A 57671-nucleotide genomic window follows, 5' to 3' on the forward strand; every position below is an offset into this window, starting at 1 on the left:
GCCGGACGTCTTTGATAAGACGGTCGTGCCCCCGCACCCCCTAAGGGTGACGGGGGCACAGCCATATCTGGTCATGGCCACGATCGATCTCGAGGGCCCTGCACGAGGCGGCCCGCCCCGCACGGGATCATCCGCACCCGCCGCTTCGTCCCGCCTGCCGGCTGCGACCTGGCGGGGAGAGCGAGCCGGTCCGTCGGCCCCGGCCCAGAACACGGCGGCGGCACCTTCCCATGCCGGGAGGGGGCCGCCGCCACGTCGAGCGGTCAGATCCCCGCGTTGCGGGCTGCCTGCTGGCCGCCGACGATCGGCAGTGTGATGCGGCTGCGCTTCACCGAGACCGTGATGTTCGCCTGGTTGCGGTCGGCCTGGCTGCTGTAGCCCGAGTAGCTGCCGACGATCACGACGGCGATGCGGTGACCTGCCTTGAAGACGTAGTCCTCGGGCAGCAGCGGGAAGTCCACGACGTAGTCGCGCCCGGGCTCGAGCGCAGTGGCGGTGCGCCTCGAGGTGAGATTGAGCGCGTCGACGACGCCCTCGGTCACGACCTCCCGGTCAGCGGTGACCAGCCGCTTGGTCACCTGCTTGTAGCAGGCGTCGTCGAGCGGGCTCGACTCCCCCCAGCAGTCCTCGGGGGTCGTCGCGGTCACCGGGAGGACGCCGTCGCCTGACGTCCAGTTGATCCGCGTGTCCGCGCCCAGGTCGATGAGCACCGCGCCGAAGTTCGTGTCCGTCGCGTCGACCGACGCCGTCATCTGGACCGACGGCGTACCGGAGATGTGCACGTCAGAGCTCAAGGTGTCCGACATGAAGACAAGCTTGTTCGGTGAAGCCGTGGTGAGGTTGGACTGCACCGAGTTCCGCGACATCGAGATCGCGTCGCGGAAGGTGAGCGAGTGCTCCGCCCCCTTCTCCTGGACGTAGCCGAACCCGCCGGCCGCGCCGTCACCCTCTGCCCCTGGTACCGAGCTGCGGAACCACAGCCGGGTATCGGTGGCGCCTGGGGCGGGCCAGTCGGCGTACGTCGCCCAGACATCCGGCGCCCGCTCGACGTCGGCGATCGGCTCGTCCATGATCCCGTTCTGAACGCCCTGCAGCCAGTAGTCGAACCAGCGGTGGAGCGTGTCGACCCAGTCGGCACGCCGGGAGTCGAAGGGGTCGACGTGCCCCTCCTGGCTCAGCCAGATCTTGCGCGGCACCCCCTGCTTCGCCAGCGCGTACCACCACTTGCTGAAGTGGTCGGGCATGACGTTGTCGTCGTTGAGGCCGTGGTAGACGAAGACGCTCGCCTTCACCTTCTTGACGTCCTTGAGGTAGTCGCGCACCTCCCAAAACTGCGAGTAGTCACCGGTCTCGTCGCCGTCGTTGGCGTCGAGCACGTCACGCACCGGCTTGCAGTAGCCCCGGCGCTCGGGGTTCGTCACCGTGTTCGCGAGGCTGGCGAGGTAGTTGTTGCCGCGCAGGATGACGCCGTTGCTACGGGTGTAGTCGTGATAGCTCGAGATCGCCGAGATCGGCACGATCGTCGTGAGCCCCTCGACACCGCTGGCCGCGACCGCGTTCGCCAGCGTTCCGTCGTAGGACTTGCCGATGAGGGCTGACTTGCCGTTGTCCCAGGTGGCGAACTGCTCGGTGCCGGCGGCGTCGAAGGCGCGCGCCCGCCCGTTCAGCCAGTCGATGACGACCTTGGCGCTGAGGTTGTCGGACTCGTCGTGCACGGTGGGGCACCCGGTCGAGTTGTTCGTGCCGATCATGTCCATGAGGACCACGGCGTAGCCACGGGGCACGAAGTAGTTGTCGTAGAACAGCGGCCACTTGTCCAGCAGCCCGTCACCGTCGACGTCCGCCTTGAGCTCGGACTCGTTGCCCCGGCCAAGGGTCGAGTAATAGGGGCTCGGGTCCATGACGACGGGGACCTGAAGCCCCTCCGCGGTGGCGGCAGGGCGTTTGATGTCGATCGCGATCTTGTCGCGCGCGCCGTCCTTGTCGCTGTCGTACGGCGAGTCGACCCAGAGCCGCTCACGGATGGCGTCGGCGAACCCGAACACGGGCTGCGTCACGCCGTCGGCCACCACGATCTCGGGCACGGCGGCCGCGCCGGCGGTGCTCGGAGCGACGGCGACCAGCGCCGACGCGGCGGCCACGGTCAACGCGGCCGGTAGGACGAGGGCGGTACGGAGGTTCCGGCGAGGTCTCATGGAGTCCTTTCGCGGGCGGAAGCGGACGGGAGGCTGCACGCCATCTCACCGATCCGTGCGCAGTCTGGACACCGACACCTGTCGGAAGTGCGGCTCGCCCACCGCAGACACTGACGGGGGTGCCCTGCACAGGTGTCGCCGGGCGGCGGACCGGGGAGACACCAACGGATGCAGTGAGGGGGCGTGACGGACATGGGGAGGCACTCGTTGCTGGAGGGACACGCGTTCGCGGTCCCCCCGGGGGCTCCCCACGCCTCCGTGGACCTGCGCCCCGAGCCGAGGGCGGCACGGGAGGCGCGGCTCTGGGTACGGTCCCAGGTCCCGCCGCTCGGGCCCGAGGCCGCGGACGCTCTCGACATCCTCGTCAGCGAGGTCGTCACGAACGCCGTGCTCCATGCGCGGACCCGCTTCACCGTGGGCGTGACTCGGCTGGACTCGGCGGTGCTCGTCACCGTCGCCGACCACAACCCGCAGCAGCCCGAGCCGCAGGTGGAGAGTGACTCGCGCACCTCAGGCCGCGGCCTGGCCCTGCTGTCCGCGCTGAGCGATGACTGGGGCGTGGCCAGCGAGCCCGACGGCAAGTGCGTGTGGTTCGTCCTCGCGTCCGGCTCCGGAGGCGCCACCCGGTGACCGGCTCTGCTCCACCCGGCGCCCCGTATTCGATGCCGGACGCGCTGCCGGGCGCTCTTCCCACCTTGTGACCGCGGCCGACGCGGGCGCGCCCGGCGTCCCCGACCGGGGAGGCCCAGCAGTGCTGCCGCGGTTGGAGACGGGGATCCCCGGCTTCGACGTCGTCAGCGGGGGTGGGCTGCCACGCGGGCGGGCCACCCTCGTGTCGGGTGAGGCGGGCGCGGCCAAGACCGTCTTCGCCGCGCAGTTCCTCGCCGAGGGCGTACGCCGCGGTCAGCCGGCCGTGTTCGTCTCCCTCGAGGAGCCGGCCGAGGAGCTGCGGGCGAACCTCTCCACCCTCGGGTGGCCGATCGCCGAGTGGGAGCGGGAGGAGCTCTGGAGCTTCGTCGACGCGTCACCGGTGGTGGTGGGCGACACGGCGGAGGCGTTCAGCGACTACAGCCTCGAGACCCTCTCGGCCCAGATCGGGCGGGCCGTGGACGCGACGGGCGCTGTGCGGCTAGCGATCGACTCCCTGGACGCCGTCCTGCTGCGCTACGCCGAGACCGAGATCGTGCGCGGCCAGCTGCGCCGGCTGGTGGCCGAGCTGCGCCGCCTCGGGCTGACCGTCGTGCTCACGGCCGAGTCGCCCGAGGGCGAGCCGCGGCTGACCATGACTGGGGTCGGGCAGTTCGTCGCGGACAACGTGGTCGTGCTCCGCAACCGCCTCGAGGGCGAGCGGCGGCGCCGGACCGTCGAGGTGCTGAAGATGCGCGGGGCGGGGCACCGCGGAGGGGAGCACCCCTTCACCGTCCAGCCGGGCCGCGGCGTCGTGGTGCTGCCCGGGCGCGGGGACCGCCCGCTGCCCCTGCCCGCCTCGGACCGGGTGTCGCTCGGCACGGCGCAGCTGGACGAGCTGTGCGGGGGAGGCGCTTACCGGGGGTCGGTCGTGCTCGCCGCCGGTCCGCCGGCGTCGGGCAAGACGCTGCTCGCTGCGGCGTTCGCCGCCGCCGGGCCCCCGACGCTGTTCGTCGCGCTGGACCAGACCCGCGAGCAGGTCGTGCACGCCACCTGTGCGGCGGGCTACCGGCTGGACGAGGCGGAGCGGGCGGGGAAGCTGCGCTTCCTCCGGGTGCGCCCCGAGGCACCGGAGGAGCTGCTCGCGACCGTGCAGCACGCCGCTGATGAGCTCCGTCCCGCCCGGATCGTCCTCGACGGGCTCGGCGCGGTCCAGCGGACGGCCACGCGCGTCGTCTTCGAAGAGCTCGTCCGCGGGCTGGAGGCGGTCCTGCGCTCGAGCAGCGCGACCTGTCTCGTCACGACGACCACGCAGCCGTTGCTGGGGTCGCCCGTCGACCTCGACCCCGAGCTGCTGGCCGCAGCCGACTGCATCCTGCTGCTGCGGCACCAGGACCTCGGCCATCGACTGGCGCGCACCGTCACGGTGCTCGGCATGCGCGGCGGCGCGAACGGGCAGGCAGTGCGTGAGCTGCAGATCGGAAGCTCTGGGCTCCGACTCGCCCCGGTCACTCCGGCGGGCTGAGCCGAGCTGTCAGCCTGTCCCGCAGCTCCGCCCTCGGGTCGCGCCGGCTGGGGCTGGCACTGCGGTCAGGCCGCGATGACGAGCGCCGAGACGCCCCACAGCCCAACCGCGGCCACGCCAGCGGCCAGCTCGACGAGCACCCCGATCCCGATGCCCTTCAACGTGACCATGGTGGACGACCAGGCGTCGCGCTGGCTGTGTAGCCGAGCGTGCTCGGCCAGGTAGACGCCGAGGACGAACCCGAGCGGCAGGCCCACCACGGGCACGACGAAGAAGCCCACGACGCCGAGAAGCGCCCCGACACCGAGAGTCGTGCGGGGCGCTCCGGCCTCACGCAGAGCGCGGGCGGGCAGGAGGTACTTCGTGGCGGTGCCCGCGGCGAGCACGGCGGTCACGGCGGCCAGCACGAGCCACGGCGCGGGCCCGTCCTCCAGCCAGGCCCAGGCCAGCGTCGCGGCCCAGATGACAGCCAGCCCCGGCAGGACCGGCACGAGCACCCCGACCAGCCCGACGAGCATCGCCAGCGCCACGATCGCCAGCCCCCAGAGCTCCATGGCGTCAGGATGGCCCATGCCCGGCTGAGCTGGGCGTCAGCTGGCCCAGTCGAGCAGGTCGCGCGTCGCCGAGGGGTGGCGCAGCTTGGCGAGCGCCTCCTTCTCCAGCTGACGGATCCGCTCGCGAGTCAGCCCCAGCTCGCGCCCGATCTCGTCGAGGGTGCGGGCCCGGCCGTCCACCAGGCCATAGCGCAGCCGAACGATCGCGGCCTCGCGCTCGGGCAGCGTCGCGATCGCGCGGTGCAGCTCGCGCAGCATCGCCCGGTGCTCGACCGCCTCGACGGCCGTCACCGCGTCGGTGTCGACCACGAGCTCTCCCACGCTGGTGTCGAGGTCGTCCCCGACGGGGGTGTCGAGGCTGATGGCCTCGCGCCCCACACGGCGCAGGGTGATGACGTCCGCGACCTCCCAGCCGAGAGCCTCGGCGATCTCCTCGTCGGCAGGCTCGCGCTCCAGCTTGGCCGAGAGCTCGCGCAGCGCCCGGGTCAGCTTGCCGATCTGCTCGTGCACGTGCACGGGGAGGCGGATCGTCCGGGCCTGCTCGGCGAGCCCGCGCCCGATAGCCTGCCGGATCCACCACGTGGCGTAGGTCGAGAACTTGTAGCCCTTGCGGTAGTCGAACTTCTCGACCGCCCGCACCAGGCCGAGGTTGCCCTCCTGCACCACGTCGAGGAACGGCAGACCGCGGTGGCTGTGCTTCTTGGCCACGGACACGACCAGGCGGAGGTTCGCCCGCAGCATCTGGTCCTTGGCCCGCAGCCCGTCGCGGACGAGCGCCTCGAGGTCGGAGCGCCGGCTCGCGTCGAGGTCGGCGGGGGCGCTCTTGAGCAGGTGCTCGGCGTAGACGCCGGCCTCGATCCGCTGGGAGAGCTCGACCTCCTCCGCTGCGGTGAGCAGCGGGGTGCGGCCGATGTCGTCGAGGTAGAGCCGGACCAGGTCGGCGGTCGGGGCGGCGAGGTCGAGGTCCTGCTCGGACACGGGGCCCGCCGCGTCCGACACGCGGCTGGAGTCGGGAAGGGCCGGAGCCCCCGATTGCGTCTGCTGCGTCGTCTGCAGCCTCGTCTCGGTTGTCATAGCAAAGAGGACAACGCACAAGGGCCCCGCCGTGCTTCCGCCCGGTCAGGTGGCCTCCGGCACGCGGGCCCCGGCAGGCAGCCGGTCGAGGCGGTCTTCGTCCGCGTCAGACCAGCGATGTGCCCGGACCGTCCTCGGTCGGCTGTGCCCGCCGGGCCTGCTCCCGCGCCGGGTCGTCGCGCACCAGCGGGCCGCCCTCCCGCAGTGCCGACTCCATCTGCTCGGCGTCGGGCTGGGCCGGCGGCTTCGCGGCCGCGTCGCTGTCGGCGAGCCGCTGCGCCTCGCCGCCGGCCGGCGCGTCGGTCGGAAGGTCCTGTCCCGGAGTAGTCATGACCGAGGCGTACCCGTGGCGACCCATCAGCAACGCCTCCGAGCGAACCGGCTGGAGGAATTCCGTGTCCGTCTCGCTGCGTGACCAAGTGTGGACGAAATGTGACTAAGGGAGGGTTCAAGCCCTGGCGGCCGGGGCAAGGAAGCGCCAACGCGACGAGACCCCCTAGGCTCGGAGGTTGTCCGTGCACTACGCCCAGCTAGCCCGCCTGGTCCAGCACCGCGCCCGCATCGCGTCACCGGCCATCGCCGACCGGGCCACGAGTGCGACCCTCCGGGCGCTGGCGGAACGAGTACCCGACACCGTTGCCGCCACCCTCGCGGAGCGGCTGCCTCCGGACCTGGCGGCACACCTGCGCGACGGCCTCGAGGCATCCGGGGTGCCGGACCCGGCGCTGGCCGACGACTTCGTCGCCCTCGTCGCAGAACGGACCAGTTTGGATGCGCCACGTGCAGCGTCGGTCGCGCGGACGGTCTTCCGGATCGTCGACCTGGAGAGCGGGGGAGGGCTGGCCTCACGGCCGCGTGGGGTGCTTCCCGAGGACGTACGCGACCTCGTCGCCCGCTCCTCCCGGTAGCGCGGCGCGGAGTCGGTCTCGCCGGCCGGGATGGATGTCGCACTGCTGGGCATAGGGTGCGCAGATCCCGAGGTCGCCAGCGGCAGGACCGGAGGCGACGAGACCGGGCAGTGACGGGGCCGCGAGGATCGCGCCGAGGGTGCCGGGCGGGACGCCCGGCGACGGGACGGACAGGTCGGAGGGAGACCACATGGACCGCGGGCAGGACCTCGACGCGCTGTGGGGCGAGTTCCACAGCGTCGTGACCATGACCTCGCGCGAGCTGCAGGAGTTCTTGCGGGCCGACGCCTCCAGCGAGGAGGCCGAGCCCATGCCGGGCCTCCAGCCGGAGACGGGCAGCGCACAGGACGGCGTGGCGACGGGCGCTGCGGACACGTCGCCGGCGGCGGCCATGGGCACGATGGCCGTCGACGACCTCGGGCCGGGGGAGCAGGCTGCCCTGCAGGACGACCACCTCGGCGAAGCGGTGGCTTCGGTGCTGGCCAAGCGCAAGACGGACCTGACCGAGACCGACCTCGACGTCATGCGAGCGGTCATCGACCGGGTCCGCGCGGCGTACCCCGAGGGCGACTTCACCCACAACACCATCGACCTGCGTGACGACGCCCTGCGGCGGACGCTGATGTCCGTGGGGCACGACCCGCTGCGGGTGCACTAGGTCGAGGAAAGCCCGCGCCCACGCGGAGCACAGAGCGGATCAGGCCCGGTACGAGCCGAAGGAGGCCTGGACATGCTGAGGGGCGGCGCACTCGGTGCGCCGCCCCTCACCTGTCTGCGTCCGCCCCGCTGGAACGGGCCCCCGTCAGAGGAACTTGCCGCAGTGCGGCCACGGCCGCGAGCCGCTGCGCTTGTAGAGCAACTGCGCCCGGTAGGTCTGCTCCTGGGCGGAAGCGCGGTGCGGCAAGCCCGAGCCGCCGACGCCGCGCCAGGTGCCCACGCTGAACTGGTAGAGGCCGTAGTAGCCGGCCGGGTTGACCGCGCGGGGGTTGCCCCCGGACTCGCAGCGCGCGAGTGCCGACCAGTTGAGGCCGTCGAGGCCCAGGCTGCGGTCGCCGATCTTGCGGTCGGCGGACCGGGAGGCGGGTGCCTTGACCTTGGGCAGCGCCCGCCACGTGAGCGCGTCGGCCTTGCCCGTGACCGGGAGGTGGTTGCGGCGCTGGAACGCCTTGAGCGCCGCCGCCGTCTTGGGGCCGAACTGACCCGTGACGGAGACCTTCAGGCTGGCCTGCAGGTCGCGGACGGCGCCGCCCTGCGCTCCCTGCACGAGGAGCGGGGTCCGGACGACGGCCTTGCCCTTGGCCGGCGCGGCGCCGGCGCCCGAGCCGCCCGCGGCCAGCGCGGCGGTCGTCAGGCCCGCTCCGGCGACGGCGACGATCGCGCGCGGAGCGGTCGAAGTGCGTACGGCGCGGTGGCGCCCCTGATAGGGACGCAGGAAGGAACTCGGCACGCGAGGTGGCCCTCTCCAGCGCCTGCGAAGTGAGCTGTCGGGTTCGGGAGGAGATTTCCCGGCCGCGTGTCGCGGCTTCACCCCAAGGACGGGTAGAACTGCACCCGCCCGCGGATGGGTCCCCCGCTCCTGCCCGTGATCCACGGAAACCTCGTGCGCGGGCAGGACTCGGCGCCGCACGAGAGACCCGCAGCAGGAGCTGCGGGACGTTTAGACGGTAGAGCAGGCCCTCAGGCCCCGTCCAGCCCACGCGCCGTGGCGTGGGGCACAGCCGGACCGCCGCGTACGCGGCCGCAGCGGGAGCCGCGCTATGTCGGGCGGCAGGGGCCTTGCCCACGGGTCCGGTGACGGGCGCGGGACGTTCGCGCGCGGCGGGGGTGGGGTAACCGTCGCCACATGACGGACAGTACGAGCAACGCCCCGAGCGACCAGAACGACGATGCGAGCGGCGGCCCCACGGACGAGACCCTGCGGCGGTCGACCGAGAAGGACCCGAGCGACTGGGTCACCGGCGGGGAGCCGGCGACCGGAGCCCAGCTGAGCTACCTGGGCACGCTGGCCCGCGAGGCCGGCGAGGAGGCCCCGCAGGACCCGGAGGAGATCACCAAGGCGGACGCGAGCCGGGAGATCGACCGGCTCCAGGAGGAGGTGGGCCGGTCGTGAGCGCGCCCGAGCAGAAGCACACCCCGCCCGGGCCCACCGTCCCGTCCGGGGACGAGGGCCTGCGCGAGGACTCGGGGCAGGGCCTGCCGCCGCACGGCGACCTGGCCGAGCACCTGGTGGCCCGCGGGGAGAGCGCCGGCTCGCCCGAGGGCTCCGGCTCCGTCGACCCGACCGCGGAGCAGGAGACCGGGCACTCTTGAGCCGGGCGCTAGCGGCCGCCGGGCGTACGCCGCTCCTCGAGCAGGCGGCGCAGCCAGGACGTCCCCACTGCGGGGACGCCCTGGTCGGCGCATCGCCGGCGCAGCTCGCGGTCGCTGGTGACGACCAGCTGGGCGTCCGGACCGTCCGGACCGTCCGTGGCGGCGGCCCGTCCGGCGGCCACCACGTGCACCACCTCGTCGTCACCCGCCCCGCGGCGGTGCCCGGGCGTCCGGCTTGCGGCGACGACCCGGACGCCCGCGACCGCAGGGCCCGCGGCCAGGCCCGCGGCCGCGCCCTCCACGACGAGGACCGTCTCCGGGGCCCACACCTGCAGGGCGGGCAGGCCCAGCTCGGGAGGGAGGGCTGCTCCCGGCACGCGGAGCCCGGCCAGCTCCTCGCGCAGCCGGGCGGCCGCTGCGCGCCGGTCGCGCCACCAGCCGTCGGGCCGCGAGCCGACGACGTTGGCCCCGTCCACGACGAGGCGCAGGCGCCGCCCGGCGGCCGGGCGCAGCAGCGGCCAGGCGTCGGCCAGCCCCGGGTGCAGCGGCCGGTCGGCGACCTCGTCGAGGGGCACCCACTCCAGCGCGGCACTCTCACCGTCCACGGGGGTAGCGGGAAGCCGACGGGCCACGCGCGCGAGCACGGTCGTGTAGGACCAGCCGCCGTGGTCGATCGACAGCTCCCCGGTGACGGCGCCAGGCGGGACCTCGACGCCGGCCTCCTCCGCGGTCTCGCGCAGCGCGGCCGCGACAGCGTCCTCGGCCACGTCCCGGGCTCCGCCGGGAATCCCCCAGGTGCCGCCCTCGTGGCTCCAGGCGGCGCGCAGCTGCAGCAGCGCCGAGCCCTCCGCGACGAGCAGCAGGCCGGCAGCTCCCACCCGGCCCCAGTGCCGGTGCCCCGCCGCGCACTGCGTCCAGCCGTCCCCCGTGCCCGTCGCGCCCAGCGTCACGCAGCCGAGGGTAGGCGGAGCTCCCGCGCGGATGGCCCGCGCCGGGGCCGCGGGTGAGCACGCCCCGGGCCGAGGCGACGCAAGTGGACGTCGTCCGCGTGCAGGAGGAGGACTGGCAGCACGTCCGCGCCCTGCGCCTGACGATGCTGGCGGACACGCCGCTGGCCTTCACCGAGACGCTCGAGCAGTCGCGGGCGTTCGACGAGCGGGAGTGGCGTCGCCGCGCGCGCCGCGGCTCGGCCGGCAGGGGCGTGGCCACGTTCGCCGCCCGCGACGCGGCCGGCCGATGGGTCGGAACGATGGGGGGTGTGATCGAGTCCGCCGGACAGGCCTTGCTGGTCTCGGTCTTCGTCGTCCCTGAGCACCGCGGCGGGGGTGTCGCCGACCTGCTGCTGGACGAGGTGCTGCGGTGGGCGCACGTCGAGGCCGGGGCGACCCGCATCCGGCTGCTCGTGCACGAGGCAAACCCGCGCGCCGCCGCGTTCTACGCCCGGCAGGGGTTCGTCCGGACCGGGCGGACCGAGGCGTACCCGCTCGATCCGACGGCCCGGGAGGTCGAGATGGCGCGCCCGCTGGGAGCCGGCACGGACCCCTTCACCGGGCCCTCCACACGGCCCTCCGCACGGCCCTCGGCGCGGCCCGCCATGGGCCTGGTGGGCGATACCCGCCCAAGATACGGATAGCGTTCGCTCGCAACCCGCGCGAGGACGGGCACGCACGAGCACAGCGAGACGCAGGAGAGGCCGCGATGACGATCGTCGTGGGCTACGTGCCCAAGCCCGAAGGGCGTGCTGCGCTGCGCCGTGCCGCCGAGGAGGCGCGCCTTCGCGGCGAGCGCCTCGTGGTGGTCAGCTCGCTGCGGGCGGTGCGCGACACCGGAGCCGACGCGGACAACCAGTACGAGCAGGAGCTGCTGACCGTGCGCGACGCGCTCGAAGCGGCCGGCATCGAGCACGAGGTGCGCCAGCTCGTCCGCGGCCAGGAGCCGTCCGAGGACCTCATCGCGATCGCCGAGGAGGTGCATGCCGACGTGATCGTGATCGGGCTGCGCCGGCGGTCGCCGGTAGGCAAGCTGATCCTCGGCAGCAACGCGCAGCGGATCCTGCTCGACGCGCCGTGTCCGGTGCTCGCGGTCAAGGCCGACGAGGACGACCGCTGACGCCCGTTCTTCCGGGGGACTGATTCCGCCGATCGCCGTACCGTGACGGCCGCTCACGTTAGCGTGAGCGGCAGCGGGGGCCGATGAGCGCTCGCGGACGACGACCCCGTTCCTCGGGGCGCGCGGGCGAGAGGGAGGCGGCGTGGCGCCGGGGGACGAGGCGGCCGGCACCAGCGAGGCGCTGGCGCCTGCCGACGCGGCGCTGCTCGAGATGCTCGTTCAGGAGGCGCCGCTCGGGTTCGCCTTCTACGACGCCGAGCTGCGCTACCGCGGCATCAACCGCGTGCTGGCCGCGGTCAACGGCCTGCCGGTCGAGGACCACCTGGGCCACCGGCCCGCCGAGATCCTCGGGAAGCTCGGCCTCGCCGTCGAGCAGATGCTGCACCGGGTGATGGAGACCGGCGCCCCGGTCTACGACGACGACTTCGTCGGGACCGGGCCGGACGGGAGCGTCACCCGCTGGCAGTCCCAGTGGTTCCCGGCCCGAGACGAAAGCGGCCGCATCCTCGGCGTCGCCGTGTTCGTCGCCGACGTCACGCAGCGCCGGGAGACCGAGGACGCGCTGCTCACGGCGTACCAGCGGGCCGAGCGGCTGCTCGCGGTCACGACCCGGCTGGCCACCGCGCTCACGCTCGCCGAGGTCACCGCCGTCATCGCCGACGCGGCGCGCTCGCTCGGCGCGGTCGTGGCCGGGCTGGCGCTGCTCGACGGCGACGACGTCGTCTACCAGCCGGGGTCGGGGCTCGTCGCCGGACCGGCGCCCGACGCGGCCGGGGCGCTGCGCCTGCCGCTGGGCACCCCGGTGCCCACGGCCGTCGCCGTCCGCACCGGCCGCCCGGTCTACGTCGCGTCGACCGCCGAGCTGGTGGACCTCGGCACGGACCCAGCGTGGATCAGCCACCAGCTGGAGTCGACCGCGGAGCGCTCCTGGGCCGCCGTGCCGCTGCTGACCGCGCGCGGCACGCTGGGCGCGCTGCGCGTCGCGTTCTCCGAGCCCCACGCGCTCGCCCCCGAGGAGCGGGTCTTCCTCGAGGCGGTCGCGACCCAGTGCGCGGTCGCGGTCGAGCGCGCCCTGCTCTACGAGAACGAGCACAGGACGGCCGAGGCGCTGCAGGCGAGCCTGCTGCCGGACCGGCTGCCGGCCGTCGCCGGTGCACAGCTCGCGGCGCGCTACCTGCCGGCGTCGCGGGCCGCGGCCCGCGGCCGGGAGGCGACCGCCGTCGGGGGTGACTGGTACGACGCTTTCCCGCTGCCCGACGGGCGGCTGGCCGTGACGCTCGGCGACGTGATGGGCAAGGGGGTCAACGCCGCCGCGGGGATGGGCCGCGTGCGGGCGGCCCTGCGTGCGCTGGCCTTCACCGACCCCTCGCCGACGGCCGTGCTGTCCGGCCTGGACCGGGTCTTCTCCGCCACCGAGGGGCTCGAGCAGATCGTGACGCTCGTCTACGGCGTGCTCGACCCGGCCACCCGTACGCTCACCGCCACCGCCGCAGGCCACCCCCCGGTCGTGGTCGTGCCCGCCGAAGGCCCCGCCCGGCTGCTCGCGGTCGTGGAGCTCGCGACGCCGCTCGGGGTCCCCGAGCCGCGCTCGGAGCGGAGCCTCGAGCTCGCGCCGGGCGACACCGTCCTGGCGTTCAGCGACGGGCTCGTCGAGACCCGCGAGGCCGGGATCGCCGCGGGCCTGGAGACGCTGGCCGCCGGCCTGGCCGACTGCGGGGGCCTCGGGCTCGAGGCCTTGCTCGACCGCGCCATCGCCATCGGGGCGAGCGTGGGCGAGCGCTGGGACGACGTCACGCTGCTCGCCCTGCGGGTGTGACCGAGCCCACGAAGCGCCACCCGGCCGGCCGGGACGACACCGTGTGACCGCCCGTGACGGGCGCGCCGCAGCGACCGGCGATCGGCGCTGCTGGCGTGGCAGAATGGTGCGGTTGCTGCCCTGAGGAGTTCGAGGGTGGCGACGAGAAGGATGCTGGAAGGCCACGCTTCTCGCGAGCGGCGCCGTCCGGCAGCAAGAGCCGCCATCGCCGGAAGGGAACGTCGCGACAGACGTGCCCGGAGCCCGGTCCTGCCCGTCCTGCACGGTCGCCCGTCCAGCGAGAGGTTGTACGTGTCGTCGGTCACCCCCCGCCCGCTTCCGCCCGAGTTCGCCGTCCCCGAGGTGCAGGAGCTCCTCACGACCGGCAGGTCAACCGGTTCGGTCACCGCAGCTCAGGTGCGCGAAGCGTGTGACGGCCGCATAGCGGTCGCGCGTGTCAAGGCCGTGCTCCGTGCGCTGGCCGAGGAGGGCGTGACGGTTGCGCTGGACGCGCCGGCGCCCGCGCCGCGCCGGGCCGTGGCCGCGACGACCGCCCGCCGCGCCACCGCGACCTCCTCCGTCGAGGCCGCCCCCGCCAAGAAGGCCGCGCCGCGCAAGGCCGCGGCCAAGAAGGCCGCCCCCGCAGGCAAGGCCGCGACCGGGCTGGTGGACGCCTCGGGCCCGGGCGACGACGCGGTCGAGCCCGACGACGTCGCGCTCGACGACCTGGCCGAGCCCGGTGGCCCCGGCGACCTCGTGGACGGTGTCGACACTGTCGACGGCACGGACGTGGTCGACGGAGCGCCGGACGCGCCCGAGGGCGCGGAGGCGCCGGAGGGGGAGGCGCCCGCTGCAGCGCCGGCGGCGGCCAGCGAGGACGGGGAGACCGAGGAGTTCGTCCTCTCCGACGACGACGCCGACGAGCCGGCCCAGCAGGTCGCGACCGCCGGCGCGACGGCCGACCCGGTCAAGGACTACCTCAAGCAGATCGGCAAGGTCGCCCTCCTCAACGCCGAGCAGGAGGTCGAGCTCGCCAAGCGGATCGAGGCCGGCCTCTTCGCCGAGGAGAAGCTCGGGTCGGGGGAGAAGCTCGCCCCCAAGCTCAAGCGGGAGCTCGACTGGATCGCCGAGGACGGCCGGCGCGCCAAGAACCACCTGCTCGAGGCCAACCTCCGCCTGGTCGTCTCGCTGGCCAAGCGTTACACCGGGCGCGGAATGCTCTTCCTGGACCTGATCCAGGAGGGCAACCTCGGCCTCATCCGTGCGGTCGAGAAGTTCGACTACACCAAGGGCTACAAGTTCTCCACCTACGCCACGTGGTGGATCCGGCAGGCGATCACCCGCGCCATGGCCGACCAGGCGCGGACGATCCGCATCCCGGTCCACATGGTGGAGGTCATCAACAAGCTCGCCCGCGTGCAGCGCCAGATGCTCCAGGACCTGGGCCGCGAGCCCACGCCGGAGGAGCTGGCCAAGGAGCTCGACATGACCCCGGAGAAGGTCGTCGAGGTCCAGAAGTACGGCCGCGAGCCCATCTCGCTGCACACCCCGCTCGGCGAGGACGGCGACAGCGAGTTCGGCGACCTCATCGAGGACTCCGAGGCCGTCGTCCCGGCCGAGGCGGTGTCGTTCACGCTCCTGCAGGAGCAGCTGCACTCTGTCCTCGACACGCTCTCCGAGCGCGAGGCGGGCGTGGTGTCCATGCGCTTCGGGCTCACTGACGGCCAGCCCAAGACGCTCGACGAGATCGGCAAGGTCTACGGCGTGACGCGCGAGCGCATCCGCCAGATCGAGTCCAAGACGATGAGCAAGCTGCGCCACCCGTCGCGCTCGCAGGTGCTGCGCGACTACCTGGACTGACAGCTCCAGCTACGCCCGGCCCCCGTCCTGCCCGCAGGACGGGGCCGTGTCGTTGCCAGGGCCGGGTGCTGCGGCAGCCGGGGGCAGCCGCGCGGCCGGCGGCTCAGCTGCGCGGCCGGCGGGCGTACGCCGCGCACTGCTCGATCATGGCGCGCACCCCGGCGTAGGGGTCCGGGCCGGGGCGCGCGGGCTTCTCACGCACGTCGGCGAGCGCCGGGCGGCAGGCCAGGCAGCGGTCGAACACGTCGAGCGCGACGTCGTCGCCGTGGGCCTCGCAGCGGCCGGTGCGCTCGGTACGCCGGGCCGCACGCGCGTGGTCGCGTGCCTGCTCCTGCGGGGTGGGGCAGAGCCGGCACGCCGGGCGCGGGCGCTCGCCCGGGTGCTCCGGGCAGGACTGGGCCCCGTGCAGGGTCGGGACCTCGTCGCGCCAGCTACCGCTCACGGCTCGCCTCCTCCTCGGCCGTCCCGGCCTCCAGCGTGTCGAACAGGTCCTGGGGGAACGCCACCGGCTGCGGCCCCGCGGCCGGCCGGCGGCCGGCCGGGGATCGCTCCTCGAGCAGCAGCTCCTGCCACTGGGCCAGCCGCCGGCGCCACGCCGCGCGGGCGGCCGACAGCTCGCCCGGCGCCCGGCTGCGGGCTCGGGCGTAGTCGTGCAGCGCCTCGCGCAGCGCGGCTCGCGCGGCCGCGAGGTCGGTGGGCACGGGGAGGGCGGGAAGGACGTCCGCGCCCGGTGGCGGGACCGGGCCGGCCCAGGTGCGCGCGGCGTGCAGCTCGTCGCGCAGCGCCTCCTGGCGCACCAGCAGGTCGGCCCACTCGCGCAGCGCGTCCGCGAAGTAGAGGTGGGCCTCGGTTCCCGCCCGCCCGGTGCGCCGCGCGCCCTCGTGCCCGGTGCCCCGCACGGACTCGAGCCGCCGGCCGGAGAGCACGACCGCGCGGTGCGCCCGCGCGACCTCGGTCTCGATGCCCAGCAGATCGACCTCGCGCGGCTCCTGCGACAGCGTCATGCAGCCTCCCGTCGGGGCGCCGAGCCTACCCCGGCTGCGGCCACGCGCCGGCCGCCAGGAGGCCGTGCACGGCCCCACGTGCGGGGAGTTGGTCGCTTGCGCGCATGACGAAGGTCCCTGGGCGGCCGACGCCGACGCTGCGACGCTGGCGGTGATCGACAGGGCTCGGCGTGATCCGTCATGGTTTGTGCAGGACACCCGACGGCTCCGCCAGCCCACTCACCCGAAGGGAAGGACCGCACGTGGCTCTGGACACGGCGACCGGCACGCAGGCCGAGAGCGTCCTCGACGCCCTCGCGAACCCCACCACCGAGGAGGTCGAGTCCCTCGACGCGTGGTGGCGGGCGAACAACTACCTGACCATCGGGCAGATCTACCTGCAGGGCAACCCGCTGCTGCGTAAGCGGCTCGCCTCCGAGCACATCAAGCCCCGCCTGCTGGGCCACTGGGGCACCAGCCCGGGGCTCTCGCTGATCTACACCCACGTCAGCCGGCTCATCCAGCGCACCGGGCAGGAGGCCATCTACCTGGCCGGCCCCGGGCACGGCGGCCCCGCGCTGGTCGCGGCGTCGTACCTCGAGGGCAGCTACACGGAGACCTACCCGCGTGTGACGCAGGACGAGGCCGGCCTGCTGCGCCTGTTCCGCCAGTTCTCCAGCCCGGGCGGCATCCCCAGCCACGTCTCGGTCACGACCCCGGGCTCGATCCACGAGGGCGGGGAGCTGGGCTACGTCCTGGTCCACGCCTTCGGCGCGGTGATGGACAACCCCGGCCTGCTGGCGGTCGCGGTCGTCGGCGACGGCGAGGCCGAGACCGGGCCTCTCGAGGGGTCGTGGAAGGGCATCTCGTTCCTCAACCCGGCCCGCGACGGGGCGGTCCTGCCGATCCTGCACCTCAACGGCGCGAAGATCGCCGGTCCCACCGTGCTCGCCCGCAAGGACCCCGAGGAGGTCCGCTCCCTGCTGCGCGGCCACGGCTACGACGTGATCGAGGTCGAGGGCGCCGACCTGCCCGGTATGCACTACCGCTTCGCGGCGGCGCTCGCCGATGCGTACGGGAAGATCCGGGCGATCCAGGACGCGGCCCGCGGCGGGGACTGGGACGGGCAGCGCCCGCAGTGGCCGCTCATCGTGCTGCGGTCACCGAAGGGCTGGACCGGGCCGGAGGAGGTCGACGGGGTCAAGGTCACCGGCACGTGGCGCTCGCACCAGGTGCCGCTGTCCGGGGTGAAGGGCAACGACGAGCACCTGGCGCTCCTGGAGAGCTGGCTGAAGTCCTACCGGCCCGAGGAGCTGTTCGACGCCTTCGGCGCCCCCACCGAGCTGGTACGCCGCGCGAACCCGGCGGGCGAGCTGCGGATGAGCGCGTCCCCGCACGCGAACGGCGGCCTGCTGACGAAGGACCTCGACCTGCCGGACTTCCGCGACTACGCGCTGGACGTGCCGCGCCCGGCGGCGGTCAAGGCCGAGTCGACGCGGCAGCTCGGCGCCCTGCTGCGCGACGTCTACACCCGCAACGACGACCGGTTCCGGCTGTTCTGTCCCGACGAGACGAACAGCAACCGGCTGGGTGCGGTCTTCGAGGTGTCCGACCGGGCGTTCATGGAGCGCGTGACGCCGGAGGACGTGGCGATCGGGCGTGACGGGCGCGTCATGGAGGTGCTGTCCGAGCACAACTGCCACGGCTGGCTGGAGGGCTACACCCTGACCGGCCGGCACGGGATGTTCGCGACGTACGAAGCCTTCGCGATGGTGAGCGCGTCGCAGACGGTCCAGCACGGAAAGTGGCTGGAGGAGGCGACGCACCTGCCGTGGCGGGCGAAGGTGCCGAGCCTGAACATCCTGCTCACCTCGACCGCGTGGCGCAACGACCACAACGGCTTCTCCCACCAGGGCCCCGGGCTGATCCAGGTCGCGCTCACGCAGCGCAAGGACGTGGCCCGGGTCTACCTGCCGCCGGACGCGAACACGCTGCTCTCGGTGGCCGACCACTGCCTGCGCTCACGGTCGTACATCAACCTTCTCGTCATCGACAAGCAGCCGCAGCTGCAGTGGCTGACGATGGACGAGGCGGTCGAGCACTGCCGGCGCGGCGCCGGGATCTGGGACTGGGCGGGCAACGACGACGGCAGCCAGGACCCGGACATCGTGCTGGCGTGCGCCGGCGACGTCGTCACGATGGAGACGGTCGCAGCGGCACAGATCCTCAAGGAGCGGCTGCCGCACTTCCGGACGCGGGTGGTCAACGTCGTCGACCTCATGACGCTGATCCGCCCCCGCGACCACTCGCACGGCATGGAGCCGACGTACTTCAAGGAGCTCTTCACCGACGACACGGACGTGGTGTTCGCCTTCCACGGCTTCCCGGGGGCGATCCACCAGCTGGTCCACGGGCGGCCGGACGCGGACCGGTTCCGGGTCCGCGGCTTCATCGAGGAGGGCACGACCACCACGCCGTTCGACATGGTGGTGCGCAACAGAACCTCGCGCTACCACCTGGTGATGGACGCGATCAACAACGCCAAGCGGACGCCGCGGGGAGCGACCGAGCTCACGGCCTGGTGCGAGCAGAAGCTCGCCGAGCACAGCGCGTACGTCGTGGAGCACCTCGAGGACATGCCCGAGGTCCGGGACTGGGCGCTGGGCGACTGGGCCGAGAAAGGTTGATACGCCCCGCTTCAGCGGGATCCGCAGACGCGACGAGCCCCGGTGCAGCGCACCGGGGCTCGTCGTCAGTCGGGGTGCCCCGCACACCCGGGGCGTTCGTCAGTGCGCGTCAGCGCTCGTCGGCAGGGGCGGTCGACGGAGTGCTCTCGAGCCGGCCGCTCTCGTCCTGGATGTCCGAGGCGACCTCACGCAGCTTGGACGCGTGCTCGCGGCCGTGGTGCGCGCAGAAGAGCAGCTCGCCGCCGGACTCGAGCGTCACCCGGACGTACGCCTGGGCGCCGCAGCGGTCACAGCGGTCGGCCGCGGTGAGGGCAGCGTGGGTAGCAAGGGCAGTGGTCACGGTCCCTCTTCTCGTTTCTCGTTCAGCTTCGCTTCGCGCTCTGCGTCTGGGTCAACGTCCTACCACGCTACGTTCGTCCCAGACCTCCTTGACGCTGTGTTCGCCGTACGCGATCCCGATCGGAACGCGACCGTAACGTGCCCGCCCCCCTGACGGGGGCCGGGGCGCGTCGGGCTCACCCTGTCGGGGCTTCCGAGTAGCCTGGCAACGCCCCTGGAGCCCGCCCGGCAGGCCCCGCCGGCGGCGACCAGCAGCCCGTCGGAGGTGCTTCCCCGCCGGGATGCCTCTGTTATCGACAAGGAGCAGCGCGACGTGAGTGCCGAGCCGACCGAGCCCGTCCCGGGTGCGAAGAAGGCCGCCCGAGCGGCCGGGGACGGCGGCTACACGGCGCGGCACCTGTCCGTCCTCGAGGGGCTCGAGGCGGTGCGCAAGCGCCCGGGCATGTACATCGGCTCGACCGACGGCCGCGGGCTCATGCACTGCGTCTGGGAGATCATCGACAACGCGGTCGACGAAGCGCTGGCCGGCTTCTGCACCCGCATCGACGTGGTCCTGGGCGCCGACGGCTCGGTCGAGGTCCACGACGACGGGCGCGGCATCCCGGTCGACATCGAGCCGCGCACCGGCCTGACCGGCGTCGAGCTCGTCCTCACCAAGCTGCACGCGGGCGGCAAGTTCGGCGGCGGGTCCTACGCCGCGTCCGGTGGCCTGCACGGCGTGGGCGCGTCCGTCGTCAACGCGCTGTCCAGCCGGCTCGACGTCGAGGTCGACCGGTCCGGGCGCGTCCACCTCATGAGCTTCAAGCGCGGCGAGCCCGGCGTCTACGCCGGCGAGGGGCCGGACGCGCCGTTCACCCCGCAGTCGGGCCTGCAGATCGCGGGCCGGGCCAAGCGCGGGGTCACCGGCACGCGGGTGCGCTGGTGGGCCGACCGGCAGGTCTTCCTCAAGGAGGCCGACCTCGACCTCGAGCAGCTGCGCTCACGTGCCCGGCAGACGGCGTTCCTCGTGCCGGGGCTGCGCATCGTCGTGCGCGACGAGCGCGACCCCGCGGCGCCCACGTCGGAGGAGTTCCACTACGTCGGCGGCATCACCGAGTTCTGCGAGTTCCTCGCTCCGGACGCCGCGGTGAGCGACGTGCTCCGGCTGCAGGGGGTGGGCCACTTCAAGGAGACGGTCCCGGTCCTGGACGAGCAGGGCCACATGACCCCGACCGAGGTGCCGCGCGAGATGACGGTCGACGTCGCGCTGCGCTGGGGCACGGGCTACGACACGACCGTCCGCTCCTTCGTCAACATCGTCGCCACGCCGAAGGGCGGCACCCACGTCGCCGGTTTCGAGCGCGCGCTGACCAAGACGCTCAACGCCCGGCTGCGCGCCTCCCGGGTGCTGCGCACCGCGGAGCCGGACGTCCTCAAGGAGGACGTCCTCGAGGGGCTGACGGCGGTCGTCACGGTCAAGGTCCCCGAGCCGCAGTTCGAGGGGCAGACCAAGGAGGTCCTCGGCACCTCGGCGGCCTCGCGGATCGTCGCCCACGTGGTCGAGAAGCACCTGACCGAGGTCCTGGCGAGCACCAAGCGCGGCGAGAAGGCCATGGCCCAGGCGATCCTGGACAAGGTCGCGAGCGCCGCCCGCACCCGCATCGCCGCCCGCCAGCACAAGGAGCTGCAGCGGCGCAAGAACGCGCTGGAGACGAGCTCGCTGCCGGCCAAGCTCGCCGACTGCCGCAGCGAGGACGTCTCGCGCAGCGAGCTCTTCATCGTCGAGGGCGACTCGGCGCTCGGCACCGCGAAGCTCGCGCGCAACTCCGAGTTCCAGGCGCTGCTGCCGATCCGCGGCAAGATCCTCAACGTCCAGAAGGCCTCGCCCTCGGACATGCTCAAGAACGCCGAGTGCGCCGCGATCATCCAGGTCATCGGCGCCGGCACCGGCCGCTCGTTCGACCTCGAGGCCGCGCGCTACGGCAAGATCATCCTGATGGCGGACGCCGACGTCGACGGCGCGCACATCCGCTGCCTGCTGCTGACGCTGCTCTACCGCACGATGCGGCCGCTGGTCGAGGAGGGCCGCGTCTTCGCCGCGATGCCGCCGCTGCACCGGGTCGAGATCCTCAACCCGAAGAAGGACCAGCCCAAGTACCTCTACACCTACACCGACGCCGAGCTGAAGAAGACCCTGCGCGACCTGGAGAAGCGCAACGTCCGGTGGCGCGACCCGGTCCAGCGCTACAAGGGCCTGGGCGAGATGGACGCCTCGCAGCTGGCCGAGACGACGATGGACCCGCGCAAGCGCACGCTCCGCCGGGTCAACATCAGCGAGCTCGAGGCCGCGGACTCGGTCTTCGAGCTGCTCATGGGCAACGAGGTCGCGCCGCGCCGCGACTTCATCGTGGAGGGCGCGGCGCGGCTGGACCGCGAGCGCATCGACGCCTGACCGCCCGCACGGGCGGGGACGCGGCGGCCCTGCTCCGGGTGCCGGCGTTCCGCCGGCTCTTCCTGTCGCGTACCGCCTCGCTGCTGGGTGACGCGATCGCGCCCGTCGCGCTCGCGTTCGCCGTGCTCGGCGAGGGCGGCGGCTCGGCCACCGACCTCGGGCTGCTGCTCACCGCCCGCACGCTCGCCGAGGTGCTGCTCCTGCTGGTCGGCGGGACCCTCGCCGACCGGCTGCCGCGCTTCCGGCTCATGGCTGGGGCAGACCTGCTCGGCGGGCTGGCGCAGGCCGGGCTGGCGGCCATGTTCCTCGCGGGGGCGTACTCGCTGGGGCCGCTGCTCGCGCTCTCGGCGCTGAGCGGAGCGGCAACGGCGCTCTTCCTGCCCGCCTCGACCGGCGCGCTGCCACTCGTCGTCGACGCCGGGCAGCTGCAGCCGGCCAACGCGCTCGTCCGGGTCGCCCAGAACGTCTCGATGATCGCGGGCGCGGCGCTGGCCGGCCTGCTCGTGGCCGTCGTGGGGGCGGGGTGGGCGCTCGCGGTCGACGGCGCGACCTTCCTCGTCTCGGCGCTGCTGCTCATCGGCGTACGCGCCCGGCCGCAGGTGAAGGCGGCTCCGGCGAGCGCGCTCGCGGACCTGCGCGAGGGGTGGCGCGAGTTCGTCTCGCGCGAGTGGGTGTGGGTGGTCGTCCTGCAGTTCGCCGTGCTGACCACGTGCACGGCCGCCGGGATGCGGGTCCTCGGGCCGCTGGTCGCCGAGCGCGACCTCGGCGGCGCGGGGCCCTGGTCGGCCGTCCTCACCGGGCAGGCCGTCGGGCTGCTGGCGGGCAGCTTCCTGGTGCTCCGGGTGCGCCCGCGCTTCCCGATCCGCGTCGCGACCTACGCGACGTTCGGCTTCGTCCTGCCGATGGCGCTGCTCGCTCTGGGGTCGCCGTTGTGGCTGCTCGTCGCCGCCGCCTTCGTCAACGGGGTCTGCGCCGACGTCTTCGTCGTGCTCTGGTACACCGCCCTGCAGACGCACGTGCCGGAGGACCGGCTGGCGCGGGTCAGCGCGTACGACGCGCTGGGCTCCTTCGCGTTGAACCCGCTCGGCCTCGCCGTGGTAGGACCGGTCACCGCCGTGATCGGGGTGACCCGGGCGCTGTGGGCCTGCGTCGGGCTGGCGGTGCTGGTCAACGCGCTCGCGCTGCTCTCGCGGTCGGTACGCCGCCTCCCCGCGGGCGCGCCCTGACCCGAGCTGGGAGTGGCGAATCGCAGATCGGGGAACTAGCGGGCATGACCACGATCGCCCCAGACGCCGGCGCGGAGCCCTCTGCCGCAGGAGGCGGCCTGAAGCGGGTCATGGGCCGTCGGATGCTCCTGCTCTTCATCGTCGGCGACATCCTCGGCGCCGGCATCTACACGCTGACGGGGAAGGTCGCGGGAGAGGTCGGCGGCGCGATCTGGCTGCCGTTCCTCGTCGCCTTCGCCCTGGCGTTCCTGACCGCGACCGCCTACGCGGAGCTCGTGGGGAAGTATCCCAAGGCCGCTGGGGCGGCGCTCTACGTCAACCGCGCTGTCGGCCGGCCGTTCGTCACGTTCATGGTCGCGTTCGCGGTCATGGCGAGCGGCATCACGTCGGCGAGCGCCGCGGCCCGCGGCTTCGGCGGCGACTACCTCGCCGAGTTCGTCACGCTCCCGGTGGTCCTCGTCGCGGTCGCCTTCGTGCTGGTGCTCGCGGCGGTCAACCTGCTCGGCACCAAGGAGTCGGTCCGCTGCAACCTGGTGCTGACGCTCATCGAGCTCGGCGGGCTGCTGCTGGTGATCGTCGTCGGGGTCGCCGCCCTGGTGCAGGGTGACGGCGACGTGTCGCGGGCCACGGACTTCTCGGGGAAGGACGGGGCGCTGCTCGGGGCGCTCGGCGGCGCCGCGCTGGCGTTCTACGCGCTGCTCGGCTTCGAGGACTCGGTCAACATGGCCGAGGAGGTCGAGTCGCCGCACTCGGCGTTCCCCAAGGCGTTGTTCGTGGGCCTGCTGCTGACCGGCGCGGTCTACCTCGCGGTGTCGCTCGTGGCCACCCTGCTCGTGCCCACCGACGAGCTGGCCGGCTCGACCGGGCCGCTGCTCGAGGTGGTCCGCGCCGGCGGCATCGACGTGCCCGCCAAGGCCTTCGCGCTCATCGCGCTCATCGCGGTCACGAACACTGCCCTGCTCAACATGCTCATGGCGTCGCGCGTGGTCTACGGCATGGCGAACGAAGGGATCGTGCCGAAGGTCTTCGCCTCGGTGCACGCGACGCGGCACACACCGTGGCTCGCCATCGCGGTGACCAGCTTGATCGCGCTGGTCCTCGTGGCGACCGGCGACCTCGCTGGGCTGGCCGACACGACGGTGCTCCTGCTCCTGCTGGTCTTCGCAGCGGTCAACGTGAGCGTCCTCGTGCTGCGCCGCGAGCACGTGGAGCACCCGCACTTCCACGCGCCGACCTGGGCACCCGCGCTGGGCGCCGTCGCGAGCCTGGTGCTCGCCTCGCCGCTCACGGGCCGGGAGTCCGGGGTCTACGTGCGGGCCGGCGTCCTGCTCGCGATCGGGGTGGCGCTGTGGGTCGCGAACCACCTCTTCGTACGGCGCCAGGCGCCCGACGCAGCCGCGTTGTCCGGATCGTGACCATTCCCACCCCGCCGGCTGCGGCGCGTTCGGTGCGCTTCTAGAGCCCGGTTGCCGATACTGCCTCCACGGACCGGTGTGCCGTGCACCTGTCGGCACCCGTAGGGGAGGCTCGTGAAGCTCGTTCGGCTCGTCGTCGCCGCTGCCACTCTGGCCCTGGGCGCACCGCTGCTCGTCGCGCCGCCTGCGGGGGCGGCCGAGAAGCTGCCTGCCGTGAACGTCGCCGCGGCCACCGCGCAGTGCGACCTGTCCTTCGGGCTCCCGGGCAAGAGCGACCCCGACCGCGCGGGCAAGCTCATGGCCGGCCGCGCCGAGCTGGGCAACTACGGGTGGTTCCCGCTCGCGAAGGACGTCTCGTGGCGGCCCTACTCGACCCTCGACAGCAGCGGCAAGGGCCACATGCACTCGCTGGACTGGCTGCTCCCGCTGCTGCGCGAGGGCGCCCGGACCGGCAACACCGCGATGGTCGACCGGTTCTACGCGGTGCTGCAGGACTGGGTGAAGGACAACGGGCCGAACGCCTCGTCGCGCCGCTACGCCTGGGGGCCGCCGATCTACGAGGGCTTCCGCGCACTGGCGCTCACGTGCGCCGCGGCCGGGCCGAAGGGCCGCTCGGCCTGGCTCGTGAAGGCCATGGTCCAGCACGGCGGGATGCTGTCGGACCCGCGCCGCTACGAGGGCGTCAACAACGCCTCCCTGCACCAGGCGATGGGCCTCTACGCCCTGGCGGTGACGCTGGGGCGCGAGGACTGGAAGCGCGTCGCCGCTTCGCGCATGGGCTCGCTGGCGACGCGGCTCATCAACGCCGACGGCTCGGACAACGAGGGCGCTCCGGGCTACGGCGTCAGCAACTACCGCTGGTTCGGCGAGGCTCGCACCCGGCTGGAGCGCGGCGGCTCGGCGCTGCCGGCTTCGTTCGACCGGGTCGCGGACGTGCCCGAGTTCATCACCATGGCCACCCGTCCCGACGGGCGGCTCGAGGCCCTCGGCGACACCAGCCCCAACACGCTCAAGGCCTCGCTGTGGGCGGGCACGGCCGCCGAGTTCGCCCAGACGCGGGGCAAGAGCGGCCCGCGGCCCCCCGCCACGTTCGCCGCGTACTCCGGTGGCTACGTCTTCGGCCGTTCCGGCTGGGGAGAGTCCCGCTCCTTCCGCAACGAGACGTTCTTCAGCCTGCGGGCAGGTCGCAAGAGCGGCATCCCGCACGCCCACGACGACGTCAGCTCGGTCACGCTCTACGCCTACGGTTCCCCGCTGCTGCTCGACCCCGGCCAGTGGCGCTACGAGTACGGCTCGACGCGCGACTACATCCTCAGCCACGCCTCGCACAACGTCGTGGTCGTCAACGGGGCCTCCCGCGTCTACCAGTCGACGCCCCAGATCGAGGCCAGCTCCGTCAACGGTATCGACCTCGTGACGGTGACCGACCGCGGCTACCGGGGCGTCACGATCACCCGCACCCTGGCGTACGACCGAGCCGAGGACGCGCTGATCGTCTGGGACCGGCTGAGCTCGTCCTCGCCGGTGAGGGCGTCCCAGCAGTGGCTGCTCGGCCGCGGGAAGGGCGTCCGGCTCGACGCCGACGCGGCCCACACCACCGGCGCCGGCCCCAACGTCTCGCTGCTGTTCACCTCCGGCGGCGCCCCCATGGACGTCGTCAAGGGCTCGACCAACCCGCGCCGAGGCTGGAACAGCACCGCCTACGGCGAGATGGCCGCCACGCCGTCGCTGCGCGCATCGCAGACCGGGACGTCGCTGTCCTGGCTGACCGTCATCGCCCCGCGCCGGGGCGGCGTGACGGCGTCCACGGTGTCGGCGACGGCGACCGTCAGCGGGTCCGCAGCCGCGGTCGCGCTGACGACGCCGGCTGGCTCGGCGCAGGTCACGCTGGACGGCGCCGGCGCCCGGCGCAGCGCCGTCGTGCCGTTCACCCCGTCCCTCGTCGCCGCGGACGGCATCGTCCGCAAGGGCCGGGCCGCGGCCTTCCGGGCCACCGGCCTGCCGCCCTCGACCCCGGTCACGCTGGAGGCGCTGCCCGTCGACGGCAGCGCCGGCTGGTCCACCGTCGCCCAGGTCAAGTCCTCCGCGGCCGGGACCGGCGAGTTCACCGTCCCCGCCGACTACTCCGCGCGCTACCGCGCCACGACCGAGTTCGGCGCCTCGCCGACGCAGACGGTCGTCGCGGCCGTGTCGCCGTCGCCGCCCGCCGTCCGCGTCGAGCCCGCCGGCCCGGGCAGCGTCCGGGTCAGCTGGGACGCCCCCGGAGACACCGGCGGCGCGCCGATCACGGCCTACACGGTCAGCTTCGCCGGCCAGAGCCGCAAGACGTCGGCCGACGCCCGGTCCGTGGTCTTCACCGGCATCGTGCCGGGCCGACGGTCCGCCGCGGTCCGCGCGGCCAACGAGGTCGCCTCCTCCGCGGTCGGCCGCGCGGCGGTCGACGTGCCGGCCTACCCGACGCTGTCCGCGCCGAAGTCCGTCGTCGCCGGGACGAAGGCGGCCGTGACCCTGCGCGGGCTGATCCCTGGCGGGACCGCGACCGTCACCGTGACGCCGCTGGCCGGTGGAGAGCCCGTCACCTACACGGTCCGCGGCAGCGCAGCCGGAACGGCGACGGTCAAGGTCGCGGTGCCGGCGGACGTACGCGTCGAGGCCGCAGTCGGGGACGTGCTCGCGGTGCCGGTGACGGTCCGGGCGACGCCGAAGCCGGCCCCGAAGCCGAAGGCAACTCCCACGCCGACGACGCGCCGCTAGGCCGCCGCGGCCGGCCGCGCCCGCGGCGCCTGGCTGCAGGAGGAGCATGCGGCGTCCCCTGTCGCCGGGGCGACAGGGGGCCGCCGCACGCTGTGGGGACCGACGGCCCGGGTGAAGGTCGCTCAGACCGGTGGCACGGCCGACGAGCTGCCCGGGTCGGGGTCGGGGCCCGGCGGCGGCTCGGACGGCTCGTACGCGCTCCCGTCCGGCCTCAGTTCGCTCAGCTCGTCCTCGATCGCGCCCCAGACTCGCTGCCGGGCGTAGGCCTCGAAGCCGCAGCCGGCCCGCTCGGGGAAGTAGGCGTCGATCGCGTCCAGCAGCCCGAAGAAGCCCCACTCCGTCGCGGTCGCAACGGGCACGAGGGGCGGGAGCGGGGCCATCGCGGCCACGTCGACGACGAGCGCATGCCCCGCGCGAGCCAGCTCCTCGCGCCCACGGTCGCTGCGGCCTCCGTCGGCCCACCGACGCCACGCCTCGTCCATCCCCGGGGCATGCCCCGGGGACGGACGGACGAACGCGCGACGGCCTCAGGTGCCGACCGGGGGAGCGAACGCGGCCTCGGTCACCCGCAGGATCTGGCCCGCGCCCGGCCCGGCGAGCGAGAGCGCCGAGACGTAGAGCGCACCGCCGCGGTACGCCAGCCCCGTCGGCAGCGGGACCGCCGCGGTCGTGCGGGTGCCGTCAGGAGCGATCCGGATCAGCGCGCCGGGAGCGCCGCCGGCCTGCGGCGCGAACGCCTGCGAGGCGTACACCGTCCCGTCCTCGCCGACCGCGACGCCGGTGAGGTTGGTGAAGCCGGGCTTGCTCTCGAGCAGGGTGCCCGCGGCGGACAGGTGGTAGAGCACGGCGGAGCCGGAGGCCTCGCCGCCGAACGTCGACACCCAGTACGTCCCGTCGGGGGCCTTCGCGATGCCGGTCGGCACGGGGTCGCAGCCGAACGTCCCCGGCGTGTTCTCGGGCAGCGTGGCGCAGGCACCGGTCGTGATCGTCGGCGGCACGAACCACGTGCGGGTCTGCCCGGTCCTGCGGTCCACCTGCAGGACGTCGTTGCCGCCACCGTCGGCCACGAGCAGCCGGGAGGTGTCGGCCAGCACGTAGTACGGGTTGGAGAGCGAGTCGACCGGCTTGCCGTTCGGCCCGAACTGCAGCTGGCCGTCGGGGTTGTGGGCGAGCTCGTACGCCCGCAGGTCCGACAGCTGCGCCGTCGTCCCGCCCTTGGCCGCCAGCAGGTCCTGGCCGGTGGTGGAGCCGATGTCGGGCTCACCGGTCGGCAACGACGCCTGGCCCTGGGTGACGAACAGCTCGCTGCCACGAGAGTCGACCCCTTGCGGGACGTGCAGGCCGCTCAGCCGTGTCGTGCGCTTGCCGCTGCGTACGTCGACCTCCGTGACCCGGCCGGCGTCGGACTCGGCGACGACCAGATGCTTGTCGCTCGTGAAGGCGAGCTGACGTGGGCCGCTCAAGCCGGTCGCGACGACCGTCACGGGGGCCTCCTGCTGGGCAGGAGCTGCGCCGGCGGGGGCAGCCAGCGCGCTCGCGGACCCGAGCAGCCCGACGGACAGGACGCTCCCGAGGACCGGGCGCCGGAAGTTCGACAGGTTCCATCGCATGATTGGCAATTCCTCTCTCGCAGTGCAGCCTTTGCTGCCTGCAGAGAAGATCGCGGGTGCCGCTTGAGCCACGCTTGAGGGCGTCTAGTCGCGATGTTGACGTCGTCTCAAGAAGGCGGCGACGTGGCCGCGTCGCGGGCCGGCCACATCGAGCTCTACGACACCCGGCCGGCTGCTGGCTCCTCCGTGCTCGACCGCCCCGCTCGTCGTCGAGCTGCTCGTTCGGGCAGGGTGCAGGGCGCAGCGCCAGCCGGTGTGCGAGGAATCTGTGGAATTGATCTCCGGGACGACGCTACGGTCGGCGGGTGAGGCGGACAGTGGTCGCCGGGCCATCGCGACGTCCTCTCGACGCCTCCTGCGCCGAGCCCGCCGTCGCCAGCGCTCGGTCTGCGCGTGCTCCACCGCACGGGCCGCGGGGACGCCCGTCTGGGCGGCCGCGATCAGGGTGCGGGTGGAACCGCGACATTCTCTTGTGCGGACTCCGGGTGAGGACCTTCCGGTGATCGTGTGCGACGCGTGCGGGACGCGCAACGCCGACGGAGCGACGTTCTGCTCGAACTGCGACTCCTACCTCGCGTGGGCTGAAGCGAGCCCGCAGCAGGCCTCCGCGCCAGCGGGCGGCGCGCACGAGCCTGTGCGCAGCCTTCGGGAGCCTGCTCCTCCACCGGCCACGGCAGCCCGAGAGGAGCCCGCCACCGTTTCGGCACCGGCCGACCCGGCGTCCTTCCCGGCACCGGCCGACCCGGCGCCCGTTCCGGCGGCACAGGCGGCAGGGCCGCCGCATCCGCCTGCGGCACAGCCGGCACGAGCGGGCGGCGAGCGTGCCGACTCCGTCGAGCCGGAGGCCGTCCAGCGCCAGCGCCGTAGGCTCCAGGCGCTCGCCTACCTGGCCGACGCGCAGGGCAACACCGATCTCGTCGAGCCCTTGCGCGTGGCGCAGGAGCGACTGGCTCGGCCCGCCTTCGGTGTCGTCATCGTGGGGGAGTTCAACAAGGGCAAGAGCACCCTCGTCAACGCCCTGCTGAAGACCGACGTGTGCCCGGTCGATGTCGACGTCGCCACCGCGGCCCCGACGATCGTGCGGTGCGGGCAGAGCCCGCACGCCGTCGTGCACGTGCCGGAGCAGTGGCCCCCCGTGCGCAGGGGCGACGACGGGCGCCCCGTCGACCCCGCGGTCGAGCACGCGGAGGAGGACAGGCTGCGCGCCGTCCCCATCCCGCTCGACGAGCTCGCCCGCCACGTGACCCTGGGCGTCCACGACGGCCGCCCGATCCGGTCCATCGAGGTCACGTTGAACCGCGCGCTGCTGCGCACCGGCCTCTTCTTCGTGGACACCCCCGGGGTCGGCCTCGAGTCGGCCCACGCCCAGCTGGCGCTCGGCACGTTGGCGATGGCCGAAGGGGTCCTGTTCGTCACCGACGCCGCGCAGGAGATGACCGAGCCCGAGCTGCGCTTCCTCGAGACCGTCTGCAGCCGGAGCTCCACGGTGATGTGCGTGGTGACGAAGGCCGACCTCTATCCGGAGTGGCGGCGCATCGTCGACCTCAACCGCAAGCGCGTCGCCGAGGCGGGCCTCGACGTCCGGGTCGTCGGCGTCTCCTCGTTCCTGCGCCTGCGGGCCGCTGCACGCCGCGACGCGGGCCTCAACGCCGAGTCGGGATATCCCGCAGTGCTCGAGTTCCTGCGGACCGCGGTCCTCGAGCGCGCCGGCGCCGCGCTCGCCGCAGGAGTCGAGGCCGAAGTCGGCTTCGTGCTCGACCAACTGCGCATACAGCTCGCCGCCGAGCAGTCCGTGCTCGAGGTGCCGACGAGGGCGGCGGACGTGGTGCACCGGCTGAGCGCGGACGCGGCGCGGACCAAGAACCTGCACGACCCCACCGCCGGCTGGCAGCGCGCGCTCGCCGACGGCATCGAGGACCTCATCGCGAACGTGCTGCACGACCTGCAGAACCGGCTCCGCCAGCTCAGCCGCAACGCCGTGGCCGTGCTGGACAACGGGGACCCGATGGAGATGTGGACGGAGTTCGACCCGTGGCTGCGTCGGCAGGTGGCCGCGGAGGCGGTGGCGAACGCGGACTACCTCGCCGAGCGGACGGCCGAGCTCACGCGCCGGGTCGCCGACAGCTTCGGCCTGGCGGCCGGTGTGGAGTCGACCTTCCCGGTGGCCGCACCGCTGCCCGCCCTCGAGAAGATCGAGATGAGCTACGAGCCGGGCTCGCGCCGGGCTCGGCGCAACGCACTGCTCATCAACACTGCGCGCAACTCCTACAGCGGCATGCTGATGTTCGGCACGGCGGGGGCGCTCATCGGGCTGCCCATCGTCGCGCCCGTCGCGGCCGCCGTCGGGCTCGGGGTGCTCGGGCGGTGGGCGCTGCGCGAGGAGCGCCAGCGCCAGCTGGCCCAGCGCCGGCAGGAGGCCAAGGCCAAGGCGACGATGTACGTCGACGAGGCGCTCTTCGTGCTGTCCAAGGACTGCCGGGACGCGCTGCGGCGCGCCCAACGCGAGCTGCGCGAGGAGTTCAACCGGCGGGCCGCGATCCTGCACGCGTCGTCGAGCACGGCCCTGACGCAGGCGCAGCGCGCCATGACGCTGGAGTCGTCGGACCGGGACCGGCGCAAGGCGGAGGTCGCGGCCGGGCTGGGGCAGCTGGAGTCGCTCGACCGCAGCATGCCCGCGATCCCCGCGCAGGGCGCGGACAGGAGAGAGCGCTGACATGGACGACCCGCTGCTGGACCGCGTCGCCGGGCTGTTGCGCAGCGGCGTGGCGATCGCCCCCGAGGGGGAGCTCAAGCGCGGTCTGGACGACGCCCTGCGCCGGCTGCACGAGCCGCTGCGGGTGGCGATCGCCGGCAAGGTGAAGGCGGGCAAGTCGACGTTGTTGAACGCGCTCGTCGGTGAACGGCTGGCGCCGACGGACGCGGGGGAGTGCACGCGGATCGTCACGTGGTACCGCCACGGTGAGACGTACCGGGCCGTGGTGCACCCGCTCGAGGGCGAGCCGAGCCAGGCCCGGTTCACCCGCGACGACGGAGCGCTCGACGTCGACCTTGGCGGGCGCACCCCAGAGGACGTGAGCCACCTGGAGATCTGGTGGCCGTCGTCACGGCTCAGCGCGATGACCCTGCTCGACATGCCGGGCACCGCGTCGATCTCGACGCACGTGTCGGCCCGGACCGAGAAGGCCCTGCTCTCCGACGACGGGCGGCCCGCGGTCGCCGACGCCGTGATCTACCTGCTGCGCCACCTGCACGCGACGGACATGCACTTCCTGGAGTCGTTCCACGACGATGAGGAGGTCGGCCACAGCACGCCCACGACCGCCATCGGCGTCCTGTCCCGGGCCGACGAGATCGGCGCCTGCCGCCGCGACGCGCTCGAGTCCGCCGCGCGGGTGGCCCGGCGCTACGAGGCGGAGCCGAGCCTGCGGCGGCTCTGCCGGGTCGTCGTGCCCGTCGCGGGGCTGATCGCGCAGGCCGGCGCGACGCTGCGCGAGGACGAGTTCCAGAGCATCGCGCGGCTGTCGGAACTGCCCGCCGAGGAGCTGGTCGACTTGCTGCTCTCCGCCGACCGCTTCTCCACGCTGCCGAACTCGCGCGGCGTCCCCGAGCGCGAGCGCGAGCAGCTCGTCGCCCGGCTGGGGATCTTCGGAGTGCGGGTGTCGGTCGAGTACGTCCGCGCCCACCGGGCGCCGTCGGCGTCCGAGCTGGCCTCCGCGCTCGTCGCCCTGAGCGGGATCGACCGACTGCGCGCGGTGCTGCTGACCCAGTTCACCGAGCGCGCCCGTGTGCTGAAGGCTCGTTCGGCCGTGCTCGCGCTGCAGGCGGCCCTGCGGGCACCGGAATGGCCGGCGCGACAGCGATTCCAGGAGCAGATCGAGCTGCTGGTGACGGGTGCGCACGAGTTCGTCGAGGTCTCGGTCATCGACGCTGCGCGCAGCGGGGTGATCCCGCTGCCCGAGGAGGACCTGATGGAGCTCGAGCGGCTGCTCGGCGCCGAGGGGATGACGCCGGCCGCGCGGCTCGGCGGGCCGCGCGACGCCCCGCCCGCGGAGCTGCGCGCCATCGCGTTGGACTCGCTGCGCCGGTGGCGGCGCGTGGCCGCGCGCCCGCTGGCGCCGCCCGACGTCCGGACCGCGGCGGGTGCTGCAGCCCGGACGTGCGAAGGCTTGATCACGTCTTTGGACGCAGTGCCCGCGCTCTGACCGTCCGGGGCGGATGCGCGAGGGTCAGTGCGCGTGCGCGTGGGCGGGCGCGACGTCAACGTCGGGAACGGCGTGCTGCTCGCCGGCCCCGACGCCGGGCAGGGCCGGCGACGCCAGGTCCGGTACGAGGGCGTCGCCGCCGGTGTCGATCTCGAACCCGTCGCTGAACTGGTCGTCGTCGCTGTCGAGGTCGAGCGGGTCGGTGCCGAGGACGTACTCGAGGTTGTCGTCGATGCCGTCGCCGTCGGTGTCCGAGCGCACGGGGTCGGTGTTGAGCGAGCGCTCGAACGCCGCGTCGAGCCCGTCGTCGTCCTCGCGCTCGACGCCCGCCATCGCGGCCGTCGCCGTGCCCGGCACCGCACCGTGCTGGATGTCGCGCCCCAGCACGAACTCCTCGGCGTCCCAGACCCCATCGGCGTCGGTGTCCGGCGCCGCGGGGTTCGAGCGCAGCACGCCGACCTCGTACGCGTCGCTCAGGCTGTCGGCGTCGCTGTCGGCCTTCCCCGGATCACTGGCGAACTGGAGTTCGCTGGAGTCCAGCAGCCCGTCACGGTCGGTGTCCGCGGCCGCCACGTCGGAGCCCTTGTCGAACTGGTCGTACGCGCCGAGGGTGTTGACGTCCAGCGTGCCCGCTCCCGTCCCGGCGATCTCGTCGTAGTCGGGCAGTGCGTTAAGGATCGGATAGGGGTTGACCCACTGCCCGTCCTCCTGGATGCCCAGGTGCAGGTGGGGTGGGGTGCCCTTGGCGTTGCCCGTGTCGCTGACCGCGCCGATCACGTCGCCCGCCGACACGTGCTCGCCGACGTGGAGGTACTGCTGCGGCGACCCTTCCTGCAGGTGCGCGTAGTAGTAGTAGCGCCCGTCGTCCCCGGCGATCCGGACGACGACCCCGCCGACCTGGTTGTCGAAGCCTTTGACGACGGTGCCCGACGCGACCGCGTGGATTGGCGTCCCCTCGTCGGCGAAGATGTCGATGCCCTCGTGGTGCCGGCCGCCGGACCGCGGCGCGCCCCAGGAGTCGTGCAGCGCCGCGTCCTCCACCGGACGGACGAGCGGCCCCTCGCCCGTCAACGACGCCACGGACGTCCCGCCGTCGGCATGCAGGGCCAGCGTCGCCGCGCCGGCGCCGCTCGAGGAGGACGGCCCGCCCGACGCGGCGGCCTGCGCCTGGTCCAGGTAGCGGCGGTAGTCCCTGGATGTGCCCGCGTTGCTGTCGTGCGTGACGGTCCACGGCTGCATGTTCTGCCCGCCGTTCGAGATCTCGAAGGCGGCACGGGCGTTGACCGCCGGGTCGCTCAGGTCGCCCCAGACGTTCTGGCGTACGCCGGGGCCGACGTTGATCTGCCACAGCCCGCGGGAGTCCTCGCCGCTGTCGTTGTGCGCGGACGGGTCGCCGCCCGACTCGGCCAGGGCGATCGCGGTCCACGTGACCGCGTCGTCGGGGGAGAACCCGGCGGAGACGGCTGCACTGTAGATCTGGCTTGCACTCAGAGAGCTCATGAGGCCTCCGGTCGAACGCCTTGCAGGGCCAACGGCCTGTCCTACGACGCAGTTCCAGGATAGGCAGCTCCGCCGTCGGCGTTGCCGCTTCGCGGCGGCTTGTCTGCCTGTTCGGGCAACGTCGCGGAGCTTGGTCGGCGGTACCGTGAGTGCGCGCTTCGCTGCTTCGAGCGGAGGTTCCAGTGGGTCGGCCGGTGGTGTGTGCGTCCTGCGGGCACCGGAGCGCGCCCGAAGCCCTGTTCTGCGCGCAGTGCCATGCGTACCTCGACTGGGAGGCGCCGCCGTCGGGGGGCGCCCGGCCGGGGCATCCGCCGGAGCCGGGACTCAGCGCCCAGCCGCTGCCTGCCGACGGCCCGGGCTCCTCGTCGGTGTGGCCGCCCGACGACGTCGCCGAGGGGCTGCTGAGCACCACCGGGCGGTGGGAGCCCGTTGCCGCCACCGATCCCGCCCTGACGGTCGTGCATCCGCAGCCTGGCCCCGTCGACGCGCCGTCCGCGGTCGGCGCCGTGGAGCCGGCCGCAGTGCGCTCGCTCGAACCGGCCCTCGAGCGCCAGCGGGTCGTCGCGCGGCAGCCGGAGCGGGCGCGCCGGCGCCCTCCTCCGGAGGAGCCGCGCGAGCCCCTGCCGCAGCGCGGGGAGCTGGAGTGCGAGCGCTGCCGTACCGACAACCCGGCCGGGCTCCGGTTCTGCCGCAAGTGCGGTGCTCCGCTCGCGGTGCAAGCTGCCGCCGTGCCGGAGCCGGCCGCGCCCATGCGGGTGCCGTGGTGGCGGCGGCTGGTGCTGGAGCTGCGACGGATCCGGTGGCAGTTCCGGCGGGTGGTCTCCCGCCGGGTGCTGGCCGTGCGGATGATCGGGATCGCCCTCGTCGCGGCGCTGGTCGGCGTCCCCGTGCTGGCCCTCGCCGGCGTGCTGCACCCGCAGCGCTGGCCGCGGGCGGTGTGGCACCTGGTGTCGCCGCAGTCGTCGACCGTCGCCGCCTCGGCGCAGCTGGTCGATGGCTCCGAGGACGCGGACTTCCCGCCCGCCGGCCTGGTGGACGAGGACACCACGACGGCCTGGGCCACGAGCTTCCCCGGGCGGGACGCCCCCGCTCTCGGCGAGGAGTGCATGCCGGCTCCCGGGCGCGGCGCGCAGGCGGTGCGGCTGACGCTGCCCGGCCCGACGGACCTGCGCCGGATCGGCGTGGTCACAGGCGTCACGTCGGCCGACCGGGTCGAGTTCTACCGGCCGTCGGTGGTGCAGCTGCAGTTCTCCGACGGAGGGTGCGAGCGGATGTCGCTCGAGGACTCGCCGGAGGTGCAGTGGTTCCCGGTGGAGACGGACGGCACGACGTCCGTCGTCGTGTCCGTCCTCGACGCCCGCCCGCCGGCCGCGGGGCCGGACCGGCGGGCGACGATCGCGCAGATCATCCTCCGGCAGAAGGGATGACGGTCGGCTCGGGCCCCGTAGGTTCTTGCGGCCTCGGTGCTGCGGGGACCGCGGGCTGCTGGGGCTCGCCCGTTCCCGCGTAGCGTGACTTGCAGAATCTGAACCGCGTCAGCTCCTGGCAACGCGCGTCTGCGTCTTCCTCCGTCGCGAGGCCCACCACGGCGACGCCGAAGTAGTTGACCCGGCTGAAGAGGATGCCGGGGTAGTCGAAACTGCTGACGACGCGGACCTCAAGCCCTTGGCGGCGCAGGGCGCGGGCACGCTGCTGCGCCGTCCCCTCGGGGTCCTGGGAGCCCTCCACCGACGTGACCTCGAGGATCGCCACCCATTGCAGGTCTTCGAGAGGCGTGGGCGACACCTGCGGGGTCTCGGAAGGGCCCGCGCCACCGCCCCCACCGCCGCCACCGCCGCCACCGCCGCCAGCGCCGCCACCGCCGCCACCGCCGCCACCGCCGCCCCCGCCGGGCCCGGGCGCGGGCTTCATGACCACGCAGGCCGGCCCCTTGCCGCCGGCCGGCTTCGAGAGCTTGTCCCCCTGCGCGGCGCGGACGAAGAGGCAGTGGCGCCCGGCCTCGAGGGGGACGGCCACCTCGGTGGCACCGGCCTTCACCTCGGCCACCTGCTCGCTCTCGTGGAAGACGACGTGGCTCGCCTTCCCGGCGGAGGTGTCCTTCCACGTCACCGTGGCGTTCCCGTCGGCCCCGGCCACCGCCTTCACGTCCGTGGGGGCCTTGAGCACGCGGCGCGGGGTCTTCGCGCACTCGACGTTCGTGCGCGGCCCCTTGGTCTCGTCGCGGAGCGCCAGCAGACGGAAGCAGTACTCGGTGTTCGGCTTCAGCTCGTCGAAGCGGTGCACGGTCACCTCGCCGGGAATGCCGTCGATGACCTCGTCTACCGTCGGCTCGTTCGCCGCACGGGTTTCTGGGTCGACCCGTTGCACGCGGAAGGACGTGACGTCGCGCTGCGGCGCCCAGCGCAGCTCGACGAGGTCCACGCTGCGCGCGGTCGCGGTGAAGTCCGCCGGGACGGCGAGCGGTGCAACCGGGGGCTGCTCCTCGTCACCACCACGGAGCGCGAACGCCGCCAGTGCCGCGACGGCGAGGGCGAGCAGGGCGGCGAGGCCCAGGACGCGGAACCCCATGGGCAGCACGCCGCGCTGCAGGAACGCACCATCGGCATAAGGGCCGGTCGGCGCGGTCGGCGCCGGAGCCGGCGTCAGTGCCGGGTGTTGGGCGGGTGGGGCCGCGCCGTGGGTGGCGATGCGGAACCTGTGGTGCACGGGCACGCCGCGGAGGAAGGGGCGACGTACCGACGCCCGGACGGTGGCGGTGGCCGTGCCGCCGAGGGGCACGTCCACCAGCTCGGGCGCGATGCGGAAGGCCAGCGCGTCCTCGTCGTCGGACGCCGTCAGCCGGAGCGAGAGGTCGCGGTTGCCCCAGTTGGCCAGCTCGACGCGGTAGGAGTGCCGCCAGCGGCCGCGCGCGAGAGCGGGGGCGAGGCGTACGCGCAGGTCCGGCACCTCGACGACGCGCAGGTCCGCCTCCGCGACGGCCGAGGCGGCGGGGTCGACGGTGGACGTGACCTTCACCGCGATCGGCACGGTCTGCGCGAGCGACGTCGGGGCGGCGGGAGGAGCTGCGACGACCTCCACCGTCACGTCCTTGCCGGGCAGCACGACCACTTGTGCCGGTACGACGGAGAGCCAGTCGATGCCTCCGGGCGCCGCCGACGGGTGGATCAGGAGCGTCACGTCGTACCGCTCGATGTACGTCGCGTCGTTCTTGATCCGCACGGACATGCGGGCCTCGCCACCCGGTGTGACCGTGAGGGCGGGCTGGTCGATCGTCACCCGGGGGTCCACCTCGGCTCCTTCCTGGCCGCCGTGCCTTCTGTCAATGGGCGGCGCGGAAGGTCGGGCGCCGGCGGGCCGGAGCTCCTGCGCCGCGCGGCGCGAGCCCGGACCCGGTGAGCAGGTAGAACGCGAGCAGCAACGCGATCGCACCGGCGGCGGCCGCGCCCGCCGCCCCGGACATCGCCGTGGTGGAGGTGGTGCTGACCACGCTGAACCCGGCCTCGAACGCGCGGTCCGCGCAGACCGCTCGCACCTCGTGCGGCCCGATGCCGGTCGGGGCAGGCACATCGGCCGTGAAGGAGCCGTTCTGGTCGGCCGTCGTGCCCTGGGCGGGACGGCCGTCGACGAGGACGCGCACCTGCTCCCCGGGCGCGCAGCCGTCGCCCGAGATGGGCACGGTCCCGCCGGGTGCGGCGGAAGCCGCGTTCACGGGTACGAGCGGGCCGAGCCGGACATCGACGGTGGCCGTGTCCGAGCCCCCGGACGCGTCCGACACCCGGTAGGCGAAGGTGACGGTGCGCGAGTGGGCGTCCGCGGGGGCCGTGTAGGTGACGCTCCCGCCCGCGGCCGCAGCCGTCCCGACGTCGGGGCGCCCGACGATCACGACGGAGCCCTGCAGCGGGTTGCCGGCCCCGTCGACGTCGTTCTGCAGCACCGGCAGCGTGACCTGCTCGCCGGGAGCCACGGAGCCGACGTCGTCCACCGCGTCGGGGCGGGACCCGGTGCCAGGAGGCGTCGTTCCCGGGTTGCCAGGGGCTCCGGGGGGCGTCGTGCCGGGCGGGGTCGTGCCCGGTGGGGCCGGGTCGGGATCGTCCGCGCCGGGCGTTCCCGGGTTGCCCGGAGTGCCTGGCGTCCCGGGCTCGTCCGTGTCCCCAGAGTCCTCGACCGTCGACTCCGGTGGCGGCGGCGCGACCACGGTGACGGTGACCTCGGCGGTCGTCAGCACGCTGCTGCCGGACCGCAGGCCGTATCGGAAGCGGTCCGTCCCGCTGAAGCCGTCGTCGGGCGTGTAGCGCACGCGGTCGCCCACGACCACCGCCGTACCCCGACTGGGTTGGCCGCGCAGGACGACGGTGAGGCCTTGCGCCGCGATGTCGTTGCGCGTCACCGCCGTGACCACCGCGTCGCCAGCTGCGGTGCGGGCGGCGTCGTCCTGCGCGCTCGGGACGGTGATGCGCACGAGGGCGACGTCGATCAACCGGCCGCCGGCGACGAGCCCGTAGCTGAAGGAGTCGGTCCCGGCGAAGCTGGCCCGCGGGGTGTACGCGACCGACCCGCCGTTGACGACGGCCGTCCCGTCCTCCGGGCCGTCCGAGATGACGACGCTGACGCCGCTCGGCACGAGGTCGTTGCCGGTGACGCGGAGGTCCGCCCGGCGTGCCGGCCGCAGCACTGCGCTGTCGTCGACGGCCCGCACCTCGCGCATGGTGACGCCGGCGCTGACGTCGACCAGGTCGCCGTCCGACAGCCGGTAGCGGAACGTCGCGGTGCCGAACGGGCCGCCCGGAGTGAAGCGGGCTCGGCGTCCGGGGGCGGCAGTGGCTCGACCGCCGGGGTCGAGCACTTCGAAGGCGAAGCCGCCGGGGCGCGCGTCGTTCGCCAGCACGTCCAGCGTCACCGCGCGCCGAGCGGTCGTGTAGCCGACGTCGTCGACGAGGACCGGGGGACCGGGGACGACCGGCCCCACGGCGGCGCCGGGGCCCTCGCCGACGGCGTTGGAAGCGCTGACGACGAACGAGGCCGGGCTGCCGGGCGGCAGGCCGTCCCAGGTGAACGTGGTCCCGGCGAGCGTCTCGCGCACCTCGCTCGTCCCGCTCAGCCGAACCCGATATCCGAGGATCGTGCTTCCGCCGTCGGTCGCGGGCGCTTCCCAGCTCAGGGTGGCCTCGTCGTCGCCAGGCACGACACGCAGGTTGCGCGGCGGGCCTGGGACGGTTGCCGGGGTGGCATTGACGGAGGCGGCAGGGCCGTCGCCGGCGTCGTTGAAGGCCGCGACCGTGAAGGCGTAGGCGACACCGTTGACCAGCCCCGTCCACACGTGGCGCAGCACGCCGGGACCGACCTGTGCGTCGAGCGGCGCGGCGCCGCCACTGGTGGAGGACGGGGTGGCGGTCAGCCGGTAGCCCCGCAGCGGGCTGCCCCCGTCGGACGCCGGTGGGCGCCAGGTGACCGTGGTGCTGGCGTTCCCCGCCGTGGCCGCCAGGTCGAGCGGGACGGTGGGGACCGTCCTCGGCGTGGCCGTCGCCGTCGCCGGCGGGCCGTCCCCAGCCACGTTGCAGGCCACGACCTCGATGTCGTACGCCGTCCCGTTCGTGAGGCTCGGCACGAGCAGGCTGCGCGCCGACGCCGGCAGGTACCCGGTCGAGCAGGGGGCGCCCGACGTGGGAGAGGGCGCGGGGCCCGAGCTCGTCGGGGCGACGCGAACCCGGTATCCGAGAACCGTGCTTCCGCCGTCGTTGGCCGGCGCGTTCCACACCAGCTGCAGGCTGCCGTTCTGCGGCGTGGCGGTCAGCGGCACGGGGGCGCGGGGCACCGTGCGGGGCGTCACCGTGGCTGAGCCTGGTGCGCCGGGGCCGGCGGCGTTGACGGCTGCCACGGTGGCTGTGTAGAGCGTGCCGTTCCGCAGGCCGGTGAACGTCACGGACAGCGGGGAGCCCGTCACCACCGCCGACTGCGTCGGGAGCCCGGGCGCCGTGAGGGTGACGCGGTACTCGGTGATGGCGCGCCCGCCGTCGGAGGCAGGTGCCGTCCAGTCGACCGTCGCTGCGGAGTCGCCCGGCGTGGCCGTCACGGGGCCCGGGGGGTCGGGCACGGTGAAGGGGAGGGCGGACGTCCGGGCCGGTGGCCCGTCGCCGGCGGCGTTCCGGGCCCGGACCTCGAACGTGTAGGCGGTGCCGTTCTGCAGCCGGTCGACGAGGAACGAGAGGGCGGTCGTCGTGCCCAGTGGCGTCGGGGCGCCGTTCACGGTGACGACGTAGTCGATGACGGGGCTGCCGCCGTCGTCCAGCGGGAGCTGCCAGGCCAGCAGGACCCGGGCGTCGCCCTCCGCTGCCGTCAGCGCGGTAGGCGCGGTGGGGGGCAGGACTCGCGTGATCGTGACAACGGCGTCGTCCTCGACGATGAACCGGCCTCGCCCGTCGTAGCTCGTGTGCCCGATCGCGTAGGTGAACTTGTCTTCAAAAACCGTGGTGCCCGCGTTCATGACATAGCTGATCGAGCCGTCCGCCGCGACGACGGCTGTCCCGTGCTGAGGCCCGTTCCCACTGACGATCTCGACGCGGCGGCCGGCCGTCTCGACGTCGTTGGCGAGGACGTCGATCCGCACGGCGCTCCCGCCCGCGACGGCCCGGATCTGAGCCAATCCATCCGGATCGTCGTTGGCCACGGACCTCGGACGGATCGTGACCCGGACGTACGCCCGCCCGACGATGCTCCCGTCGGCCGAGACCAGGTTGTAGAGGAAGTCGTCCTGCACGTTCGCTGCCGTGCTGTTGGGGACGTATTCGACGGTGCCGCCGCTGACCGTCGTCGATCCGTGGCTCGTCGTGGCTGGGGCGGTGACGGTGAAGCCGGCGGCTGCAGAGCCGTCGTTGGCCAGGACGTCGATGGCGATGGTGTCGTCGCCGGGGTAGATCGTGACGGGGTCGTCCTGCGGCGCCGGCGGTGGCGGGACGACGACCGTGACGCGCGCTGCCGGTCCTATCTCCCCCCCTTCGGAGTCGACGAGCAGGTAGCGGAACGAGTCGGTGCCGGAGAAGCCAGGAACGGGGGTGTAGAGGATGGAACCATCCGGTGCCGGGACGGCCGAGCCGTAGGTCGGCCCGCTCTCGCTCAGGACCGTCACGCCGTACGGGCCGGCGTCGTCGTCGTTCGCCTTGACGTCGATCGTCACCGGGGCGCCTGGTCCCGCCGTCGTCGCGGAGTCGGGGTTGGCCGTCGGGCCGAGCACCAGGATGGTCACGTCCGCAGTCACCGTGACCGGCGCGGTCGCGAGGATGCCCGGGATGTTGGTGGGCGGCTCAAGGACGAGGGTGTAGGAGAACGTGTCTCTGCCGACGAACCCGGCTTCCGGTTCGTAGCCGAAGAACTGGGTCGTCTCGTGCGTCGTCCTGCCGTGGTCTGTCTCGTCGGGCACGTCGAGATCCAGGACCTTGTACGCCTCGAGTTGATCGTTGTCGGCTACGTAGACCGCGATGCCCTTCCCCGTCGTGCAGGTGAACAGGTCGTCGACCGCGACCGGCCCGGTGGGCTCACGGGCGACTGATATGCGCACTGTCGCCGTGTCGAGCTTCGCGCCCGCTCTCTCCAGCCTGTAGACGAACGAGTCCGTGCCGACGAACCCGCTGTTGGGCGTGTAGGTGAACGCATAGGGCGAGCTGGCGGACATGTCGGCGGTGCCGTGGCCCGGATCGCTGACCTTGACGACGTCGACGTCGATGTCGCGGGTGGGCTCCTTGTAGATTCCCCGGTCATTGCCCAGCACCCTGATGTCCACAGAGCTTCCGGGCCGAGTCCGCGCCTCGTCGTCGAGGGCCACGGCCACCGCCGAGGGCATCGGCAGGACTACGACGCGCACCGTCGCGCGGGCGACCTCGGCGCCTCCGCGAGCGAGGGCGTACTCGAAGATGTCGTTGCCCTCGAACTCGGCATTGCTCGTGTACGTGACGGTGTCACCGGTGGCTATTGCCGTTCCGTGCGCGGGAGCTCGTGCGCCGGCCAGGGTGAGCGTCAGCCCCCCGACCTCGACGTCGTTGGACAGCACGTCGATCGCGATCGCTCGTCCCGCGCGGGCCACGGCCTCGTCGTCGACCGCGGTGGGCGCGAGCAGCAGCGCGGCGAGGGCTTCGAAGGACGTGACGCGGGCAACGGCGGGCTCGGGACGCACGAGCGGAGGACTCGACGCCGACGGCGTGGCGTCGGGCGCACCGGTGTCGGCCGGCGGGGGCGTGCTCGGTGGCGCCGCGGGGGCCTGGACGGATGGCGCTGCGGCGGGTCCCGGCTCGGGCGCAGCGGTGCCATCAGTCGGAGCCGGGTCGACAGCGGGGTCGGCAGAAGAGCGTCCCGCGCCCGACGGAGGCGAGGTAGGGGACGCTGCCGGTGCCGGGCCTTCCTCGGGCGTCGGCTCCGGTGCGACCACCTGGACCACGAGCGTCGCACTGGCGACGCGGGTCGTGCCGTCGCTCAGCGCGTAGTCGACGCGCTGCTCGCCGGGCGTCGTCTGCGCAGCGACATGGACGTCGAAGACGCCGTTGCCACGTGGCTCGACCCGCAGGGCGGGCGGCGCGGTCGTGATGTCGGCTCGCAGCCCGTCGGTCGCCTCGTCGTTCGCGAGCACGTCGACCCGCTCGGACTCCCCGGCGACGACGGTGAGGGTGTCGTCCACGGCTGCTGGTGACGGCTTGGAAGGGGACGGCGTGGCGGAGGACGGTGCAGCGGAAGGGGAAGGCGAGGAGGGCGGTGCCGGGGGAGCGGATTCGGTCGGGTCGGCCGCCGTGGCCGGCGGGCTCGTGGGCGCGGTGCCCGCCCCCGTCGACGCCGTCGAGCGCGTCGCGGCCGGCGAAGGCTCCGACGCAGGGACAGTGGGGTCGATCGGCTGCTGCTGCGATCGCGCAGGCGACGGAGCCTCGGGAGCTGGCGAAGGCTCGGCCAGCGGCGCCTCGGCGGGAGCCTCCGGCGTGGGGGAGGGCGATGCCTCGGCTGATGCGACGAGGTCTGCCCCACCGCTCGCGCCGGCCGGGGCGCTCGGCAGCACCACCATCCCTGTCACGAGGAGGAACGGCGTGAGCGAGGCGGCGAGGGCGGTCGTGCGGCGGGGCATGGTGCGTCCCCCAATGACAGCTCGGAGGTAGGGGTGGGTCTGGGCGGAAGCGTCAGGACGTACGCGCCTGCTTCTCGATGTCGGGCCCCCGGCTGCTGGCCGGCTCGCCGCTCGGCGACGGCAGCGTGATGGTCGAGGCCGTTGCGGGCTCTCCTGCTCTCGCGGCAGCATCGAGATCGATCGTGTGCCGGGCCGGCTGGTCCTTCCGCGGGCCGGGAGTGAGGAAGCCGAGGACGAGACCCACGAGGCCGCCCACGAGGACCAGGGTCAGTGAAGCCGTGGCGTCGGGCATGAGGACGCGCATGGCGGACAGGGTGAACGCGCAGGTGAGTCCGACGCCCATTCCCGGGATCGCGAACCGCACGGCGCGGTACCACCGGTTCTCGGGCAGCGCTCGGAGGGCGAGCCGGACCAGGGCGGGAATGAGGAGCAGCAGCGTGACGAGGGCGATGATCAGCCCGAAGATGCCGTAGACGGACCGGAGCGAGCCTTTGACGTCGACGGGCACGTCGACGGAGGAGACGACGTTGCGGTCCGCGTCCACGAGCTCGAGAGTCGCGGGCAACAGGCCGGTCGCCTGACCGCGCAGATCGCCGACGTCTACCGAGAAGTCACTCGTCTCCGTCGCGCCCGGTGCGACCTGCAGGTCGATCCGGGTCGAGTACTCGAAGAACGTGAGGCCGATGACCTTCCCCTCGAGCCGCACGGAGCGGATCTCGATCGGAGTGGTGCCCCGGTTCTCCACCTCGACGGTGACGGCCAGCTCGCGCTCGGGCCGGAGGTCGAGGGGGTCGTTGCTGTCGATCGCATTCGTCGTCCGGGAGTCGAGAGTGGCTCCGACTCCGACATCAGCGTCCGCGGCCGTCGCGGGAGGCGGCAGGAGAACGATCAGCAGGACCGCCCCCACCGCTCCGATCGACGACAAAACTCGTCGTCCCATGCGGCGAAGGTAGGACCGTGGAACGTCTCTGTCACCGGCTCGTTGCAGGTGGCGACCGAACAGGCTGGCGGCGCCGCCCGAAGGGGCAGACTTAAGCCGGCTTCCGCATCCGCTCTTGACGGCGCAGCTTCAACGCTATTGCGCTCATGACGCCGGCCGTGGCTCCGAGCGCGGCGCCGAGGGCGACCGACGCGATGCTGGGAGCGGCGATCCCGGCCACCCAGGCTCCCAGCACGACGGCCAGGCCGAAGCCGAGGCCCACGAGCGCCATCCCCGCCAGCGTCGCGAGGCCCGCCTCGCCGGTACGGCGTACGGTGCCCAGGAAGGACTCGGCGAACGCGGCCACGGCCAGCACGAGCACCAGCAGCGCCCCGGCCGGCAGGGTCAGCCACCCGCTGCCGTTCCGAGCGACCGCGAAGCCGTATTCGCTCGTGCTGTCGCCGTCCGTCAGCTCGAGCTTCGCGTCGACGGGGCCGGGGATGATCCACCGTGCCGAGGTGGCATTGAGCTCGGCCTGGCCGTTGCGATCCAGCCGCACCGAGTTGCTGCCGCCCAAGGGAATCCCGAGAACGCCGAAGCTGAGTTCTGCTGTGGGGCGACCTTCGCCTCGCGCGCGGACCGGGATCGGCTGAGCGAGGGCGATCTTCGGCGTGGAGACGTTCGGGTCCACGCCGGCGACCTGTACGGCGCCGGCCGCCGGCTCGGGCGCCATCGGCCCGCCACCGGGGCTCCAGGCGGCCACCGCTAGCGCGGCGAGGGCGCATGCGGCGGCGGCGCCACCGAAGCGGCGGGCGGACCGTCGCGTACGCCTGGGGACCGGCAGCGGGGTGGGCGCGGGGGCGGGCGTCGGCTCGATTAGTGCGCTCTCTTCCTGCGCCCCGGCCCCGTCGTCCGTCTCGTCCACGGGCGCCACGGATTGCCTGCGCGGGAAGGGGATGACCTTGCGCGCCGGGTCGTGCGCGCTGACCCCGCCGGCCGCGAGGTCTGCGTGCCGCGCGGCTCCGAGCGCGATCGCGTGCTCGGGGTCCGTGCTGACGACCTCGGCCGGGACGGCGTACCGCACCAGTTGGGAGACGAGTGGGATGCGGGAGGAGCCGCCGACCAGCAGGACGCCGTCGAGCTCGTCGGGCTCCATGGCCGCCGACGAGACCACTCGGAGCAGGGCCTGGGTAGAGTCCTCGATCGCGGGCCGGATCATCTGCTCGAACTCGCTCCGGGTCAGCCGGACGTTCCCCTGCCAGTTGGGCAGCAGAACGGGGATCTGCACTTCGGTGTCGGACGACAGCGCCTCCTTCGCCGACACGCAGGCCGACTGCAGCTGCGCGAGCGCGGCGGCCGCGACCGGGTCGTCGGGGTCGAGCTGGTCGGCCGCGCCGTTGGTGAAGGACACGACGTGCGCGAGGACCGCGGCGTCGAAGTCGATACCGCCCAGGTGCTCGATGCCTCCGGGCTCTCCGACGATGGCGAACTTGCCTTCGTCTCCGGCGACGACCACGGCGGCGTCGAAGGTGCCGCCCCCGAGGTCGTAGACCGCGAGAGCCGTGCCCGCGGCGAGCTGCCGGTGCCCCGCGTGCTGGATCGCCGCGGCGACCGGCTCGGGAAGCAGGAGAGGCGCCTCCAGCTCGGCGATCTGCAGCACCTGCTCGAACAGCTCCTGGCGGACCGGCCCCCAGTTCGCCGGGTGCGTGACCGTCACGCGGCTCGGCTTCTCACCCTCCCGCTCGGCGACGGTCCCGTGCACCCAGCGCAGCAGGCGCGCTGAGAGGCGCTCGACGGAGTACGCGGACTCGCCCAGCACGAGCGGCGTCGGGTCGCCAAAGCGGCGCTTGAACTCCCGGGCGACGCGGTCCGGGTCGCTCACGCCCCGCCGCTCCGCCGCCTGCCCGACGAGGATCTCCTCGTCCCCGCCGACAAAGACGACCGACGGCACCGAGGGCGTGCGCTCCCCGAGCGTGACCATCTCCGGCCGGCCGTCACGGCTCACGGCGGCGGCGGTATAGGTCGTGCCGAGGTCGACGCCGAGGGCGTAGGTCACGGTGTCATCCTCCCTCCACTTGGACTCTTCTGGTGCCGGAGACAGACCCACGCCTGACCCGTGCGTCGACGATCAGGACGCTTGACGATGACGCGGTCCAGCGCGACGCTGCCACGGTTGAAGTCCCATAGCGTCGCGAATGTCGAGTGGCGCAAGGTGGTGACGCAAGCGAGGGGCTGGTGGCGGTGGCAGGACTGTGCGTCCTCAGCGTAGTATCCCGACTATCGTTGGAGGGGAATGCAATGCCCACGCGGCTTGCCTTTGTTCTCGAGATGAGTGATGAAATCTTCGCCGCTTTCGCCGAGGAGCGGGGATGGGTGGGGGCACCGCAGACCGAGCGTGATTCAAGTGAAGAGGATCGCTTCGAGCGGACTTGGCAGCTGGCGGACGGTAGTGGCACTGTCGTCTTCGTGGATGACGCACTGCTGGAGGTCCAATTCGTGGAGGTGGAGGCGAGCGGGGAGCTGGAGGTTCGCAAGGCAATCGAAGAAGAGTTCCCGTGCTACGACAACGAGCAGTGTCTGGCTTCTCTGGACTTTGAACAGGAAGCCGTGACCGTGTGTCGCGCCCTGGATATGCTCGCGTGTACTGCACCTAATCGGTTCGACCAAAACGTCTTCAATGCTACCGTGCGGGCTTTGGCTGATGTGCGCGAAGAAGTTCGCGTAGCTGCGCTGAGAATTGTGCGACAAACCGAATGGACTGACTTCTTGGCAGTGGTGACCCGCGTATCCCTTGCCGACCCTAGCGATCGTGTGCGCAGGTTGGCTGCAGGACCCAGGATGATTCTAGAGGTCCTATCCGAGTAGGACTGGCAGGCGGCGCTCAAACTGGTCGCAGTGCGATAGGAAGCCGCTTGACCTTCTGGATCGCCTGGTCCAGTTTCTCGTTGTACCGAGACAACTTGTGAAGGAGGGCTAGGCGATCTTCGTTGGACAACTTTCCAAGTTCTTGCTGTATGGTGGGGTCGTCGGGCGAAAGAATCCTCATCGTGATACCCCATTCTCGCAAGCGAACTAGCCCCGCCTCTCCGCTGCGCATATGCCGTAAGGTGGTGATTGACCCGTCGCTCCCTTCGACGTCCTGCTCGCCGTGGTATAGGGCCTCCGACTGCACGTCTATGCCCAAGCTCCACCCCTGTGATCGAGCCCAGGCCCGCAGTTGTCCCAGATGCTCGGCGCACCTTGCGCACGGACTTCGCGTCACCTTAAGGCTCAGAACAGCCCGGGGCTGCGTTTCCCCGGGCGCTGTCTCATCGGCAGTCGGTCCTGTGCTGCTCGCCCACGTTGACTTCACCTCGCTGATCACAAGATCCTCGGCGTGTGTCGTCTCGCTTCTGCTCAGCTTTTTCTCGTAAGAGGTCACACGTGTGGATGTGTGAAGCTCGGCCAGAGCGGCTGTCTCGCCGTAGCCGACGGTCGGCCGCCCGCTGGGCCACTTGAATGACCCCGAGAGGATTACGTTCCTCTCGATGTTCAATGAGAACTCCGCGTAAGGCTTACCGAGGTCGGTCAAGAGTTGCCGCGCCTGCTCATCTGCAGGGTCAACCTTGACGCTGCGAACTTTGGTCACTGGGCTTGCGGCGATATACACGTCGAACTTCCCAGGCTCGGCTCCTGTTCGCACCTCGAGCAGGTCTAAACCCTGGGGAGCTCGTTGCCGCATTATCCTCCGGACTGCGGGTTGTACTGCCTCGTCGCGGACGCCCTCTGGTAATGCTTCGGCGACATCTGTCGCCACCAATTCACGAAGCCGCGGGTCCTTCTGTCGGTTATTGTCGGATGTGCCATGCCTAGGGCTTCCTCCTGAGCCGGCTCCGGTGAGCCGTCGCGCCAACCCCGCGACCCACCCCACCACCCGGTCCAGCGCGGAGTCGATCACCCCCCGAACCCGTCCGAGGATGTTGCGGACAGGCGTGGCGACGTCCCCGATCCCGAGCAACCGGGCGAGGAAGCCCAGCACGACCGGCAACGCCCGCGACATGGCCTGCTCGACGGCGTTCACGGCGTTGCCGATGCTCCCGCTGGCGATCGCCGCGATCGAGTCGAAGACGGAGTTGGCGAGGGCGCCGAGCTGCTGGGCGCGTTCGATGAAGAACTTGATCGTGTTGTAGACGGCGAGGATCGCCTGGATGATCGCGCCGGCCGGGTTGAACATCGTGATCAGCCGCGTGATGGCGGCACCGACGACGGAGTTGGCGACCCAGTCGCGGATGCCGCCGAGGACGGTGTCGACGAGGCCGCCGGCGAAGCTGGCGATGCGGTCGGCGATGGCACCGAGGCCGCCGGTGACGACGCTCTGGACCCAGTCGACCGTGCGCTCGATCAGGGCCAGGCGGGGCTCGCCGATGAGGCGGGCGATGCGGGGGCGGATCGCGGCCCAGGTGAGGCCGAGCATCTCCATCGCGAAGCTGAGGATGCCGCGCAGGTCGAAGCGGGCGGGCAGGGTGACCGCGCCGCGCAGGGCGCCGGTCAGCCAGCCGAACAGGCCGGTCTGCAGGTGGCTGACGATGTTCGCCAGGAAGTGGCCGAGGCCGCCGCGGACCGCAGCGACGAGGTTGCCCGCGAAGCCGATGGGGTTGCGGACGATGGTGGTGAGCACGCCGCCGGCGCGGCGCACGATCGCCATGACCTGGTCGCCCGCTCCGCCGGCCATGGACAGGACGCCCTCGAACACGAACTCCAGCAGCTTGCCGCCGGCGCCGACCGCGAAGTCGCGCAGCCGTGCGAGCGGCGGGCCGAAGATGCCCGCGATCTTGTCCCAGGCCCCGGCCGGGTTGAGGATGTCGCCCGGCGTCAAAGCGTCCCAAGCCCGCGAGAACAAGCCGCGGATGGCGTCCCAGGTCAGGCCGAGCTGCCCCCACGCCGTGGTCAGCCAGTCCGCTGCGCGCTGGATCGCGCCGGACTGGGTCAGGTTCTGCACGATCGCAGCACCGCCGGGGATCAGGCCGGCGATCGCCCCGATGACAGTGGTGGCCGTGCGCTCGACGGCCTGCCCGCTCACCGGGTCACGGCCGAGCACGACGCAGAGCAGGCCGTACCCGGGCATCCGGCGTGCCCATCCCGCCAGCGTGCCCAGGATCCGGTCCTTCGCGGCCCCCGCCACCGCGCCGGCGGCACTGCTGATCCCACGCCCGACCGCGCTCGCCGCTCCGCTGATGGCGCCGCCCACGCGGTCCCAGAACCCGCGCTGCACAGCTGTTCCGGCGCCTACCTGCCCCGCACCATCGGGTCGCTGCTCGCCGGCGAGGGACGCGGCTGCGGGCTCATGCCTCATGAGCGGGACGGCTCCGGGTGCCGGCGGCGTACGCCCCGCTCCCGCAGTGCGGCGCTGCACGAGAGCCGCCACCGCGGCGTTCCCGGCCGCGCGCTGCAGCGCGAGCAGCTGAGCGGACCGCGGGCCGTTCCCGGGGCGCTCGGCCCGCGCCGGAGCGGCCGGCGCGCGCTGCACGTCCTGCCCGGGGCCCGGCGCGGCTGCGTCCCGCGTCAGCACGGTGGTCCGTCCGGCTGCATGGCCTCAGCCCCCCACGATCACGGTCGGGCACCCCGGCCCCGGCACGATCGGGGCGCCGTGCGTGCTCATGTCCGCCACCCGCGCGGCGGGAAAGCCGCCGATGAGGACGGTCATGCTTCCCATCGCGATGCCGTTCGGGGCGGGGGAGACGCAGACGATCCCACCCGGGAGCGCGTTCGCGACAGCGGCCGGCATCCCGCCGATGAGGACGGTCGGTACGGCCGCGGCGGGCGTGATCGGGCCGCCGACGTGCGGCTTCGGCCCGTCGAAGAGCGGGCAGAGCGCCGTGTCGCCTGCGCGCAGCGCCGGCCCCGGAGGCATCAGCCCGTCGCGATCTCTAGCCGGTGCAGGAGGTGGGCGGGCTTGAGCCGCGACACCATGTGCTCGAGCTCGCTCCGGTCGACGCTCCCGTCCAGCCGCCCGAGCCGGACCACGAGCTCGTACGGCGCCGTCCCCTCCACCAGCTGCACGTCCGTCCCGGTGTGCAGGGCCAGCTGGCGTTCGAGCGCCGCGGGCATCCCCTGCTGGCTGAGCAGGGCGGCCGTCTCCCGGATCAGCGCTCGCTGCCCGGCCGGGTCGGGGATGCGCTCGGGGTCGACGCCCACCCACTCGGCGATCCAGGCGAGGAAGTCCGTCGGCGCCAGATCCGGGTCGAAGTAGGCCTCCAGGCAGTCGAGGACGACGAAGACCGGGGCGAGCACGGGGTCCAGCCCCGACACGAAGCGTTGGGCGAAGTCGTCGTCCTGGTAGAGGCCCGGCAGCTGGGCGGCGATCGAACGCGGAGACACCGGCACGGTGCACGCCTCCCCGTCCTCGTCCGGTCTCGCGTGGACGAGCTGCTCCAGCTCCAGCGCTCCGCGCATGCCGGCTCCTCAGACCCTGACCTGGTGGTGATAAGAGAAGACGAGTTCGTGCGTGCCGATCTCCAGGCGGTCGACCTGGCCGGCTCTCCGCTGGCTGGCGAGGTCGACGGGGAACAGGCGTACCGCGTCCACGATGTCGACGCCGGGCACGCGTTGCAGCACCGCCGCGATCTCGTGCACGAGCACGGGCCGCCCGAAGGGCCAGCCACGGCCGTCCGGGCCGCCGCGCAGCGGGTCGAGGTAGCGGTAGAGCGCCCGCAGGCTCGCCGCGCTGACCATTGTGCTCTCGGCCGCGGGTGTCGACCGCATCGTCGCGACGACGGTCACACCGACGTACGTCGCCCGCTCGACCGAGACGCGTGTGCCGACCACCCGCCGCTCGTCGAGGAACTCCTGCACGCCTGCCACGACGTCCGGTGCCGGGATGAGGTCCTGGAACTCCAGGCCGCCGTGCTCGCCCTCGGGCGCGACCGGCACGAGCAGGACCCGGACCGAGCCGGGCGCCACCCCCGCCTCGCCGGCGGTGACGCAGCGCGCGCGCGCGACCGAGTTCGGCGCCGCCTGCTTGGCCAGGTTCTCGAAGTCCTCGGCGGTGACGGCGCGCTGCCGCGTCCGCAGCACCATCGGGCCCCGGACCTTCGCCTCGTCCACGCTCTCGGGATCCGTGCCCCCGCGCGCCGCGATGCGGTTGTCCACCGACGTGATGTAGGGCACCGAGTCCTTCAGCACGTCGATCGCGTGACGAGCGATGTTCCCCTTCCGTCCCCCACCGGAGAGGTACTCCCGGATCGTGATGCCGGAGCCCTGCGGCGGGACGCCGCCGTAGCAGCGCAGGCTCCCGTCCGGGTTGCGGACCGCGGGGCCGAACACCAGCTCACCCGCGACGGCGTCGACCATCACGTGGTGGGAGTCCTGCGTGCTGGCGGCGAACGATGCCACCTCCTGCCACTCCTGAACGCCTCTACCGGTGTCGACCTCGACCACCCGCGGCCCCGGGCCGGGCACGACGGGCGTGTGCCGCAGCGGGAAGCGCTGGCCCGGGACGCCGTCCGAGACGCCGACGACCTCGTTCAGCACGACGTCGGCGTGCACGGCGTCGACCGTGCCGCCCATGGTGAACGCCGTCACTCGGTTGATCCGCGGGGAGCGCTCGTACGCCCGCAGCCCGTTCTCCGCCGGCACCACGCGGCACCGCAGCCATGCCGCCAGCCGTTCCAGTTCCCCGACGGAGCTCTGGTGCGAACCGGGGACCGTGAGCACGACGTCCCCGTCGAGGTTGAGCGCACCGGTGGAGTCGGAGATCACCTCGCACTCCGCCCACGTCGCGCCGTCCCACGCCTCCCAGACCGTGGGGGCGTATTCGGGCAGGACGCCCGCGGCGGTGAGCTCGCACCCGAACCGCACCGTCACCAGGCACGCGGGCACCGCGTCCGAGAGGCCGATGTAGAGGCAGTCGCCGGGCTGCGGGAGAGGGGCGAAGCAGTCGAAGGAGAGCCCCTCGTCCAGCATCCCGGTGCGTTGCACGACGCTGTCTCCGGCCGGCTGCGTCACGACGTACGCCCGCCGGGTCGCGATGATCTCCAGCAGTCCCGTGGTGGTGAACACGACGGCCTCCTCTTCGCCCCGCCGGGTCGCGACCCGCGTCCCGGCGGGCACCGGGACCGTGCCCGGCTGCGGCGCCGAGAGCTCGAACGTGACCGGGACGTGCGCCGCCTTCGGCGCCTCCAGTTGCACGCCGAGGAGCTCGAGGAAGGCCACCTGCAACCGGTCGGGGACCTGGTTGAGCCTCCAGAGCAGCTGGTCGACCATGTAGGCGAACGTCTCGATGAGCGTGACCCCCGGGTCGGAGACGTTGTGGTCCGTCCACTCCGGGCAGCGTTGCTGGACGAGCCGCTTGGCGTCGTCGACGAGCGACTGGAAGTCGCGGTCGTCCAGGTGCGGGGCGGGCAGCGCCATGTCCTACTCCTCCGAGGGGATGGAGTAGAACGGGAACACCAGGTTGCGCGGGTCGTTGGTGCCCCGGATCGAGTAGCGGATCCGCACGTGCATGACGCCCATCTCCGGGTTCACCGTCTCCACGTCGACGTCCTCGACGTCGATGCGGGGCTCCCAGCGGTCCAGTGCGCGGCGCACCTCGTAGCTCGCCCGGCCGGCCGTCGCGGCGTTCGCAGGCCCGAAGACCAGGTCGTGTATCCCGCAGCCGAACTCCGGGCGCATGGGGCGCTCGCCGGGAGCGGTCCCGAGGATCAGCCGGATGCTCTCCCGGATCTCGGTGTCGTCGGAGACCAGAGCCACCGAGCCCGTGGGGTCCACGCGCATCGGGAAGGCGATGCCCGAGCCGACGAAGTTCGCGCCCATGCTGACTCCTAGTTGATCTTGACGAGGCCGCCGGACAGGGTCGCCGTCGCGCCGCCGTTGAGGTCCAGGCTCGCGGAGCCGGCGACCTTGGCCCGCGCGCCGGTCATCTCCGCGGAGGCGCTGCCCGCGAGCTTCACGTTCAGCCCGTTCACCTGCACGTCGGTGTCGGCGGTGATGGTCACCTTGCTGCCCTTCATGGCCAGCTCGCCGGTCGCGTCGACGGTGATCCTGCCCTTGCCGGCGATCGTGATGTCGCCCTGCGCGTCGACCTTCACCAGGCCGTCGCTCACGACGAGGACGCCTCCGCCGCCCTCGTCCTGGGCGAGCTTGAGCGAGAAGCGGGACCCCTTCGTCGCCACCTCGACGTGCTCCCTGCCGTCGGTGTCGTCGATGAGGAAGTAGTGGCCCTTGCGCGACGTGAACGACCGCCGCGCCACCAGCCCGTCACTGCCGACCGCACCGTCGAACGCCGCGGGGCTCGGCTTGTCCTGGCCGTTGTAGAGGCCGCCCAGGACGTAGCCGCGCCGGGAGTCGCCCTGCTCGAAGGCGACGAGCACCTCGTCGTTCACCTCGGGAAGCACGATCGCGCCGCGGTCCGGGCCTGCGCCCGGCTGGACGACGCGCAGCCACCCGGACTCGAACGTGTCGTCATAGCGCGGGACCTTGACCTTCGCCTGGCAGATCCCGTCCTCGTCCTTGACGTCGGTCACGACGGCGCTCACGACCCCGGGGATGGGTGCGGAGACGAACGCCGGGCTGACGACCGAGGCCGAGGTCCCGCCGGATGTGAGGGCCTGCAACGAGCGCTCGTGCCGGCCCGTCGACGCGAAGTGAGTCACGTACTCGCCGTTGTCGAAGACGTGCCGCGTCACCGTCAGGGTGTACTTGCCGTCGAACGGCTCGCCCGCGAGGCCGAGGCTGACGGCTGCCCCCGCTCGGAGCTTCGGGTTGCCCCGGGCGATCCCCTCGAACTGCGCGTGCGTGCCCGCGATCTGCTCCGCGAGCGCCTTGGCCGCAGCGTCCACCTGGCCCTGGCTGCCGAACGGCACGTCCACCGACACGCAGGAGCGGTCACCGAACGCCCGGGCCAGGGCGGCCGGGGACGTTCCCACCTGGGCGACGGACGTCGCCGCGAGCGCCCTGCCGATCAGCTCGCGCTTGGCGGGGATGTCCCAGCCCCTCACCTCGACGTCCTTGACCTGTGAGTCGGAGGTGACCACGGCGCTGAACCGCAGGAGGTTGTCCCCCTGGATCAGCTGGAGCGGGTTGCGGTCGTCGAGCGTCCCGGGGCGCGGAGCGGCGCCGGACTCCGGCGCCGCGTAGAAGCTCACCTTGCCCTCCTGCATGAGAAGGACGAAGCCGACTTCACCCGCCAGCATTGTCAGGAACTCCGCGTCGGTGACGTTCGGCTGCGTCACGTGAGCGGTCGGCCCCCCGGGTGGCTCCTCCACCCGGCCGACGTCGAGGCCGGCCTCCCGGGCGACCTGCTTCACCACGTCGCCGTACGTCACGTCCTTGAACGCCCGGATGCGGCGCCCGCGGTAGAGCCGGTTCGCCTTGTCGAAGCCACGGAGCACCGTCCGCGTGCGCCCCCCTTCGAGCTCGGCCTCGAGCGCGGTGATCTCACCCTTGAAGATGCGCTCTCCGCCGGGGTGCACCTCCGACTGCACGGCCACGGTGACCTCCGCCGCGACCTCCGCGTGCGTCTTCGCGATCACGACGTGCTGCGGGTCGTGGAAGGAGAGGTAGAACGCGTCGGGCAGGTTCAGGTTGTCCTCGACGAAGGCGTAGCTCATCAGCGACTTCACGTCGTCGGGGAGCTGCCGTCCCGCGATCGTGACCATGAACGTCGCCCCCGCCTGCTGCCGGACGTTCGTCATGGCCGCTCCCAGTTGGGCGGCGGGATCTGCAACATCACGCCACTGGGGACCCGGGACGGGTCGACGATCCGGTTGGCCCGGGCGAGCGCCCGCCATTGCGCGGGCGACCCGTACTCCTCGTACGCGATGGAGGCGAGCGTGTCCCCGGCGACCACCCTGCGGGTGCGGTAGCCCGGCTCCCCGCCCGAGGTCGGGTTCTGGTTCGCCGCGTTGCTCGGGAACTCCTTCATCGTCACCTTGCAGCTGCCGCGGATCGGGGCTCCTCCGCCGCGGAACATGGTGTAGGTCACGGCGATGGACTCGACGTAGCCGAGGAAGCGGATCGCCTTGCCCCACTCGAAGAGCACGTAGGGCGCCACCGGGTGGTTGAGGGTGACCGTGCCCGGCTCGGGAGCAACTGCCTTCTTCAGCCGCTCCACTGATGTCGAGATGTCGCCGTTCGGCTTCTCGCTCTCATCGAGGAAGATCTCGACGGTGGCCGAAGCCGGCTTCGGCCCTTTGAACTCGGGCGGTGGTGCGTCGGCCTTCGTGGTCTCGACCTTCCAGTCGGCGGCGTGGGTGATCGACCACTCCTTGGGGTTGAAGGGAAAGCTGAACGTGTCGATGTCCCGAATGCCGCCGTCCTTGCCCGGCTGCTGCAGCGTCAGCGTCGCCTTGAGCAGGTTCTCCTGCGCGTGCGTCACCATCAGCCGGCCCGCCGTCCCGGGTGCGCGGCCTCGATGAAGCCGTGGTGCGCCAGCTCCAGGGTCTCGCTGGCGGCCTTCAGGTTCTCCACCCCGAAGCCGGGGCCGGTCCAGCGGACGGGGATGACGCCGTCGAGGCTCCAGGACACCACTTCCTGGCCGTCGGGCCCGAGCGCCGCGATCCGCGCGGTCGTGCGGGTCACGCCCGTGGCGAGGCTCGCGAACCATTCGGCCACCAAGGAGCTGTCGCGGCCGATGGGCCGCCCCACCTTGACGTTCGGGTACTTCAGCCGGCCGGGCAGCTGGTGGACGAAGAAGTTGTTCCCGCCCTCCTCCCGGGTCTCGACCGTCGTCTCCCACCCGAGCCCCTCGAAGCTGTTCCACAGCCCGAGCTTGTGGCCGTCGATCTCCACCGAGAACATGTACGCGACTGCGGGGTACTCGGTCTTCTCGTCCGCCATCGTCCTCTCCTCCTCGGCCGTGTCGTGGGGTACGCGGGTCAGCGCAGGAGCCCGGCTCCGCGCCCGGCCCGCTCCAGGTCGAGCCGGAGCTCGGTGCGCAGCCGCCACCGGATGCGGTCGTAGAGCTTGCGGGCCAGCTCGTCCAGGTCGCCGGTGTCGCCGCCGCCTGCGGGCGGGGCAGCGGAAGGCGGGTCGGTGACCGTGCTGCCCGTCGCCGTCGACGCCGGCGGCTGCGCGGCGGGGAACTCCAGGGACCCGTCGGCGGCGCGCTGTGCCACACCCGTGGCGAGCACGGCGCTCCCGGCTCCCGCGACGGGCGCCATCGCGTACGCGGTGGTCGTCCCCGTGTCCGGTCCGGTGCTCGTCCCGCTCTCGGAGGCTGCGGCGGTGCGGGGCGCAGGCGAGGCCAGGGGCAGCGGGAGACGGGAGTCATGCGCCTGGACGGGGAGGGCCGCCGGGGGAACGACGTCCCAAGGGTGGTCGGTCAGGGGCGTCAGGCGGCCGGCGCTGCGCGGCTGGACCGGCAGGGGAGCCGGGCGCCCGGCCGACTGGACGCCCGCGAACGTCCCGAGTGGTCCTACCGCAGTCGGTGCAGCGGCGCCGGTAGGCCCCGCCGGGTGGCCGGCGGGCGAGGGAGCCGTCGACCACACGCCGGCCCCCGAGGTCGTGGCGACGCCCGGCGTCCCGCTCGTCTGCGGACTGGTGTACGCCTGCCCAGAAGGCGCCGCGTCGAGCGCGTGCCGGAGGACGAGCACGCCGGGAGCGAGCGACGAGATCGGTGCATCTGGCGACGAGCGCGGCGGCACCGTCACAGCCCCTGCTGTCATGTGCCCGGAACTGCCGTTCGTGCCTCCTGCTTCGGGCGATGGCGACGGCGCACGGTCCGGCGCCGGTCGCGGAGGGACATGCACCGCGCCGAGGAGCGTCGGGGGCAGGCGCAGCGGGGGGCTCGTCGGGGAGGCCGGCGTGATGCGCTGCACGAGCGCGCTGCGCTGCCCGACTGCGGTGCGCTGCGTCAGGTGTAGGCGGATTGCCGTCATGGCGCGCTGCACCGCGGAGGATGGCGCGACCCCCGACAGAGCCGGCTGCTGCAGGGGAGTCAGCTCAGGCCCCGCCTGCACAGAAGCGTCGTCGCGGCCGGGTCCACCGCTGGCACGCGGTGGAGCCGCCGGTCGTGGCCCGGCTGCCAGCGTCAGCGCCGCCGTGGAGCCGGTCACGGCAACCTCGTCGCCGGACAGGCCGGCTGCCGGTGCTCGAGTCCCGAGCAGTGGCTCCGCGGACACCCGTACGTCGTCCGCGCTCGGCGGGGCCGTCGACAAGCTGGTCTCCCCCTGGACCAAGACCCCCGCCTCGTCCGGCGTGCGGGCTACGAGCGCCTCCGGCGCCGGTGCCCCACCCGCGTGGACGACGTCGCCCGTGTCGATGGGCAGCGCGCCCTGCTCGCTGGCGGAGGAGCCCTCCGCGGACGGGGACGTCTCACCGGGCGCTGTGGGAGCCGGGACGGGCGGGGTCGGGCCGGCTCCCGCGGTCCGCGCAGACGAGGGATTTTCAGGGACCGATGGTCGGCGGGCCAGCAGAGGCAGCCGTTGCAGCGCCGCACCGACAGCGGCCGGGCTGCCTCCGGTAAGACTGGGAGCCGCGGAGGCTCCGTCCCCGAGCGCGGACGCCGGCAGGAGGGCGTCAGCTGCGGGCGCCGGCTGCACGACGACGGAGCCGGGCCGGCGGAGCGCGGCTTCG

General features: G+C 73.1%; 44 protein-coding genes and 1 riboswitch. Of the genes, 19 read left to right on the plus strand and 25 right to left on the minus strand.

Going from position 1 to position 57671, the window contains the following annotated elements:
- Nucleotides 1-263: 263 nt before the first annotated feature.
- Entirely contained in the window at nt 264-2195 is a 1932-nt protein-coding gene (locus tag G9H71_RS08225) for a Xaa-Pro dipeptidyl-peptidase (protein WP_166280649.1), read from the minus strand.
- 207 nt (nt 2196-2402) lie between these two features.
- Here G9H71_RS08225 and G9H71_RS08230 point away from each other — a divergent pair, with 207 nt between their 5' ends.
- Together G9H71_RS08230 and G9H71_RS08235 are read left to right on the plus strand one after the other, a co-directional pair.
- On the plus strand, nt 2403-2825 hold the full coding sequence (locus G9H71_RS08230) for an ATP-binding protein (RefSeq protein ID WP_166280651.1): 423 nt from the start codon (nt 2403-2405) through the stop codon (nt 2823-2825).
- Nucleotides 2826-2946: 121 nt separating this feature from the next.
- Nucleotides 2947-4347, plus strand: a complete 1401-nt coding sequence (locus G9H71_RS08235; protein WP_166280653.1) for an ATPase domain-containing protein — start codon at nt 2947-2949, stop codon at nt 4345-4347.
- Between the two features lie 65 nt (nt 4348-4412).
- Here the strand turns inward: G9H71_RS08235 and G9H71_RS08240 are convergent, their stop codons facing one another.
- The 3 genes from G9H71_RS08240 to G9H71_RS08250 form a co-directional block, all read right to left on the minus strand.
- A complete protein-coding gene (locus G9H71_RS08240; RefSeq protein WP_166280655.1) occupies nt 4413-4901 on the minus strand; it encodes a DUF456 domain-containing protein in 489 nt (162 codons plus the stop codon).
- A gap of 36 nt (nt 4902-4937) precedes the next feature.
- Nucleotides 4938-5975, minus strand: coding sequence for a sigma-70 family RNA polymerase sigma factor (locus G9H71_RS08245; protein ID WP_166280657.1), 1038 nt, complete (start codon nt 5973-5975; stop codon nt 4938-4940).
- A 106-nt stretch (nt 5976-6081) separates the two neighbouring features.
- Nucleotides 6082-6306: a hypothetical protein gene (locus tag G9H71_RS08250; protein WP_166280659.1), complete on the minus strand. Its 225-nt coding sequence runs from the start codon at nt 6304-6306 to the stop codon at nt 6082-6084.
- Between the two features lie 184 nt (nt 6307-6490).
- Here G9H71_RS08250 and G9H71_RS08255 point away from each other — a divergent pair, with 184 nt between their 5' ends.
- Together G9H71_RS08255 and G9H71_RS08260 are read left to right on the plus strand one after the other, a co-directional pair.
- On the plus strand, nt 6491-6883 hold the full coding sequence (locus G9H71_RS08255; RefSeq protein WP_331272879.1) for a DUF2267 domain-containing protein: 393 nt from the start codon (nt 6491-6493) through the stop codon (nt 6881-6883).
- Between the two features lie 190 nt (nt 6884-7073).
- On the plus strand, nt 7074-7541 hold the full coding sequence (locus G9H71_RS08260) for a DUF3140 domain-containing protein (protein ID WP_166280663.1): 468 nt from the start codon (nt 7074-7076) through the stop codon (nt 7539-7541).
- A gap of 144 nt (nt 7542-7685) precedes the next feature.
- Here the strand turns inward: G9H71_RS08260 and G9H71_RS24980 are convergent, their stop codons facing one another.
- Nucleotides 7686-8330 carry a transglycosylase family protein gene (locus G9H71_RS24980; RefSeq protein ID WP_331272841.1) on the minus strand — a complete coding sequence of 215 codons (645 nt, stop codon included), beginning with the start codon at nt 8328-8330 and terminating at the stop codon, nt 7686-7688.
- A 4-nt stretch (nt 8331-8334) separates the two neighbouring features.
- A riboswitch (cyclic di-AMP (ydaO/yuaA leader) is annotated at nt 8335-8514 on the minus strand.
- A 212-nt stretch (nt 8515-8726) separates the two neighbouring features.
- Between G9H71_RS24980 and G9H71_RS08270 the strand changes: the two genes are divergently transcribed.
- Together G9H71_RS08270 and G9H71_RS08275 are read left to right on the plus strand one after the other, a co-directional pair.
- On the plus strand, nt 8727-8993 hold the full coding sequence (locus G9H71_RS08270) for a DUF3072 domain-containing protein (RefSeq protein ID WP_166280665.1): 267 nt from the start codon (nt 8727-8729) through the stop codon (nt 8991-8993).
- Nucleotides 8990-9193: a hypothetical protein gene (locus G9H71_RS08275; RefSeq protein ID WP_166280667.1), complete on the plus strand. Its 204-nt coding sequence runs from the start codon at nt 8990-8992 to the stop codon at nt 9191-9193. The genes G9H71_RS08270 and G9H71_RS08275 overlap by 4 nt, the downstream gene beginning before the upstream one ends.
- A gap of 8 nt (nt 9194-9201) precedes the next feature.
- On the opposite strand, the gene G9H71_RS08280 is transcribed toward G9H71_RS08275, so the two are convergent.
- On the minus strand, nt 9202-10143 hold the full coding sequence (locus G9H71_RS08280; protein WP_331272842.1) for an NUDIX domain-containing protein: 942 nt from the start codon (nt 10141-10143) through the stop codon (nt 9202-9204).
- An 83-nt stretch (nt 10144-10226) separates the two neighbouring features.
- Between G9H71_RS08280 and G9H71_RS08285 the strand changes: the two genes are divergently transcribed.
- The 4 genes from G9H71_RS08285 (at nt 10227) to G9H71_RS08300 (ending at nt 14957) form a co-directional block, all read left to right on the plus strand.
- A complete protein-coding gene (locus G9H71_RS08285) occupies nt 10227-10826 on the plus strand; it encodes a GNAT family N-acetyltransferase (RefSeq protein WP_331272843.1) in 600 nt (199 codons plus the stop codon).
- A 65-nt stretch (nt 10827-10891) separates the two neighbouring features.
- Nucleotides 10892-11302 (plus strand): universal stress protein, encoded by a 411-nt coding sequence (locus G9H71_RS08290; RefSeq protein ID WP_166280669.1) that lies wholly within the window; start codon nt 10892-10894, stop codon nt 11300-11302.
- Nucleotides 11303-11444: 142 nt separating this feature from the next.
- On the plus strand, nt 11445-13118 hold the full coding sequence (locus G9H71_RS08295) for a SpoIIE family protein phosphatase (RefSeq protein WP_166280671.1): 1674 nt from the start codon (nt 11445-11447) through the stop codon (nt 13116-13118).
- A 291-nt stretch (nt 13119-13409) separates the two neighbouring features.
- Entirely contained in the window at nt 13410-14957 is a 1548-nt protein-coding gene (locus G9H71_RS08300) for an RNA polymerase sigma factor (protein WP_166280673.1), read from the plus strand.
- 103 nt (nt 14958-15060) lie between these two features.
- Here G9H71_RS08300 and G9H71_RS08305 read toward each other — a convergent pair whose 3' ends face one another.
- Both G9H71_RS08305 and G9H71_RS08310 read right to left on the minus strand, forming a co-directional pair.
- On the minus strand, nt 15061-15399 hold the full coding sequence (locus G9H71_RS08305) for a hypothetical protein (protein WP_166280675.1): 339 nt from the start codon (nt 15397-15399) through the stop codon (nt 15061-15063).
- Nucleotides 15389-15961: a hypothetical protein gene (locus tag G9H71_RS08310; protein ID WP_166280677.1), complete on the minus strand. Its 573-nt coding sequence runs from the start codon at nt 15959-15961 to the stop codon at nt 15389-15391. Before G9H71_RS08310 ends, G9H71_RS08305 begins: the two co-directional genes overlap by 11 nt.
- A 242-nt stretch (nt 15962-16203) precedes the next feature.
- On the opposite strand from G9H71_RS08310, the gene G9H71_RS08315 reads away from it, so the two are divergent.
- Nucleotides 16204-18627: a phosphoketolase family protein gene (locus G9H71_RS08315; RefSeq protein WP_331272844.1), complete on the plus strand. Its 2424-nt coding sequence runs from the start codon at nt 16204-16206 to the stop codon at nt 18625-18627.
- 109 nt (nt 18628-18736) lie between these two features.
- Here G9H71_RS08315 and G9H71_RS08320 read toward each other — a convergent pair whose 3' ends face one another.
- Nucleotides 18737-18967, minus strand: coding sequence for a DUF7455 domain-containing protein (locus tag G9H71_RS08320; RefSeq protein ID WP_166280681.1), 231 nt, complete (start codon nt 18965-18967; stop codon nt 18737-18739).
- A 312-nt stretch (nt 18968-19279) separates the two neighbouring features.
- Here G9H71_RS08320 and G9H71_RS08325 point away from each other — a divergent pair, with 312 nt between their 5' ends.
- The 4 genes from G9H71_RS08325 to G9H71_RS08340 all read left to right on the plus strand — a co-directional run bounded on the left by G9H71_RS08325 (nt 19280) and on the right by G9H71_RS08340 (nt 26792).
- Nucleotides 19280-21397: a DNA gyrase/topoisomerase IV subunit B gene (locus G9H71_RS08325; RefSeq protein ID WP_166280683.1), complete on the plus strand. Its 2118-nt coding sequence runs from the start codon at nt 19280-19282 to the stop codon at nt 21395-21397.
- Between the two features lie 38 nt (nt 21398-21435).
- Nucleotides 21436-22623 carry an MFS transporter gene (locus G9H71_RS08330; RefSeq protein WP_331272845.1) on the plus strand — a complete coding sequence of 396 codons (1188 nt, stop codon included), beginning with the start codon at nt 21436-21438 and terminating at the stop codon, nt 22621-22623.
- 44 nt (nt 22624-22667) lie between these two features.
- A complete protein-coding gene (locus G9H71_RS08335) occupies nt 22668-24038 on the plus strand; it encodes an APC family permease (RefSeq protein WP_166280685.1) in 1371 nt (456 codons plus the stop codon).
- Nucleotides 24039-24152: 114 nt separating this feature from the next.
- Nucleotides 24153-26792: a heparinase II/III domain-containing protein gene (locus G9H71_RS08340; protein ID WP_166280687.1), complete on the plus strand. Its 2640-nt coding sequence runs from the start codon at nt 24153-24155 to the stop codon at nt 26790-26792.
- Between the two features lie 122 nt (nt 26793-26914).
- On the opposite strand, the gene G9H71_RS08345 is transcribed toward G9H71_RS08340, so the two are convergent.
- Together G9H71_RS08345 and G9H71_RS08350 are read right to left on the minus strand one after the other, a co-directional pair.
- The gene (locus G9H71_RS08345) at nt 26915-27274 is read right to left on the minus strand and encodes a hypothetical protein (protein ID WP_166280689.1); all 360 of its coding nucleotides are present in this window, start codon (nt 27272-27274) and stop codon (nt 26915-26917) included.
- Between the two features lie 45 nt (nt 27275-27319).
- Nucleotides 27320-28402 (minus strand): ScyD/ScyE family protein, encoded by a 1083-nt coding sequence (locus tag G9H71_RS08350; RefSeq protein ID WP_166280691.1) that lies wholly within the window; start codon nt 28400-28402, stop codon nt 27320-27322.
- 499 nt (nt 28403-28901) lie between these two features.
- On the opposite strand from G9H71_RS08350, the gene G9H71_RS08355 reads away from it, so the two are divergent.
- Nucleotides 28902-31115: a dynamin family protein gene (locus tag G9H71_RS08355; RefSeq protein WP_166280693.1), complete on the plus strand. Its 2214-nt coding sequence runs from the start codon at nt 28902-28904 to the stop codon at nt 31113-31115.
- A 1-nt stretch (nt 31116) separates the two neighbouring features.
- The gene (locus G9H71_RS08360; protein WP_166280695.1) at nt 31117-32604 is read left to right on the plus strand and encodes a dynamin family protein; all 1488 of its coding nucleotides are present in this window, start codon (nt 31117-31119) and stop codon (nt 32602-32604) included.
- A gap of 24 nt (nt 32605-32628) precedes the next feature.
- Here G9H71_RS08360 and G9H71_RS08365 read toward each other — a convergent pair whose 3' ends face one another.
- On the minus strand, nt 32629-34104 hold the full coding sequence (locus G9H71_RS08365; RefSeq protein ID WP_166280697.1) for a peptidoglycan DD-metalloendopeptidase family protein: 1476 nt from the start codon (nt 34102-34104) through the stop codon (nt 32629-32631).
- 368 nt (nt 34105-34472) lie between these two features.
- On the opposite strand from G9H71_RS08365, the gene G9H71_RS08370 reads away from it, so the two are divergent.
- Entirely contained in the window at nt 34473-35531 is a 1059-nt protein-coding gene (locus G9H71_RS08370) for a zinc ribbon domain-containing protein (protein WP_166280699.1), read from the plus strand.
- Here the strand turns inward: G9H71_RS08370 and G9H71_RS24985 are convergent.
- The 4 genes from G9H71_RS24985 to G9H71_RS08390 all read right to left on the minus strand — a co-directional run bounded on the left by G9H71_RS24985 (nt 35509) and on the right by G9H71_RS08390 (nt 46176).
- Nucleotides 35509-37392, minus strand: coding sequence for a fibronectin type III domain-containing protein (locus tag G9H71_RS24985; RefSeq protein ID WP_331272846.1), 1884 nt, complete (start codon nt 37390-37392; stop codon nt 35509-35511). The two genes, G9H71_RS08370 and G9H71_RS24985, sit on opposite strands and share 23 nt — an antisense overlap.
- Nucleotides 37393-37423: 31 nt before the next feature.
- Nucleotides 37424-42766 carry an Ig-like domain-containing protein gene (locus tag G9H71_RS08380; RefSeq protein WP_166280703.1) on the minus strand — a complete coding sequence of 1781 codons (5343 nt, stop codon included), beginning with the start codon at nt 42764-42766 and terminating at the stop codon, nt 37424-37426.
- 487 nt (nt 42767-43253) lie between these two features.
- Nucleotides 43254-44141, minus strand: a complete 888-nt coding sequence (locus G9H71_RS08385) for a hypothetical protein (RefSeq protein WP_166280705.1) — start codon at nt 44139-44141, stop codon at nt 43254-43256.
- A 91-nt stretch (nt 44142-44232) separates the two neighbouring features.
- Nucleotides 44233-46176 (minus strand): Hsp70 family protein, encoded by a 1944-nt coding sequence (locus tag G9H71_RS08390; RefSeq protein ID WP_166280707.1) that lies wholly within the window; start codon nt 46174-46176, stop codon nt 44233-44235.
- A gap of 242 nt (nt 46177-46418) precedes the next feature.
- Between G9H71_RS08390 and G9H71_RS08395 the strand changes: the two genes are divergently transcribed.
- Entirely contained in the window at nt 46419-46985 is a 567-nt protein-coding gene (locus tag G9H71_RS08395) for a hypothetical protein (RefSeq protein ID WP_166280709.1), read from the plus strand.
- 16 nt (nt 46986-47001) lie between these two features.
- On the opposite strand, the gene G9H71_RS08400 is transcribed toward G9H71_RS08395, so the two are convergent.
- The 9 genes from G9H71_RS08400 to G9H71_RS23585 form a co-directional block, all read right to left on the minus strand.
- The gene (locus tag G9H71_RS08400; protein WP_166280711.1) at nt 47002-49371 is read right to left on the minus strand and encodes a phage tail protein; all 2370 of its coding nucleotides are present in this window, start codon (nt 49369-49371) and stop codon (nt 47002-47004) included.
- Between the two features lie 321 nt (nt 49372-49692).
- Nucleotides 49693-50010: a PAAR domain-containing protein gene (locus G9H71_RS08405; protein ID WP_166280713.1), complete on the minus strand. Its 318-nt coding sequence runs from the start codon at nt 50008-50010 to the stop codon at nt 49693-49695.
- Nucleotides 50010-50552: a phage tail protein gene (locus G9H71_RS08410; RefSeq protein ID WP_166280715.1), complete on the minus strand. Its 543-nt coding sequence runs from the start codon at nt 50550-50552 to the stop codon at nt 50010-50012. Before G9H71_RS08410 ends, G9H71_RS08405 begins: the two co-directional genes overlap by 1 nt.
- 9 nt (nt 50553-50561) lie before the next feature.
- Nucleotides 50562-52508 (minus strand): putative baseplate assembly protein, encoded by a 1947-nt coding sequence (locus tag G9H71_RS08415; RefSeq protein ID WP_166280717.1) that lies wholly within the window; start codon nt 52506-52508, stop codon nt 50562-50564.
- Nucleotides 52509-52511: 3 nt separating this feature from the next.
- A complete protein-coding gene (locus tag G9H71_RS08420) occupies nt 52512-52910 on the minus strand; it encodes a GPW/gp25 family protein (protein ID WP_166280719.1) in 399 nt (132 codons plus the stop codon).
- A gap of 8 nt (nt 52911-52918) precedes the next feature.
- Nucleotides 52919-54790 carry a VgrG-related protein gene (locus G9H71_RS08425; protein ID WP_166280721.1) on the minus strand — a complete coding sequence of 624 codons (1872 nt, stop codon included), beginning with the start codon at nt 54788-54790 and terminating at the stop codon, nt 52919-52921.
- On the minus strand, nt 54787-55476 hold the full coding sequence (locus tag G9H71_RS08430; RefSeq protein ID WP_166280723.1) for a CIS tube protein: 690 nt from the start codon (nt 55474-55476) through the stop codon (nt 54787-54789). Before G9H71_RS08430 ends, G9H71_RS08425 begins: the two co-directional genes overlap by 4 nt.
- Nucleotides 55476-55934, minus strand: a complete 459-nt coding sequence (locus G9H71_RS08435; RefSeq protein WP_166280725.1) for a phage tail protein — start codon at nt 55932-55934, stop codon at nt 55476-55478. The genes G9H71_RS08430 and G9H71_RS08435 overlap by 1 nt, the downstream gene beginning before the upstream one ends.
- A 38-nt stretch (nt 55935-55972) precedes the next feature.
- Nucleotides 55973-56689 carry a hypothetical protein gene (locus G9H71_RS23585; RefSeq protein WP_231134453.1) on the minus strand — a complete coding sequence of 239 codons (717 nt, stop codon included), beginning with the start codon at nt 56687-56689 and terminating at the stop codon, nt 55973-55975.
- Between the last annotated feature and the right edge of the window lie 982 nt (nt 56690-57671).

This window comes from Motilibacter deserti (assembly GCF_011250635.1).
Classification (GTDB): domain Bacteria; phylum Actinomycetota; class Actinomycetes; order Motilibacterales; family Motilibacteraceae; genus Motilibacter_A; species Motilibacter_A deserti.

What these genes read in the sequence shown, in the direction of transcription:
- G9H71_RS08225 (WP_166280649.1), bottom strand. Translation starts at nt 2,195, where the DNA reads ATGAGACCTCGCCGGAACCTCCGTACCGCCCTCGTCCTACCGGCCGCG.
- G9H71_RS08240 (WP_166280655.1), bottom strand. Translation starts at nt 4,901, where the DNA reads ATGGAGCTCTGGGGGCTGGCGATCGTGGCGCTGGCGATGCTCGTCGGG.
- G9H71_RS08245 (WP_166280657.1), bottom strand. Translation starts at nt 5,975, where the DNA reads ATGACAACCGAGACGAGGCTGCAGACGACGCAGCAGACGCAATCGGGG.
- G9H71_RS08250 (WP_166280659.1), bottom strand. Translation starts at nt 6,306, where the DNA reads ATGACTACTCCGGGACAGGACCTTCCGACCGACGCGCCGGCCGGCGGC.
- G9H71_RS08260 (WP_166280663.1), top strand. Translation starts at nt 7,074, where the DNA reads ATGGACCGCGGGCAGGACCTCGACGCGCTGTGGGGCGAGTTCCACAGC.
- G9H71_RS08270 (WP_166280665.1), top strand. Translation starts at nt 8,727, where the DNA reads ATGACGGACAGTACGAGCAACGCCCCGAGCGACCAGAACGACGATGCG.
- G9H71_RS08290 (WP_166280669.1), top strand. Translation starts at nt 10,892, where the DNA reads ATGACGATCGTCGTGGGCTACGTGCCCAAGCCCGAAGGGCGTGCTGCG.
- G9H71_RS08310 (WP_166280677.1), bottom strand. Translation starts at nt 15,961, where the DNA reads ATGACGCTGTCGCAGGAGCCGCGCGAGGTCGATCTGCTGGGCATCGAG.
- G9H71_RS08335 (WP_166280685.1), top strand. Translation starts at nt 22,668, where the DNA reads ATGACCACGATCGCCCCAGACGCCGGCGCGGAGCCCTCTGCCGCAGGA.
- G9H71_RS08345 (WP_166280689.1), bottom strand. Translation starts at nt 27,274, where the DNA reads ATGGACGAGGCGTGGCGTCGGTGGGCCGACGGAGGCCGCAGCGACCGT.
- G9H71_RS08350 (WP_166280691.1), bottom strand. Translation starts at nt 28,402, where the DNA reads ATGCGATGGAACCTGTCGAACTTCCGGCGCCCGGTCCTCGGGAGCGTC.
- G9H71_RS08360 (WP_166280695.1), top strand. Translation starts at nt 31,117, where the DNA reads ATGGACGACCCGCTGCTGGACCGCGTCGCCGGGCTGTTGCGCAGCGGC.
- G9H71_RS08365 (WP_166280697.1), bottom strand. Translation starts at nt 34,104, where the DNA reads ATGAGCTCTCTGAGTGCAAGCCAGATCTACAGTGCAGCCGTCTCCGCC.
- G9H71_RS08385 (WP_166280705.1), bottom strand. Translation starts at nt 44,141, where the DNA reads ATGGGACGACGAGTTTTGTCGTCGATCGGAGCGGTGGGGGCGGTCCTG.
- G9H71_RS08395 (WP_166280709.1), top strand. Translation starts at nt 46,419, where the DNA reads ATGCCCACGCGGCTTGCCTTTGTTCTCGAGATGAGTGATGAAATCTTC.
- G9H71_RS08405 (WP_166280713.1), bottom strand. Translation starts at nt 50,010, where the DNA reads ATGCCTCCGGGGCCGGCGCTGCGCGCAGGCGACACGGCGCTCTGCCCG.
- G9H71_RS08410 (WP_166280715.1), bottom strand. Translation starts at nt 50,552, where the DNA reads ATGCGCGGAGCGCTGGAGCTGGAGCAGCTCGTCCACGCGAGACCGGAC.
- G9H71_RS08415 (WP_166280717.1), bottom strand. Translation starts at nt 52,508, where the DNA reads ATGGCGCTGCCCGCCCCGCACCTGGACGACCGCGACTTCCAGTCGCTC.
- G9H71_RS08420 (WP_166280719.1), bottom strand. Translation starts at nt 52,910, where the DNA reads ATGGGCGCGAACTTCGTCGGCTCGGGCATCGCCTTCCCGATGCGCGTG.
- G9H71_RS08425 (WP_166280721.1), bottom strand. Translation starts at nt 54,790, where the DNA reads ATGACGAACGTCCGGCAGCAGGCGGGGGCGACGTTCATGGTCACGATC.
- G9H71_RS08430 (WP_166280723.1), bottom strand. Translation starts at nt 55,476, where the DNA reads ATGGTGACGCACGCGCAGGAGAACCTGCTCAAGGCGACGCTGACGCTG.
- G9H71_RS08435 (WP_166280725.1), bottom strand. Translation starts at nt 55,934, where the DNA reads ATGGCGGACGAGAAGACCGAGTACCCCGCAGTCGCGTACATGTTCTCG.